The following is a 55,452-nucleotide window of genomic DNA, read 5'->3' on the forward strand; positions in this document are numbered from 1 at the left end:
TGTTGAGGCGTATATAGTCGCCACCTTCCCAACCTGTCAACAACCATTTCCAACAAAGATGAAGTTTTTGAGACAGAGCCGAAAAACTATCCACAGGGGCCGCAAAACGCCTTGGAAACGCAGCCTGCGATTTGCGCGAGCAGTTCAGGCCCGCCGCTTGCGCAGGGCGACCTCCATTTCCGCGCCGGGAGTGGCTTTCCCGGCCCCGGCCGGATTGAGCCGCAATGGCCGAAGCACGTGCCCTTCCGGATGTTTAGCCAGATGCAGAATGCGCGTGAAGAAATGGCCGTTGCGCTCGGCGCGGCCGATATTGACGATCGCAGCCTTTGCCAGGTCCTCCTCCAGTATCGACATGACCCGCCGGCGTGCGTCACCTGCCAGCGTATCCAGCGCCTCGTCGATGACCACCCAGCGCGGACGATGCAGGCCGAGCCGGGCAAAGGCCAGCAGCCGCTGGTCATCATCGTTCAGTTCGCGGTCCCAGCGCTCGCTGCGATCGAGCGCCGGCACGAGGCGGCCGAGCCCGGCCTTGGTGAGAGAGGCGGCAAGATCGGTCTCGGCAAAAGTCTGCGACCCTTGCGGATAGGACAAAACCTCGCGCAACGTGCCGGGCGGGAAGTAGGGCGTGCGCGGCACGAAGGTCACGGCTTCGCCGGCGGGCATGCCGATCCGGCCGCTGCCCCACGGCCACAGGCCGGCCACGGCGCGAAAGAACAGCGTCTTGCCCGCACCCGGCTCGCCCGTCACCAGCACGCGTTCGCCGGCCTTGATTTCGATATGGGCATCTTCAAGCCTGACGCAGCCGCCGGGCGAAGCGACCTCGATCTTTTCAAGCGTCATGCGATCGCCTTGCGATTCGGCGAATTCGATTCGCTGCTCGACCTCGTGCAATTCGTCGGTCTTCAGGATCGCCGCGCGAAAGGAGGCGACGCGCAGCAAGGTTGCGCGCCAGTCGGCGATGCCGCCGATATTGTCGACGAACCAGCGCAGCGAGGCATGGACCTGGTTGAACGCGCCCACCGCCATCATCAGCCCGCCAAAGCTCAAATCGCCGGCGAAATAGACGGGTGAGGCAATCACGATCGGCGCGATCACCGTGATCCAGCCATAGCTGGCGGTGACCCAGGTCAGCCCTGTCACCGCGCGCACGATGAGCCGCACCGATTGCAGCACGGTGGCAAGGTCGAGTTCGAGACGCCGCTTCTCATCCGCCTCGCCGCCGGCGAGCGAAATGGCATCAATATGTTCGTTGACGCGCATCAGCGAGAAACGCAGCTCCGCCTCGCGCCCGTATCGATCGCCGTTGAGCTTGATCAGCGGACGCCCGGCGAGCCAGCTCAGCCAGGATGCGACGCCGGCATAGATGACCGCGGCCCAGACCATATAACCGGGAATCGCGAACGCGCTGCCGCCGACATGAAAGACGAACCCGGCGGACAGCGACCACAGTACCCCGACGAAGCTGACAAGAAGAATGGTCGCCTGCAGCAGCCCTACCCCCAGATCGGTCGTCAGATCGCTGAGATGGCGCGCATCCTCATGCATGCGCTGGTCCGGATTGACGCCGATGGCGCCGGCATTGGCCAGCCGGAAAGCCCGGCGCGGCCGCATCCATTCGCCGATCAGGTCGCGCACCAGCCCTTCGCGCAGCTTGAGATGGATCATCTGGTTCAGCCAGGTCTGCCCGACATTGAGGACGAGCAGCACGGCGGCAATCACGGCGAAGATTTCGAGCTGATAGAAGAAGCCCGGGAGATCGCGCCGCTCGAGCGCATCATAAAAAGGCCGGTACCAGCTGTTGAGCACGACCTGCCCTACCGCCGTCGCCACGATGACGGCGAAGATGGTGGCGCAGAGCCCCATTATAGTATTGCGCAGCGGCGACGAGTTGAACGCCCGCGTCATCATCATGAGCTGCTCGCGGAAACTTTCGTCGGCGGGCGCCGTCGGCAAGGTCGCGGCCTCTTCCTGTATCTGGCCCGCCATCGTCGCAGATCCTTTCCTCGCAGCATCGGCTTTTGAAACATAGTGTGTCCGCAGGACGGCGCTAATCAATCCCGGTCTTCACACCGCGATGTGATGGCGAGAGGGCAATGGCATCGTGTGGATCGGATCGCTGGGTGAAAGCGTTATGCCTTCTCCAATCACTCGATCACGGGACATCGCGATGAACACCGCAAATCTGCAACTCGAAGGCCTGTATCTGGCCATCGCTTCGATCAACAATCTGCTAGTCGCCAAGGGCATGGTAAGCGTCGAGGAGATCGACACGGCACTTCGGCGCGCCGAAGCCAACGCCACCGGCGACGAGCGTCTCATTGAGGACATGACCCCGGCCAACCGCGATGCCGTGTGTTTTCCGATCCGGCTTCTGCAGGCGGCCAACAACAGCCGCTCGGAGCAGAACACGCCGACCTTCTCCGAGCTCGCAAAAATGGTCGGGCAAACCAAGGAACCTTACAACGATCAGATGTGAGGCAAGCTTTTTTCCTGCCAATCAACTTGCCCAGCGCGAAGCGTGATGATTTGCTGCGGCTGTTTGGGAACACGAAGCGGCCGCGAGTGCCGCATAGGAGAAGCTAATGCGTATTTCAGGACGTTTCGCCGGCATGCTTGCAGGTGCCGCACTCACGCTGGCGGCTGGATCGGCCTTCGCCGAGGAGCCCATGAAGCTGAAGATCGGCACGGAGGGCGCCTATCCGCCCTTCAACAGCATCGCCGCCGACGGGTCGCTGATCGGATTCGACATCGATATCGCCAATGCGCTGTGCGCGCAGATGAAGGCGCAATGCGAAATCGTCACCCAGGATTGGGACGGCATGATCCCGGCCCTACAGGCCGGCAAGTTCGACGCCATCGTCGCCTCGATGAGCATCACCGAAGAGCGCAAGAAGCAGATTTCATTCACCAACAAATATTATGTCACGCCGCTTTCGGTGGTAGCGCTGAAGGATTCCAGCCTCTCGACGACCGACCCCGCGGCCTATTCCGGCAAGACCGTCGGCGCGCAGGCTTCGACCACGCAGGCTACCTATGCCGACGAGGTCTATGGCAAGGCCGGCGCGGAGGCGAAACTCTATCCCTCGCAGGACGAGGCGATGGCCGATCTCGCCAATGGGCGGCTCGATGCGGTGGTGGCCGACAAGTTCGTGCTGGTCGACTGGATGGACAAGACCGGCAAGGATTGCTGCAAGATGGTCGGCGACATTGAGGGCACCAATGCGCCGGCCGGCATCGGCGTGCGCCAGGCGGACAATGAGCTGCGCGAAAAACTGAATGCCGCCATCGACGCGATCGTCGCCGACGGCACCTACGGCAAGATCGTCCAGAAGTATTTCACTTTCGACATCTATGGCGGTTAGGATTGCTGGCGTTTACGGTGTCCGCCGGGGTGGGCACCGTAGACGAGCAAAGCGCGGACAGACATTCGAAGCATGACGACACCCAGAAGCGCCAACTTCGCCGGCATCCTGTTGCTTGCCGCCGCGGTCTCCAGCCAGGCACGCGCCGAGCCGGTGCAATTGCAGCGCACGATGGCCGACGGCGTCTATCATTGCGAAGTCTATGCGCTCGGCATGTTCATCCATCTCGGCGACATCATTATAAAGGGTCCCACCTATCGCGGTCCGGCATGGTTCGAACCCTTTGCCGGACCGTATACATATGAAGTGACGCCTTTTGACGAGATCAACTGGTTTGGGCCGCTTGGCGGCTTCACCTCGGGCGGGAACTCCGTCGACCTGACGCAGGTCACCGTCAACACCGACGAGAAGGCCTCGTTCGACATCATCATGCGCGAGGCGAGCGGCAGTTTTTCGGCGACGACCTGCGAGAAGCGGTAGTCGACGACGGCGCTTACGCCGCCGACGGGCCGGGGTCGTCATCTAAAGGTGCGGGAACCCTTTCGATGGGCGTTGCCGGCAGGCCGTCGGCGGAATGGACCAGCCGCAATATGGTGCCGCGCGGCTTTGACGCCGGGCCGCCCAGGTCGAGCTTCAATCCCTCCGTCTCGCGCTTGGCAGCCTCGGGTTGATAGACGACTTCCTGCACGGTCAGCTTTTCCTCGGTCCCGTCCGCCCGGCGGATAACCATGGACTGGCCTTCGGCGAGCCCCATAAGGGCAAGGCCGCGCGGATTGGTGATCGAAAGCACCGATCCGACCAGCCCGCGCATCTCGTCATGGGCGATGATGCGCGTCTCGGCCGGGCCGTCGTCGACCCGGTAGCTGACGCGGCTCGACAGCGTAACGACAATCGGCGGGATATCGTCCCGGAACATGACCGACGCGCCGTCGATCTTGCGCTTGAGGATTTCAGCGATCGGGTCGTCGCGCCCGAGGCAGCGCTCCAGCATGACTTCGAGGATCGTGTAATCCTTGGCCGTCAGCAGGCAGGTTTCTCCATTCGACATGGCAAATCTCCAGCCGAACCGTTTTCACCCGGTCTCGGCTTCAAGTGTTGTGCTTGAGTTCGAAAGACGCTCCCCTGGACCGGACGCGATTTGTCCGGCGCAGGGGTTAGGATCCTGCGACGAGATTGCCTGAGCGGTGGATCATGCCGTCACGCCCGGTCCGACGCCTCGGCCAGTGTCGCCACTTCGGAAGGTACCGATGCACCGGGTTTTCTCACGTCGAGCACTTCGAGCTCGTGGCTACGCCCGTCGCGTGCCGTCCACGAAATCGACTGACCCGGCGAAAGCCCGATCAGCGCCGTGCCGATCGGGGTGAGGATGGAGATCTTGCCCTGCGCGATATCAGCATCGCCGGGGAATACCAGCGTCACCGTCTTTGCCTCGCCCGTGTCCGGCTTGAACGTGACAGTCGAACCCATGCGGGCAACATCGTCGGGAATGGAGCCGTCGGCCACGACGCGCGCGCGATCGAGTTCGAGCAGCAATTCCTCCGACACGTCTGGATTGCGCTCCGCCATCGCATTGGCAAAGGCGATGAGCTTCGAATGATCGGAGGCGCCGATCCTGATGTTGGGCTTGCGCTTCGCCCTGGTCTTTTCCTGCATTTTATTACCTGTGCTTGTAACCGCGACGGAATCCGGTTGCGGACTTCGACGTGCGGTGCCGGTTGCCGGCAGTATCAATGATGTTGGAAGCGCCGATACCGCAGATTTAAAAAATGAGATGCTGCGGAAAAGTGTCGTACCGCCCCGCGGCTCGGGGGCGCATGGCAGCCGAGCCGGGGGTCAGCGTCCCGCGATGGGGCACACCCGCTGAAAAAACTTTAATCGTGTTTCGGCTGCGATCGACATGCCACGATAGTCCCGAAACTTCTCATGTAAGTCAAGCAACCGCCGATCTTACATTCGGCGGGTGCCTGAAAAAGCCCCTCACCCTCTTTCGAAGAGCAGCGTCGGCGAGCCCTTGTAAGTCGTCCTGGCAACCTCGCGATAATCGAACTTTTCGGCAATGCGGATCGACGCGACATTTTCGGGGTCGATGATGCAGACGGTTTTCGCCCCACCAAAATGTCCGTCAGCCCATTCATGCATGGCGCCGACCACTTCCGTCGCGAAACCCTGGCCGTGCACGTCGGACACGAAACCCCAGCCGGCTTCCGGCAGGCCCTCTATCGAAGGCGTCATGTCACGCTTGGCATCCTGGAAACCGGCCCCGCCGAGAAAGCGGCCGGTTTCCTTTTCCTCGACCACCCAATAGCCGAAGCCCTGCAACTGCCAGTGCCCGCGATAGCGCAACATGCGCGCCCACACTTCTTCGCGCGGCAAGGGTTGGCCGGTGATGAAGCGGGTGTGGAGCGGATCGGTCCACATCGCGACGAAACTGTCGAAGTCCGACAATTTGTGCCCGCGCAGGATGGTGCGCGGGGTTTCGATGACGGGGATTTCGGTGGTGTCGGTCATGAGGGTTCCGGGATGTTGTGCGTGAAGCCGTAGCATGGGGCGAAGTCATCGAATGAGGCCACGGCGGTGATCAGTTTTCTTTCAGCGATTGCGCTACTCCCCCTCTCCGTCTCGGCTTCGCCGAGCCACCTCTCCCCATTTCATGGGGCGAGGAACCTATATTCTACGAGGCCGCGCCATTTCAGAACTTGGGTTCCTCGCCCCGCCTGCGGGGAGAGGTGGCGCGCGAAGCGCGACGGAGAGGGGTATCTGGTTCAGCCCGCTTGACCGCCGCACCAATTTCCGTACCTGTACGCAGCAGGCAAATCTCTCCCGGCACCGGAAAGAAGCACCCATGGAAACCACCGACCTGCTGCTCGCCATCGTCCACCACATCCTCGTCTTCTCGGTCGCAGCACTGATTGCCTGCGAATCCGTCCTGACGCGCGGCGAACTGTCTGCCGCTGCCATAAAGCGGCTGGCCGGGCTCGACCGCCATTATGGCATCCTCGCCATGCTGGTCATCATCGTCGGTGCGGGCCGTGTCTTCTACGGCCTGAAAGGCTGGGAGTTCTATGTCTACAACTGGGTGTTCTGGGCCAAGATGGCGTCGTTCCTCGCGGTCGGCCTGTTGTCGATCGTACCCACCATCCGTTTCCTGTCATGGAACAGGCAGGCGAGCGCCAATGCGAATTTCACTGTGCCTGCCGCCGAACTCTCCTCGGTACGCTTCTACCTGCGCGCCGAGATGGTCGGCATCGTGCTGATCCTGATCTTCGCCGCAGCGATGGCGCGCGGCTACGGTTACTGAGCGGCTTCCAACGGCTCGATCGGCACCAGCGGTGCTGGAATATCTGTCGTCTTTTCCGCCGACTTGCAGATGTCGGCGATAACGCACATCGGGCAATCCGGCTTGCGCGCCTTGCAGACATAGCGCCCATGCAAAATCAGCCAGTGATGGGCGTGGCGCATATATTCGTCCGGGATGACCCTCACCAGCTCCGCCTCGACCTGCTCCGGCGTCTTGCCGGGCGCCAGACCGATCCGGTTGCCGATGCGCAGAATATGCGTATCGACCGCCATGGTGTGCTGGCCGAAAGCCATGTTGAGCACGACATTGGCGGTCTTGCGCCCGACCCCCGGAAGTTCGACCAGCTGATCGCGGTTGTCGGGAACCTCGCCGCCATGATCGCGAATCAGCGCCTGCGAAAGCGCAATCGCGTTCTTCGCCTTGTTACGCCATAGACCGATGGTGCGGATGTAATCGCCCACTTTCGCCTCGCCCAGCGCCAGCATCTTCTGCGGCGTGTCGGCAATTGCAAACAGCGCCCGTGTCGCCTTGTTGACGCCGATATCGGTCGCCTGCGCCGAAAGCACCACCGCCACCAGCAGCGTGAAGGCGTTGACGTGCTCGAGCTCACCCTTGGGCTCCGGGCGCTGCACCGCAAAGCGGCGGAAAATCTCATGCACTTCAGCCGGTGAATAAAGACACGCAGGCTTCTTCGGCGCCCGGCGCGGCTTCGCGCCCGGCTGCGGCTTTTTGGGCTTGAGCTGATCTTTGGGCTTGGGGTTCGTCATCGTCTTCCTATAATCTGGAGCGATGAGCGAGACAAACGCCATATCCGCCGCCGACCAGCCCTTCTTCCAGGCGCTGCTGATGCCGCATCGGTCGCTCGGCCGCACCGGCTTCCTGATCCTGATGGGCGCGCTGTCGCTCAGCTGGCTGGTCACCGGCGCCTTCTTCCTGTCCAGGGGCGCATGGCCGGTCTTCGGCTTTTTCGGCCTCGACATTCTCGCCGTCTACATCGCCTTCAAGCTGAACTACCGCGCCGCGCGTGCCCGCGAGGAAGTCACGGTTTCGCGCACCAGCCTCGACATCCGCAAGACCGCACCCTCAGGCCGCACCGAAGACCACCACTTCAACCCGTTTTGGGCGCGATTCTCGGTCGCCCGCCACGACGAGATCGGCATCACCGATATGGCTGTCGATGGCCAGGGCCAGCATGTGCCGATCGGCAGTTTTCTCAACCCCGACGACCGCGAAAGCTTTGCGACAGCGTTTTCGCGGGCCTTGGCGAAGGCCAAAGGCCGGTAGAGATCCCTGAAAAGTGTGCGATGAGCCAGCTTCGATGCCGGATCGGCTGAGAAGCGGTGGATTGCAGTTGTTTGCTTGGTCAAACCTGAGCCAGCAATATCTCGGCCAGGGCCTCGGGGTTCAGCCGTGCTACATTGTGCCCGCAATCCAGGGCAAAGGTCGACCACTCCGGCTCGTCGCTCAAGCGTTGATAAAGGTCGAGGAACGGACTCCCTTCCCAGCCATGCGCGCCGATGAAGGTCTTGCGCGGCACTTCACGCCACCGTCCGCTGAGATTGATCGATTGAAGAAACGTCCCCATCGGATGCGGCCGGCATCGCGGGTCAAGATTGGGCGGCGGCGCACAGTTTAGTCCGTCAGCCTTCGCGCCCGCGACGAAGACATCTCGAAAACGGGACGTCGTCAGCGACCAGACGGAGTCACCGGAATCAGGCACATAGGCGTCTACATAGACTAATGCCCGGATTTGCGATGGCTCGGCATCGGCTGCGCCGCTCACGACCATCCCGCCGTAGGATTGTCCAACAATGACCAGGTCGTCGCACTGCGACTTCACGACGCTAACGACCTCATTTATGTGAGTTTCAAGATTGGCCGTCGGGGCGGGAGCATCGCCGAGCCCCGAAAGAGTGATCGGCAAGGCTTTGTGCCCGTGCGCGGTAAGGATGTCTGCCACCTTTTGGTAGACCCAGCCGCCCTGCCAGCCCCCGGCTATCAGAATAAAGGTGGCCATATTATTCGCCCCTGACTTTGATGCTTACGGAGCTTCGACACCTCTTTGGCCAAAATCAAGACCACTGTGCCGGCTGACTGTGCGGACTCGAAGAAAACATATTTCAGAACCGGTAGCGCAGCAGCCTTCCCACCCTTCGCAACGGCGGAATGAAACTCCAGAGCAGAATGAGCCAGCGGGACGCCCAGTCCATTCTGGCCGTATGTTCAGGCTTGTAGGCGGAAACTTCCTCGACGAGTTTCAGGCCGGGCACCGCCTTCTCCAGATCCCGTGCGTCATTGATGCCCCAGCGCAGTTCGGCTCCGGTGGCGCGGATGGATGGCGCGAGGCTGACCAGCCAGAGCCCGAAATCGCTATAGGCATCGCCGATGATCTCGCCGCGGGCCAGATGCGAGACAAGCCGCGCGAACAGCCTCGGCCCTTCCTCGGCCGGAAGATAGGGCATAAGCCCTTCCGCCACCACCAAGGCCGGGCGGTCGTGGGGCACCTTGTCCAGCCAGGCCGGATCGGTAACCGACGAGCCGATCAGATGGTAGTTTTGCCGCTCCGGATAGAGTTTGCGGCGAAGCGCGATCACCTCCGGATAATCCACGTCGAACCATTCGACGCCGGCGGGCGGATCGAGACGGAAGATGCGCGTATCCAGCCCGCAACCGAGATGCAGCACCATCGCATCCGAGTGCTTTGCCAGGAATTCCGAAACCCAGTCGTCCAGCGTCTTGGCACGGATCGCCAGCCCGACGCTCATATTGTTGTCGACCTTCAACCTGGCAAAATCATAGTCGATCCTGCCCACGGCCTCGGCGGCGAAATGGTCCTTGAGAAGCGAATCGGGCTGCCTGCTTTCCAGCGCCTTGCCGTACAAGGTGATGAGCAGGGTTTCCTTTTCCTTCGTCAGGGCGACTTTTTCGCGTCCCATCTTTCTCTCCTGATGTCGCGGCGTGGTTTATCTGGGTTGGGCAAAGCGTCATGGCAAGTTTCGGGTGGTGCGAAGGCCCCGTCTGCACGATATTCATCGGCAAGGAGACAATGTCATGAACGCTCGGACATCGATGAAGCTTTCGCCGGTTCTTCAGCGGGAAATCACGCCTGAGGGCAGCGATTACGAGACCGTTCGCCGGGTGATCGAGAAAATCAGCCTCGACTATCGCGACCAGCCGTCACTGGAAACGCTGGCGGAAGAAGTCGGCGAAACGCCGACCGGCCTGCAAAAGCTGTTCACCCGCTGGGCCGGGCTGTCGCCGAAGGGTTTTCTGCAGGCGGTAACGCTGGATCATGCGCGCAGGCTGCTCGATTCGGGCATGCCGCTGCTCGAAACCGCCTTCGAAGTCGGCATGTCCGGCCCCAGCCGCCTGCACGATCTGTTCGTTACCCATGAGGCGATGTCGCCCGGCGACTACAAGACGCGCGGCGCGGGCCTCACCATCCGCTACGGCCATCACATCTCGCCCTTCGGCGTGGCGCTCATCATGGTCACCGACCGCGGCCTCGCCGGCCTCGCCTTCAACGATGCCGGCAGCGAACGCGCAGCCTTTGCCGACATGTCGAGCCGCTGGCCGAACGCTCTATATATTGAAGACATGTCGGCGACCGCGCCCTATGCCGCGCGCATCTTCGATCCGGCGCAGTGGCGGGCGGAAAACCCGCTGCGCGTCGTCATGATCGGCACGGATTTCCAGCTCCGTGTCTGGGACGCGCTGTTGAAAATCCCGATGGGTAAGGCTTGCAGCTATTCCGACATCGCGTCGGGCATCGGCACGCCGGCAGCCAGCCGCGCTGTGGGTGCTGCGGTTGGCGCCAATCCGCTGTCCTTCGTCGTGCCCTGCCACCGCGTCGTCGGCAAGTCCGGCGCGCTCACCGGTTACCACTGGGGCCTCACCCGCAAGCGGGCGATCCTCGGCTGGGAGGTCGGGCAGCTTTCGTGAAAGACGCGAGATAGCCCCAGCCCGCGTATTTCAATATCGGCCCAAACGGATTAGCTTCCCGCGAAATTCGCAGGAGGCTTTTTCGTGATCACTGTCATCGGTTCCATCAATCTCGACCTCATCGCCACGGTCGACCGCCTGCCAGCGCCTGGCGAAACCGTGATGGGCAGCGCATTCAAGACCGCGCCCGGCGGCAAGGGTGCGAACCAGGCGCTGGCCGCCGCGCGCGCCGGCGCGCAGGTGCGCATGATCGGGGCCGTCGGCAAGGACAGTTTCGCCAACGACGCGCTGGCCTGCCTGAGGGCTGGTCACGTCGAGCTTTCCGGCGTTCGCGAGGTTCATGCTGCCACCGGCACCGCACATATTCTCGTCGAGACCGCCGGCGAGAACGTCATCGCCGTGGTGCCGGGCGCCAATGCGGCGGTGCTGCCGGGCGATCTTTCGAGTGCAGCATTCCAAAAAGGCGAGATCATCCTTCTCCAGCACGAAATCCCGCTCGCGACCGTCGAAGCCGCCCTCGATGCGGCGCGCGCCGCGGGCAGCATAACCGTGCTCAACACCGCGCCCTTCAACGGCGCAGCTGCGCCCTTCCTCGAAAAGGCCGACTACATCGTCGCCAACGAAACCGAATTCGACCTCTATGGCGAGGTGCTGAAGTTGCAGGGCCGCGACCGCCCTGCCCGTATGAAAAACTTCGTCGAAAAGACCGGCCGCACCGTCATCGTCACGCTTGGCGGCGAAGGCGTTCTGGCGGCGACGCCCGACGGGCTCATTCAGGTGCCAGCGCTGAAGATCAAGCCGGTCGATACGGTCGGCGCCGGCGACACTTTCTGCGGTTATCTCGGAGCCGGTCTTGCCTCGGGCCTCAGCCTTGAGGATTCCTTGCGCCGCGCCGCTGCTGCCGGTTCGCTCGCCTGCCTGAAGCCCGGCGCACAGCCGGCGATCCCGCTCAAGGCCGAAGTCGATGCGGCCCTTGCCGGCAACATGCCGTCCTGACCGGGAGTGAAGCCAATGCAGCGCCCCGTGACCAAGCACGCCATTCCGCCCGCAGGTGAAATCTGCCGCATGTCCGCCGTCGAACTGGCGGAAAAGATCAGAACGCGAAAACTCTCCGTGCGCGAGGTCGCCGCCGCCTTTCTCGACCGCATCGACGCGGTCAACCCGCTCGTCAACGCCATCGTTTCGCTGCGCGACCGCGCCGACATTATAGCCGAAGCCGATGCCGCCGACGCAGCACTGGCGAAGGGCATCACGCCCGGTCCGCTGTTCGGCCTGCCGGTCGCCATCAAGGACCTTGCCCTGACCAAGGGCCTGAAAACCACGTTCGGCTCGCCGATCTTTGCCGATTTCGTGCCCGACGAGGACGATTTCTTCGTCGAGCGCATGCGCACAGCCGGCGCGATCTTCATCGGCAAGACCAACGTCCCGGAATTCGGCCTCGGCTCCAACACCTACAACCCGGTCTTCGGCCCGACGCTCAACGCCTTCGATCCCGCATTGACGGCAGGCGGTTCCAGCGGCGGCGCGGCTGTCGCGTTGGCGTTCAACATGGTTCCCGTCGCCGACGGCAGCGATTTCGGCGGCTCGCTGCGCAATCCCGCCGCCTACAACAATGTCTTCGGCTTCCGCCCGTCGCAGGGGCTGGTTCCCGCCGGGCCGTCAAACGAGGTTTTCCATTCACAGATCGGCATCGAGGGACCGATGGCCCGCAATGTCGGCGACATGGCGCTGCTGCTCGGCGTGCAGGCCGGATATCATCCCCACGCGCCGCTGTCGCATGACGGCGAAGCGTCCTATCTCGAAGGGCTGGAAAGTGGCACAAAAGGCGGCCGGATCGCATGGCTCGGCGATCTCGGCGGGCGTCTGCCCATCGAAGCCGGCATTCTCGACCTGTGCGAGTCCGCGCTTGCGCGATTCGGTGAAGCCGGCTTCCCGTCGGAACCGCTGGTGCCGCAGTTTGATTACGAAGCCCTGTGGCGTGCCTTCGTCACCTTGCGCCAGGCAACCAGCGGCTGTGAACTCAAGCTCCATTACGACGACCCGGCCAAGCGCGCCAAGCTGAAGCCCGAAGCGATCTGGGAGGCCGAGGCCGCGCAGAAACTCACCGCGCCGCAAGTCCACGCCGCCTCCACCGTCCGCTCGGCATGGTACAAAACCGTGCTGAAACTGTTCGAGCGCTTCGATCTTCTGGCGCTGCCGACCGCGCAGGTCTTCCCTTTCGACGTCACCACCCCTTGGCCAAGCGACGTCGCCGGCCGCGCGATGGACAGCTACCATCGGTGGATGGAGGTATCGGCCTTTGCCTCGCTCGCCGGCTGCCCGGCAGTCAACGTGCCGGTCGGCTTCGACGATCGCGGCCGCCCCATGGGCATGCAACTGATCGGCCGCCCGCGCGGCGACCTCGCCGTCTTGCAAGCAGCGGCAGCGTATGAGACCACTATGACGTGGGAAAGCGGGGCATAGAAGGTTGGCGGCAACGCCGGCATGATCCCTGCCGAAAGGGGTTCATGGCGAAATCTTCGAAGAAGACCCCGCTCAAAGGCGGCACATTCAGGCAACGGCTTAACCACAGGCTCGAACCGCTCCGGTGGTTCGCACATGAATACGCTGTTGCCCTTGCCATGCTAGTGGCGGCAGCCGCCTTCGGGGTCTATATGCTCCTCCCCTTGCACAGCCCGGTGGTCAAGCGTGAGCAGGTCAGCGCAGTCATCACAACGATCGTATCGACCCCGCTCAGGCCGAGCCGAGGCGGCGGCTCCTACCAGTACGCGGTCATACCGAATGGCACGACTTCACTGATAGTCGTCAGAGACGATCTTTCCCCGACCCTCATTCCGCGCGAGGTTGGGGCGACCATCGAACTGGAGCGCCGTACACGGGCAAATGGCACCGTGACATATCATATGTCGCCGTAGCCCCTCTATCCGCTCACGCTTGTTTGGAAAAATCCCCGATCTCACCCTGCGCCGCGCGCAGCCATTCGTCGCGTGAAATCACCAGTGTCGCCGTATTGCGGCCGGTTCCGCAGACGATCTCGTCGCGCTCGAGCACGGCGCGATCGATCAGAATGCGCGTTCCGTTGATCGGCAGGGGAACGATCCCGCCGATTTCCATATCGACCTTTCGCGCCACATCGGCGGGTTCGGCCATTTTGAGATCGGCGCGGCGCATGCCGAGCGCGTCGGCGATTTTCTTGTAGTCGGCCTTGTCCTTCGCCCTCAAGGCGACGATGGCCAGGCCACCGTCGGAATGCGAAAATGTCAGGCCCTTGACCATGTCCTCCGGATCGTGCGGCAGGATCTCCTTCGCATCGTCGAAGGAAATGAGCGGGGCGTGGTTGTGTACCGAAAACACCGCGCCTGCCGTTTCGAGAAACTCCTTGACCAACGGGCTCATGTAATTCTTCTCCTCCGACAGCCAAACACTGGACATTCCCTAGGGCTGGTGGTTGTTTCCAGCAATCGCAGAGGAATACAAAAATGTCGCTGGAAGTCTATGCCGCCTATGTCGTCGCCTGCATCGTCATCATCCTCGTGCCCGGCCCGACAGTTACGCTGATCATCGCCTCCAGCATGCGCCACGGCACGCGCGCCGGGCTGCTCAACGTTGCCGGCACGCAGGCAGGCATTGCCGTCATGATCGGCATCGTCGGCATCGGCCTCACCTCGATGATCGAGGGCATGGGCCACTGGTTCGAATGGGTGCGCCTGCTGGGTGCCGCCTATCTGATCTGGATGGGTATCCAGATGTTCCGCTCCAGCGGCAGGCTGGACGCGAATGGCGCGCCGCAGGCACCGCGCGGCGGCTTCTTCCTGCAGGGTTTTCTGGTCGCCATCAGCAACCCCAAGACGCTCATCTTCTTCGGCGCCTTCATCCCGCAGTTTCTCGATCCTGCAGGCAACCACGCACTTCAGATCGCCATCATGGGCGCGACCGCCCTCGTCTTCGCGGCGATGTCCGATTCGGCCTACGCCATCGTTGCCGGCAGGGCCAGCCGCGCGCTTTCAGCCAACCGCATCAAGCTGCTATCGCGTGTCAGCGGCAGTTTCCTCATCGGCGGCGGGCTGTGGCTGGCGTTGTCGCGGGCGAAGTGAGGGCACCTGTCGACCCGGCCTGACGATTCTGTACCGCTGAAGCTCTTCTATGTTCAGGCATGGATTCCCGACACTCTCCGCTGGCTATGGCTCGCTCACGAGGTCGAGAATGACGAGATTGTTGTTTGCCACGTCGCAAATCGCCCACGCCGAAGATAGCCGCGCTTGTTGTTGCCGCATGGGCAAATCGTCAACGTTCGCGATTGGCGGCGAGGCTAAATGCCATTCGTCATTCTCGACCTCGTGAGCGAGCCATAGCGAGCGGAGAGTGTCGGGAATCCATGCCGAAACGGCAAAGCCTAAGCCTGCGGTGCAGAACTGTTGGAAGGCGAAAACAGTCGGAAAGTGGGGGGAAAGATTTCCACCCATTTTCTGCCCAACCAATTGTTTTCCTTCACGCCACACATTTTTTCACGCCCGATTTATCCCCACCCCTCGAGCACCTTTCATAATCCCAGCCAGTTCCTCCCGCGGGAACGCCGGTCGCGACGGTGATCTGTGGGGAGGAACCGGCGCTTCCGTCTTGCGGCAAACGTAGCCGCAAGACCGGGGAGGTTCCATCCAAGGGTTCCCCTGCGGGTAATATGGCCCGCGCGTGCTGGACGAGCACATAGGGTGAGGAGTGGTCCGCGCAGCGGACGAAAAGCCAACGGTTTGGCTTTTCGAACGACGAACGCCCGGAGCCCTAGCGTAGGGCAGGCGTTCACTGCACAGGTCGCCTTCATCGCAGCGGAACGGACGGGAACAGAAATCGCCGGCGGGGCGCGGAAGTCGCGCCACGTACTAACATTAGAAAGGCACGGCCATGCGCCCCGCTTCCCGATCTTTGACAATGGCCAGATGCGATAAGCAGGCATGGCGATGATGAAGCGCGCCGGCGTCCACCTCCCCCTTGAGGGGAGGTTGCGCACTGAGCGAAGCGAAGGAAGCGGGTGGGGTCCTTGGTGACAAACTCGACGCAGAAATCGATGCCGAGCACTGCCGCAGCGACCCCACCCGGCCCTACGGGCCACCCTCCCCTCAAGGGGGAGGGAAAAGCCGGTGCTACAGCCGCCCCAGCCTTTCGACCAGCAACGCAAAGAACCCGTCATGGTCGATGTCGCGCATGACGGTGGCGTTCTTGTCGCGCTTGGTGACGCCCCACCAGTCGATGACCGTCATGCCCATGGTGAGTTCGGAGGCGGTTTCCACGGTCACGTTGCAGTGGCGTCCTTTGAACAGTTCCGGCTTCAAGAGATAGGCGATGACGCAGGGGTCGTGCAGCGGGCCGCCGTCGGTGCCGTATTTCTCCTCGTCGAAGCGCTCGAAGAATTCCAGCATTTCGGCAGTGGCAATGCCGACCCTGGTGCCGAGATCGCGGAAGGCGGCGATGCGCTTGCCGGTCGTCAGCGCCTTGTGGGTGACATCGAGCGGCATCATGACGATCGGCACGCCGGAGCGCAGCACGACATCGGCAGCCTGTGGGTCGACATAGATGTTGAATTCGGCCGCTGGCGTGACATTGCCGCCCTCGAAGAAGCCGCCGCCCATCAGCACGATCTCCTTGATGCGCGGCGCGATCTTCGGTTCGCGAATCAGCGCCAGCGCAATGTTGGTCAGGGGCCCGAGCGGGCACAGCGTGACCGTGCCGCTGTCCTCCTTCATCAGCGTCTCGACTATAAAATCGACGGCATATTGCGCCTGCAGCGGCATGGTCGGCTCGGGCAGCTCGGGGCCGTTGAGGCCGCTCTGGCCGTGAACCTCTTCGGCCGTCACCAGCGAGCGCGCCAGCGGGCGGATCGCACCGGCAAACACCTTGGTCTCCGGCTTGCCGGCGAGTTCGCAGATCTTGCGGGCGTTCTTCTCGGTCAGCTTCAGTGGAACGTTGCCGGCAACGGCGGTGAGGCCGAGGATTTCCAACTCAGGGCTTGCCAGCGCAAGCAGTATGGCGACGGCATCGTCCTGGCCGGGATCGGTGTCGATGATGATCTTTCTTGTGGCGGACATTTCCGTCTTCCCTCATGTCGGTGATTGCAGGCTTGAACTTGTTTGCGCGGCGGACCATATCAGGATCATCGGGAAAAATGCCATCCGGGTTTTTCCCTTTTAGGTCGCTCTTAGAGGACACGAAAATGAGTCGCATGACGCCCTTTTCGAGCCCGCTTCTGCTTGGGTTCGATGCCATGGAAAAAACGCTGGAACGCCTGGCCAAATCCGGTGACAGCTATCCCCCCTACAATATCGAGCGCGTTCGCGGGGAAGAAGGCAAGGGCGAGACCCTGCGCATAACGCTGGCGGTTGCCGGCTTCTGCGATGAAAATCTGGAAGTCACCACCGAGGAAAACCAGCTCGTCGTGCGCGGAAGGCAGAGCGACGACACGGAGCGCGAGTTCCTGCATCGCGGCATCGCCGCGCGGCAGTTCCAGCGGACCTTCGTGCTCGCCGATGGAATGCGGGTGACCGGGGCCGAACTGAAGAACGGTCTTCTGTCGATAGACCTCGACCGCCCGGAGGCTGAAAGACTGGTACGGAAAATAAATATTTCGGTGAAAGACTGATTGTCGCCCGCCGGAACAAACAGCTCTAGAGCGGGTTGGTCACTAGGACGCCCCGCATACAGGAGGCTAATATGACATCTCTTGATCCGAGACACGTTCTGACGCAGGCCGAACTCGCCCATCTGGGCGAAGGCACGGTGGCTTATCTGCGCGAAATCGACAGCGACGAGCTGAAGGGCAAGTTTCCGGGTCTTCCGGAAATCGCCTCGGGCACGACGCTTTGGGCGCTTTTCGCCGCCAACGGCCAGCCGATCCTGCTGTCTGACGAGCGCGACCGCGCCCTTGCCGGTGCGATGGAAAACGACCTGACCCCGGTCGCCATCCACTAACTGGCGTCTACAGAATTGCAAAGGGCGGCTGAAAAGCCGCCCCGAGGCAAATTTCACCGAACTGATTTCATGCTTCAGGCAGCGTGCGAGGCCTGCGTATCCGAAAGAAGCGCATGAATGGCCGTCGCATCGCGGGTGCCGCGGACCTTGGCAACCGTATCGCCATCGCGCAGGACGCGGGCGATTCGCGACAGCGCCTTGAGATGATCCGCCCCTGCCCCCTCAGGCGCCAGCAGCAGGAACACCAGGTCGACGGGCTGATCGTCCAGCGCCTCGAACTCCACCGGCGATTCCAGCCGCGCGAAAACGCCGGTGATTCGCTTGACGCCGGCGAGCTTGCCGTGAGGAATGGCGATGCCGTTGCCGACGCCGGTCGATCCCAGCCGCTCGCGCTGCAGGATCGTGTCGAAGACTTCGCGCTCGGGAAGACCGGTAATGCTGGCGGCTCTTTCGGCTAGCAATTGCAGAAGCTGCTTCTTGGAATTCGCTTTCAAGGCCGGCATGATTGCCTGAACCTCGATCAGATCACTCAGATCCATTGCCAAATATCCTTTTCGCTGTCCGCACTGCCGGCAATCCCATAACCGGCAGCGCAGCCAGAAGACGTTGCCTATCCCTGCGCGACTTTTGTCGTCGAGGGGTCGATCCACCCGATATTTCCGTCCGGCCTCCGATAGACGATGTTGACCTGCTCATTCCCGGCGTTGCGGAAAACAAAGACAGGGCTGTCCTTGGTGTCGAGCTCGATGACGGCGGATGCCACCGACATGGTCTTCAGCGCCACGGTCGATTCGGCGACGATCGCCGGCGCGTAGTCTTCCGGAAGCTCCTCCTCGTCGTCCCCCAGCGGCGCCATGACCGTATAGGCAACATCGGTGACGATGCCGTTGGTCGCGCCGGGATTGTGGGACTTCAGCCGGCGCTTGTAGCGCCGCAAGCGCTTCTCGAAACGCTCGGCTGCGGCGTCGAAGGCTGCCGTGGGCTCCTGCGCTTCTCCGGCTGCCTGAAGGGCAATGCCGGTATCAAGGCGGATCATGCAGTCGGCCGAAAAGCGCGAGCCGGACTTCACCACCGTCACATGTCCGGAAAAGCCGCCATCGAAATATTTATCGATGGCTTCGCCAATCCGTCCTTCGATGCGCGTACGAAACGCCTCACCGATATCCATGTGCTTTCCCGATATGCGTAAATTCATCTGAAAACTGACCTTCCCTGTTCAGACTTCAAATTTGTTCGAGTTTATACCCGTAGTCGGCGCGCACAAGCTACAGGGCGGGTTTCACGCCGAATTTAAGTCCGAACTTTCCGGTTAATCACAAGCCGTCTCCCGACGGAGCATTTTGTCTGCGGGCAACAGCCCGTCCCATGCGGGCGGGCTTCTAGTCACTTCATCAACGCTTGTCAATGAAGGCAAAGTCAACGGCAAAAACGGCTGTGAATTAGCGGCCTGCGCTCGCCATGGCGCGCTTTTCGCGCCGCCGCTGCACGGACGAGGGAATATTCATACCTTCCCGATACTTGGCTACAGTTCGCCGGGCGATATCGACACCATCGCGCTGCAAGATATCGACAATGGCGTCGTCGGAAAGAACTTCCGCTGACGCTTCCTCATCGATCAATTGTTTTATGCGGTCACGCACCGCCTCGGAGGAGTGAGCATCGCCACCGCCCGCCGAAGCGATCGCCGCGGTGAAGAAATAGCGCAGTTCGAAGACGCCCCTAGGGGTCAACATATATTTATTGGCGGTGACACGGCTGACGGTCGATTCATGCATGCCGATCGCGTCTGCAACGGTGCGCAGGTTGAGCGGGCGCAATTGCCGGACGCCGTGAACCAGAAAGGCGTCCTGCTGGCGCACGATTTCGGATGCGACCTTCAGGATCGTCTTGGCGCGCTGGTCGAGACTGCGCGTCAGCCAATTGGCGTTCTGAAGGCACTCGGCGAGAAAATCCTTCTCCGCCTGATTCTTGGTCAGCGTCGAAACCTGGGTAAAATAGATTTGATCAACCAGAACCCGCGGCAATGTCTCGGGATTGAGCTCGACCGTCCAGCTTCCGTCGCTGGCGGCGCGCACCTCGACATCCGGCACGATAGTATCGGTGTTTCCACCGGAGAAGGCAGCGCCGGGCCGTGGATCGAGACGACGGATCTCAGCGAGCATATCGAGAAGATCCTCCTCGTCGACGGCGCAGAGCTTCTTCAGCGCCTGGAAATCGCGGCGAGCCAGAAGATCGAGATTGTCGACAAGCGCTTTCATCGCCGGATCGAACCGGTCGCGCCGGGTAAGCTGAAGCGCCAGGCATTCGGCGAGATCGCGGGCGAAAATGCCGGCCGGCTCAAAGGTTTGACATTTGCGGAGAACGTCGATGACATCCGCCTCGCCGACACCCAGCCGTTCGGCTATCTCCTCGGCATCGCCGCGCATATAGCCGGTTTCATCAAGCGCGTCGGTCAGTTCGTAAGCGATCAGACGGTCAGCGGGATTGACGAACGCAAAAGAAATCTGTTCGCCGACATGGTCACGCAGCGTCAGCGCCGCAGCTGCCATGTCCTCCATGTCGAATCCTTCGGACGCGCCAAGGGAGCCGCTGCCGCCGGAAGCGGATTTCCATTGTGCCGCAAGATCCGGGCCTACCCGATCGCTTACACCAGGGTCGTCGGGAAACACGTTTTCGAGCGAGGCATCGAGCTTTTCCGACATGGCTTCAGCGCTCCATGCCGTATCTGCTTCCACCCACTCCTCGCCGGCAGAATCATTCTTCTCCAGCCGGTCTCCCGCTGCGTCATCGCGCGGCTCGACGCGGTCGAGCAGCGGATTGCGCTCGATCTCCTCATCGACAAAATGATCCAGCTCGATATGGGTCATCTGCAGCAGTTTTATCGACTGCATCAGTTGCGGTGTCATCACCAGCGACTGTGACTGCCGAAGCTGCAATTTGGCTGCAAGGGCCATTGTTACTCACGCACTCCCGTATCCGTCGAATACGCCCACGACGAATTTCCCCGAACGCATAAAACTGGCCCGGCTTTTGCATGTCAAGGAGAAGGCTGGAGAGAAGCCTATTTATTATGCAGATTGCAGAGCCCGGAGCGCCTGAAAAGCAGCGTCTCACGGGATTACACAAAAGCACAGAAATTTAGAGCGTGAAGCCTTCGCCGAGGTAAAGCCGCCGCACATCCGGATCGGCGACGATGTCGGCTGCGGAGCCGTGCTTCAGGATTTCACCGGCGTGAATGATGTAGGCCCGGTCGATCAGCCCCAGCGTCTCGCGCACATTGTGGTCGGTGATCAGGACGCCGATGCCACGCTTGGTCAGGTGGCGCACGAGCTGCTGGATGTCGGAGACAGCGATCGGGTCGACACCGGCAAACGGCTCATCGAGCAGCATGTAGTTCGGACGGCTGGCGAGAGCCCGGGCAATCTCGAGACGGCGGCGCTCGCCGCCGGAGAGCGAAATGGCCGGGGCCTTGCGCAAATGAGCGATATGGAACTCGTCCAAGAGCGCATCGAGATTTTTGTCGCGCTCCTTGCGGCTCTTCTCGACGACTTCGAGCACCGCGCGGATATTGTTCTCGACGGTCAGGCCGCGAAAAATCGAGGCTTCCTGCGGAAGATAGCCGACGCCGAGCCTGGCGCGGCGATACATCGGCATGGAGGAGACGTCGAAGCCATCGATCTCGATGGTGCCCTTGTCCATCGGCACCAGGCCGGTGACCATGTAAAAGCATGTCGTCTTGCCTGCGCCATTCGGACCCAGAAGCCCGACAGCCTCGCCAGCCCGAACGCCGAGCGAGACGCTGTTGACCACTGTTCGTCCCTTGTAGGCCTTGGTCAGGCCCTGAGCGATCAAGGTGCCCTTGAAGCTCGCCGCGTCCTTGCGCAAGGCAGGAGCAGCAGGCGCCGACCGACGCCCCGACAGGCGCGACAAGAGCGATGCAGATTGCGGCATTACTGCTTCTTGGTTCCGGTGGTGGCTCCAGGTGTCGATCCGGGCGTGATCGACATCATGACGCGACCGCTGCCCGAATTACCCTTCTTGCAGCCATCGACATTGGCTTCGCCTGTCTTCATCTGCACCGTGAGCTTGCAGCCAACGAGCACATTTGGACCATCGGACATGACCACTTCGTCGCCCGACAAGACCAGAATCTCGGTCTTCATGTCGAACGTACCGCGATCGCCGGTGGCGACCTGCGTATTGGACTTGACGTAGACCTTGTCCTCGACCTCGAGCCGGTCGATGTTGGACGAGCCGGTTGCGGCAGAACCGCCATCCTTGGCGTAGAAAACCGTCATCTTACCCGATTTCAGGAGTGTCGGTCCCTGCACGACGGTAACGTTGCCGCTGAAAATCGCCTTATTCTCGGATTCGCGAACTTCCAGCTTGTCGCTTTCGATCTGAATCGGGTCTTTGCCCGACAGGTTCAGGCCGGACAGGCGGCTCTGCGTGCTGTCTTGCGCGAAAACCTGACCCGGAGCCAGCGTCATCACCGCAAGGCCCAACACCGCCCCCAGCGGCAGCCTCATTTTATTGCCCCACATTCTGGTCTCCGCTCGCGTTCTCTGCCGTCTTCAACCGGCTGGAATCGATGTTCATGCGCACCCGCTTCTCGAATATCAAAACCTTGCCGTTTTCAAGGATCGTCATCGAGTCCGAGTTGATTTTAGCGCCTTTGAGCTGAATATCGACGGGGTCGTCCGTCTTCATTCCACCCTTGCCGATATCCAGATACGCCGATTTGAGCTTCGCCACCATACCGTCAGAGGTGGTAATCGTCATAACGTCGGTGATCTCGAGCGTGTTCTTGTCGCGATCGTAGACGCCGTGCGGAGCAACCACGGTCGCCCAGTTTTCGGCGTCGACCGGCAATTTCGCGTCGATTCCTTCAAGCTTGACGATGCCTTCATTCTGGAATTCCTGAATGGCACGTGCCGCGGTCATCTTGTAGGGCCGGTTGTCCTTGGTAAAGCCGTCGAGCTTTGGATTGGCCATCACCAGCTTGCCATCGGAGTAGGCCGAGCCATCGGCGCTGACAGCCACAGTCGCCGGCGTCGACATGTAGGAATATCCAACAAACCCGGTAGCCATGAGGACGGCGAGAACCGGCAATGCGATCTTGAGAAAACGCACCCTGTAGGAATGCCGCTGAGCAGTCTCAAACGCTCCGCGCCGGGGTTGTGATACCCCTGCTGCCGGAAGCGTGGACGCCGGCTGGCCATCGGTCGTTTTTGTCGGTCGCGCCAACATATTGCCTTCTTGTTTTTCCGGTTCGAAGCCGGACGTTGCCGTATCGCGAATATCCTGCGCGAAGCAGGAAGCATCAAACGATTGAAAACCACGGAATTGTGGCACTAAACTTAAAATCTTCTCCGCGTCGACCGGAAGGAATGGTATCCGGAAAGGCGTAAGTCTTCGTGAAACTATAGCAAATCCGGGCCTCGAAGCCCATTGAAACGCATAGTCACCACCTGCCGAAAGGCAGCGCCTCTCAGACCTACACAGCAATATGGTTACTTTAACGTGAAATGCCAGCCCATCCGGCTAACCAAAGCAAAACGAGCCGATCCGCCGCGGTGATGAAACCGGTAGCCCTTGCAGGCCGCTTGGATTAAAACGACGCTTTCCCGCCAACACGAGGCAAGCATGGCAACGAGAGCCGACGATCTGATCGACCGCCGTCATTTGCGGCGTAAGCTGACCTTCTGGCGCGTTGCAGCGATTGCCATTGCGGCCATCTGCATCGCGGCAGCGTCCATGTGGTTTTACGACGACGAGTTCGGCGGCACTGCGGCCAACCACATAGCCAAGGTTAAGATCGAGGGCACGATCACCGAGGACGAGGAACTGCTCGAACGCCTCGAAAAAATCCGCAAGGCAAAATCGGTGAAGGGCGTCATCCTCTCGATCGATTCTCCGGGCGGGACTACGGCCGGCGGCGAAGCGATCTTCGACGCCGTCCGGGCGCTTGCCAAGGAAAAGCCGGTCGTAGCGCAGGTCGGCACGCTTGCCGCATCCGCAGGTTACATGATTGCTTCCGCCACTGATCACATTGTCGCGCGCAAGTCGTCGATCGTCGGATCGATCGGCGTCCTGATCCAGTATCCGGATGTCAGCGGCCTGATGGACAAGCTCGGAATCAAGCTGGAAGAAGTCAAATCCTCGCCGCTGAAAGCGGCACCGTCGCCGTTCAGACCGACCACGGAAGAAGAGCGCACGATGGTTCGCTCGATGATCCTAGACAGCTACGACTGGTTTGTCGGCCTGGTGGAAGAGCGCCGTTCGATGACGCGCGAGCAGGTTATTGCGCTTGCGGATGGCTCGATCTTCACGGGCAGACAGGCGCTGCAGAACAAGCTGATCGATGAGGTCGGCGGCGAGAACGAAGCAATCGACTGGCTCGGCACCAAGGGGGTCGACGTCGATCTCAAGGTCGTCGAATGGAAGCCGAAGGGCGGCGGCTCAAGCCTGTTCTTCAGCAGTTCCATGATGCAGGTGGCCAGCCGCGCCCTTGGCCTGCCTGACGGCGGCGAAGAATTGCTACGCAAGATCGGCGCAGATCGCTTGTTCCTTGACGGTCTCGTGTCGGTCTGGCAACCTTGAAGTTCCGGTGGGCCGGCTTAAAAACGAATAAAATCATCCGCATACCATTAGAAACCATTGGCGGGGACCGCGCTCATGATCAAATCCGAACTCGTGCAGATTATTGCCACACGCAATCCGCATCTCTTCCTGCGGGACGTGGAAAACATCGTCAGCGCCATCTTTGACGAAATCACCGATGCCCTGGCGGATGGAAACCGGGTGGAATTGCGCGGTTTCGGCGCATTTTCGGTAAAAAACCGCCCTGCTCGCACCGGCCGCAACCCACGCACCGGCGATTCGGTCGAGGTCGAGGAGAAGTGGGTTCCCTTCTTCAAGACTGGCAAGGAACTGCGCGAACGGCTAAACGCCGGCAAGTAGGGCAAAGGCCGTTTCAATCGGAAAAGGCCGGCCGGCTCCAGGAATAGACATGCTCAATCGCTTCATGCTCATCGTGGTGTTCGTGCCGATCGCCATCATTTTGATCGCGCTGGCGGTGGCCAATCGCGCGCCAACTGCCTTCACGCTGGACCCGTTCAATCCGGGCAACCCGGCGCTGACGCTGCAGTTGCCGCTGTTTTTCCTGCTGTTCGCGGCAATTGCCGTCGGCATGATCGTCGGCAGCCTCGCCACCTGGCTCAAGCAGGGACGCTATCGCAAGCTGGCGCGTGTACGCGGCCAGGAATTGCAGACCATGGCCGATCCGCGCGCTACATCCGGTCAAACGAACCTGCCGGCAACAAAGCATTAGGCGCGGCAGAGCCCGCGTCCAAGACCCACCACGCAAGGACCAGCAATGCAGATGATTTCGGCGGGCGATGTCGACCGCGCCCTCACCTTTTCCGGACTTGTGGAAACACTGCGCAAAGCCTTTCGTGACGGCGCGATCCAGCCGGTGCGCCATCACCACACGGTGGAGCGCCCGACGGGTGCGGCCTCGACACTGCTTCTGATGCCGGCCTGGAGCGACTTCAATGCCGATGGCGTTTCCGACGGCGGCCATATCGGCGTGAAGATCGTCACCGTCTCGCCTGACAACAATGCCATCGCCAAGCCGGCTGTCATGGGGCTTTACCTGCTTCTCGACGGCACGACCGGCGAGCCGCAGGCGCTGATCGACGGGCAGCGGTTGACGCAGTGGCGCACGGCTTGCGCCTCCGCACTCGCCGCCAGCTATCTCGCCCGCGAGGATGCCTCGAAACTGCTGATCGTCGGCGCCGGTGCGCTGGCGCCATTCCTGGCCAGGGCGCATTCGGCGGTGCGGCCGATCAAGCAGGTCAGGATATGGAATCGCACGCCGGCCAATGCCGAAAAGGTTGCGGCAGATTTGCGTGCGGAGGGCATTGATGCCGCAGCGAGTGCAGATTTGGATGCCGATCTGGGTTGGGCGGACATCGTTTCCTCCGCCACGATCTCGACGACACCTTTGATCAAGGGGGCGTTGCTCAAGCCCGGTACGCATGTCGACCTGGTCGGCGGCTTTACGCCGACCATGCGTGAGAGCGACGACGATGCCATCCGTCGAGCCCGGGTCTATGTCGACACACGTGCCGGCGCAACGAAAGAGGCCGGCGATATCGTCCAGCCGCTGGCATCGGGCGTCCTGAAGGCAGAAGACATCGTGGCCGACCTGCATGAACTCGCCCGGGACCAGAAGCGTGGGCGCGAAAGCGACGACGAGATCACGTTGTTCAAATCGGTGGGTGCCGCGCTGGAAGACCTGGCTGCGGGAATCGCGGTTTATGAGCGCAGCAAAGGCTGAGCGGACGCCATTTCTTGCGATGCGACGGATGCTGTGGCAGAAGCGCGACTGCCGCATCTGGAGTGTGCATGAAACCTTCGCGTGACAAACGCCGCGACAAGCGTCCGCAGGCCGATCGCTCTTCGCCCCCCAGTGGCCGAAGCGAACGCCCGGCCGCGCCGCGCCGCAACCCCGACGCTCCCGACGCCAAGCCCGCCCCCGAGCCGAAGGCTGCACCTCGCGTGCTTCAGCGCCGCGAAGGCGCATTGCCGGCGGAACGGCTGCCGGTCATTCTGGAAGTGTCTCCCAACGCCGACTACGCGCTGCTCGACAGCGGCGAAGGCGAAAAGCTCGAGCAATACGGTCCGTATCGCATCGTTCGCCCCGAGGGCCAGGCGATCTGGCAGAAGGCGCTGCCCGCGAAGGAGTGGGCCAACGTCGACGCCGTCTTCACCGGCGACACCGACGAGGAAGGCATGGGCCGCTGGCGCTTTCCCAAGACGCCGCTCGGCGAAACATGGCCGATGCGTCATGACGGCATCGACTATCTCGGACGTTTCACCTCGTTCCGCCATGTCGGCGTCTTTCCGGAACAGGGCTCGCACTGGGACCACATGGCGAGCCTGATCCGCAACGCCAAGCGCCCGGTCAAGGTGCTCAATTTGTTCGGCTATACCGGTCTCGCTTCGCTGGTGGCAGCGCGCGCCGGCGCCGAAGTCACCCATGTCGACGCCTCGAAGAAGGCGATCGGCTGGGCGCGGGAAAACCAGCTCATGGCCGGTCTCGGCGAAAAGCCGATACGCTGGATCTGCGAGGACGCCATGAAATTCGCCGAACGCGAGGAGCGGCGCGGCAACGGCTACGATATCATCCTGTTCGACCCGCCCGCCTATGGGCGCGGGCCCAAGGGCGAGGTCTGGCAATTGTTCGAGGATCTGCCGGCCTTGACCGATATCTGCCGGTCCATCCTGACGCCGAAGCCGCTGGCTGTGGTGCTGACCGCCTATTCCATCCGCGCCTCGTTCTTCGCGATCCACGCGCTGATGCGCGACACGTTCGCCGGCATGGGCGGCACCATCGAATCCGGCGAGTTGATCATTCGCGAGAAGGCCGCCGGGCGGGCATTGTCGACATCACTGTTTTCGCGCTGGGTGGCCTCATGAGCGAACATCGCACCGGCGCGCCGGGTCAGGTCAAGGAGGTCACCAGCCTCGCCAATCCGCTGGTGAAGGATATCAAGGCGCTGGCGCTGAAGAAATTCCGCGACCAGCAGAACGCCTTCATGGCCGAAGGGCTGAAGCTCGTCATCGACGCGCTCGATCTCGGCTGGTCGATCAAGACACTGGTTTTCGCCAAGGCCGGGCTCGGCAACCCGACGATCGAAAAGGTCGCCGCGCGCACGGTCGCTGCCGGCGGGACCGTTCTTGAAGTCTCGGAGAAGGTGCTTTCGGCAATCACCCGGCGCGACAATCCGCAGATGGTGGTCGGTGTGTTTTCGCAGCGCTACCTGCCACTGAAGGACGTTCGTCCCAGGGATGGCGACGTCTGGGTGGCGCTCGACCGGGTGCGCGACCCCGGCAATCTCGGCACGGTGATCCGCACCGTGGACGCCGTCGGCGCCAAAGGCATCATCCTGGTCGGAGAGACGACCGATCCGTTCTCGGTGGAAACCGTCCGCGCCACCATGGGCTCGGTGTTCGCCGTGCCTGTGGCGCGCGCCACGACGGAGGCATTTCTGGCCTGGCGCAAGGGTTTTCCCGGCCTCGTCGCAGGCACGCACCTGAAGGGCGCAGTCGACTACCGCTCGGTCGATTTTTCCGGCCGTCCCGTTCTCTTGTTGATGGGCAATGAGCAGCAGGGCCTTCCCGACAATCTGGCTGAGAGCTGCGACAGGCTTCTGCGCATACCGCAGGCAGGCCGTGCGGATTCGCTCAACCTCGCCGTGGCCACCGGGGTCATGCTTTTCGAAATCAGGCGCGGCGCGCTGACACTCGGCGCGGAGGGCAATGCGTGACCTGGAAATCCTTGGCTCCCTACGGCTTGCTCGCTGCCGTCGCCGTGGCGTTCGACCAATGGATCAAGTTTCTGGTCGAAACCGAGCTCTTCATGCACGACCAGATCAACGTTCTTCCTTTCCTGGCGCTCTACCGCACCTACAACACCGGCGTCGCCTTCTCGATGTTTTCGTCGATCGGCGACAAGGGGCTGATCCTGCTTTCGCTCGCGGTGGTCGCCTTCGTGCTTTATCTGGCGTTTCGGACGGGACCGGGCCAAATTCTGGCGCGGGTAGGCTTCGCGCTGATCATCGGCGGGGCAATCGGAAACCTCATCGACCGCACGGTCTACGGCCATGTGATCGACTACATATTGTTCCACACGCCGGTCTGGTCGTTCGCGATCTTCAACCTTGCCGATGCGTTTATCACCGTGGGTGCAGGGCTCGTTCTCCTCGACGAGTTTTTCAGCTGGCGCCGCATGAAATCGGCGCCTCCATCGAGTGACTGATTTCGCGCAATACGCGTATTTTCGCGGCGAACGCTAAAATTAGAACGATCCGCCAAAAGCTTCCCTAAGGCTTCCCGTCTAGGGTCGACGCATGAGCGTGGATTCCGTCGAAACCGAATTGCGTAGCATCGAGCGCGGCGCGGAAACCGAACCGTCGCCGGCGTTGCGGCGCAGACAGATAGTATCGCCGCCGATCGCCCCGGAACTGCCGCGGCGCGCTTCCCGTGTGCTGATCTATGCGACGTTTGCCGTCGTTCTCATATTCGCAGCACTCGCCAAGCTGGAAGGCGCCTCGGATTTCATCAGCGCCGGTCTTCTCGTCACCGGTGCCGTTGGCCTTGCCATCCTCACCAGGGCTTTTCGCAACGAACGCAGGGCGGTCTCGCTGGTCCGCGAAAGCACGGCCCGCAGCCGCGCCGAAATCGAGACCCTCGCCGACCGGATGTGGGAGCTGCAAGAAAGCGAGGAGCGCTTCCATGGGCTTATCGATGCCCTTGGCGATCTCGTCGTCCATCGCGATCGTGAGGGACACATCGTCTACGCCAACAAGGTTTTCGCCGAACTGATCGGCTCGGATCTGCGTAAAATCTCCGGCCATACGCTTTCGGAGCTCGGCATCGAGGTCGGCATCGTGCCGGATGCGGCCTTCTCCGACGGTGAATGCCTGAGTTCGACTGATGTCGCCATCCGCGCGCCGGGCGGACCGCGCTGGTTCTCGTGGATCGAGCTTTCGGTGCGCGACAAGGAAACCGGCTCTGTATCCCACCGAGCCATCGCGCGCGACATCACGGCCCGCAAACGGGCGGAGACGGCGCTCATCAACGCACGCGAGCGCGCCGAATATGCCAGCCAGGCCAAGTCCCGGTTTCTGGCGACTGTCAGCCACGAAATCCGCACGCCGATGAACGGCATCATGGGTATGGCCAAGTTGCTTGCCGACACTGGGCTTACGCCGGAACAGCGGACCTATGTCGGCGCCGTCTCGACATCGGCGAGCGCGCTGCTGGCGCTGATCGAGGATCTGCTCGATTATTCGAAGATCGAGGCCGGGCGGTTTGATCCGGAACCGCAGCCCATGTCTCCGCGCGATATCGCCGACAATGTCGTCGAGCTTCTGGCTTCCCGCGCATTCGCAAAAAACATCGGACTGGGTTGTCATGTCGCGCCCGAAGTGCCGCAGATGATCACCGCCGATCCCGGCCGTGTCCGTCAGGTTCTGCTCAATCTCATCGGCAATGCGATCAAGTTCACCGACGCAGGCGGCGTCCTTGTGGTCGTTGCGCGGGTGATCGACGAGAATTCCGACATGATCCGCTTCTCGATTGCAGACAGCGGCCAGGGCCTTCGCAAAGGCGACATGGAGCGTATCTTCGACGAGTTCGAGCAGGCCGACGGCACCTCCACGCGAACTCATGGCGGCGCGGGACTGGGGCTGGCGATCTCCAAGCGCATCGTGCAGTCTATGGGCGGAACGATCTCCGTGGACAGCAGCTACGGCAAGGGATCGGAGTTTTCCTTCGCCATTCCGGCTGCCGACGCGGTCGACGGCGGCAATGTTCGCGGCATGGTTCTCGCCGGACGCCGCGCCGTCATCCTGTCGGGAAACCGGGTGGAGGCCGAGGCCATCGCACGCTCGATCACGGCGCATGGCGGCATGGTCGAGATCGCCGAGACACAGTCGCAGGCGATCGCGCTGGCCAAGGGCTGCGATACGCTGCTGATCGATGCCGCGCTCGAGAGGAACGACGGACGCTTGCTCAGGCGGCTGCGGCAAGTCGGTTTTGATACCTGCCAGGCCGTCACGCTGATTGCGCCGACCGATCGCGGCATGCTCGGCGATTTCAGGAACAGCGGCTATTCGACATTCCTCGCGCGCCCCGTTCGCGGCGAGACATTGCTGCGCGTCCTGCTGACCGCCGGCTCGGGCGCACTCGAGACCTCGGCAGCCCCGAAACGCCGGGTGCCTTCCAAGCCGGGAAACAAGCGTCAGATCGGGTTGTCCATTCTGATCGCCGAGGACAATGATATCAACGCCATGCTGGCGCGTGCAGCCTTGCTGAAGGCCGGCCATCGCGTCGATGTAGTCGGAAATGGCAAGGCCGCCGTCGAAGCAGTGACCGACAGCGCGCGAAAACGACGCTATGACGCAGTACTGATGGATCTTCATATGCCCGTAATGGACGGTCTCGACGCGATCGCCGCGATCCGCCGTTATGAAGAGGAAACCGGAACAACACCGGTGCCGATCATGGTGCTTTCGGCGGACAGCCAGGAAAAAACCCGACATGCGGTTCTGGCCCACGGCGCCAGCGGCTTCGTTACGAAACCACTCGACCCGGCAGCCTTGGTGCAGGCGGTGAGCGAACACGCCGCAGCCTGACCGTGCCAGGATTTGGCCACGCCAACCCAATCACTTAGCCGGCTTTGTTCTTTCCGAGCGCATGGCAATGATTGCCCTTGATGACCGTTCAAGCTACAGTCACAATCCTGTTGCACTCCCCCTTTATCCCGCTGATGTGGGATGGCTCGAAGGAGAATCACCCGTGCAGACAGCGTTGCCGGAGCGGGATACATTTCTGAACGCCAATGGCGCCGCGATCATCGCGCGGCTGGCGGATGACGTTTTCCGAAGCGAAGCCTTGGGCCGAATAGGCAATCTCGAAGTTCGCCTCGCGCGCGATCCGGCGGAAATCGCTGCGGCGCAGGAAGTGCGTTATCGCGTTTTCTACGACGAACTCGGAGCCAAGCAGAGCGTTGCGCATTCGCTTGACAGGCGCGACGCCGATCGTTTCGACGCGATTTGCGATCACCTCCTGGTGCTCGACATGTCGCTTGCTGGTCCCGCCCATAGCCGTATCGTCGGAACCTACCGGCTGTTGAGGCAGGAAAGTGCCGTTGCTGCCGGCGGCTTCTATTCCGAAGACGAATTCGAGTTGAAAAAGCTCATTGCCCGCCACCCCGGCCAGCGCTTTCTCGAGCTTGGGCGTTCCTGCGTGCTGCCCGAATATCGCTCCAAGCGCACCATAGAGGTGCTGTGGCAAGGCATCTGGGCCTATATCAATCACTATGACGTCGGCGTCATGGCCGGGTGCGCGTCGTTCCACGGCACTGTGCCCGCGGCCCACAGCGAAGCGCTGTCCTATCTGGCTCACAATTGCCGGACCAGCAGCGCCTGGGATGTGCGCGCCATTCCCAGCCGCTATTGCAGCATGGACCTGATGCCGGCCGAGGCGATCAACGTCAAATCGGCGATCGCGGCCATGCCGCCGCTGATCAAGGGCTATCTGCGGATCGGAGCCCGGATCGGCGATGGTTGCGTGATCGACGAGGATTTCGGCACCGTAGACGTGTTCATCGTCATGCCGGTAAAGGAAATCAGCGCCCGCTACGTCAATTATTACGGCGGCGAGGGCCAGCGCTTCGCCGCCTGATCACCGTGACGGCTTGATCAGGGAATGTCTTCCGGGCGTCGTCCGGGACGGCTTTTGTAGGCAGGGAAGGCCCAGCCGAATTTCAACGCCCCTGCCCGCACGATAAAGGCTGTTGCGAATGCCAGCAGCGCCGACAGCGGCAACGGCGCACCGGTAATATCGGCAAGGGTGAACATCGCCGCCCCCGCCATGGCCGCCGTCACATAGATTTCGGGGCGCAAAAGCACCGAAGGTTCGCCGGCAAGAAGATCGCGCAGGATGCCACCCAAGGTGGCCGTAAGCATGCCGGTGACGACCGCGACGGTCGGAGAGCCAGTGATAGCCATGCCCTTGGCCGCCCCCATCGCCGAATAGGCGGACAGGCCGAGCGCGTCCAGCCAGAGCAGGAGTTTGTAACGGGATTCGACCATGTGGGCGGTGAAGAAGACGAGCACGCCAATGACGGCGCAGATCAGCACATAATCTGGATTGCGGACCCAAAAGACAGGCGCGCCGAGTATCAGGTCGCGGAAGGTGCCGCCGCCTATGCCGGTTACGCTGGCCAGGAAGAGAAAACCGATGATGTCGAGCTGCTTGCGGGACGCTGCGAGCGCGCCGGTGGCCGCAAATACAGCCACGCCGGCATAGTCGAGAAGCAGAATCGGGTTCATCGCCACCGCCGCCAATATTTTGCCGGAGCATGGTCGATCCCGAAACGCCATGCAACGTCCGCGCCGACTTATGTTCTACGGCGTCCCGCGCGCATCCGATCGGCGCGGAGCGGTGTTCATGCACTTAGAGCGTCGGAACCGTTCTTTGGAACATCCAACGCTCTTATACTGCCAGGATCAGGCGTCTTTTTCGGCCTGCTCGTTTATCGGGCCGGGTTCAGCCTGCCCATCGGCGGAGCCGGTTTCGGCCTTGGCCTCAGCGGCAGGCTGCTGCTTGGGGCCACCCTTGGCAACGCCGACCATGGCAGGGCGCAACACGCGCTCGCCGATCGAATAGCCCGGCTGAACGACCTGAACCACCGTATTGGCCGGCACGTCGGGGTTCGGCACCTCGAACATCGCCTGATGGAAATGCGGATCGAACTTCGCGCCCTGCGGCTCCAGCTTCTTCACGCCGTGGCGTTCGAGAGCCGAAAGCATGGCGCGCTCGGTCATCTGCACGCCTTCGATCAGGGCCATGAAGCCGGCATCTCCGGCAGCTTTCGCTTCGGCCGGAATGGCGTCCAGCGCGCGGCTAAGGTTGTCTGAAACCGACAGCATGTCGCGCGCGAAATTGGCCACGGAATAGGCGCGTGCATCCTGCACGTCGCGGGCGGTGCGCCGGCGCAGGTTTTCCATGTCGGCGGCAATCCGCAGAGCCCGCTCCTTGAGCTCTTCGTTTTCCTTCATCAGCCGGACAAGCGCTTCATAGTCGCCCTCATCGCGCGATTCGGCAGCAGCCTCGAGAGCCTCGTTCTCTTCGGGCGCACGTTCTTGTTTTTCCTGCTCGTTCATCGCCATGTCCCGTCATTCTCATAGGTTCGGAAGTTGGGCCCGATATCGAGGTTTGACGGGCAAAAATCAAGGGGTAAGGCCACTGGAGGACACCCTGGAAGCGGTTTCGCCGGATATTCCAAGTCAGTCATCAGTTGATTCCATTTTAATTAAACTTTTATCCTAACGATCAACGGCGGTTGCATAAGACCATCGATGGAGGAACCATTCCAACGCGCAGGGAGTTCTTCACCCAACAAAAGGTATTGGGACGATGGCCCGCAGTGACAATGAAAAGTACAGCGCCTTGGCTTTGGAGATCAGACGCCAGCTTGGAACCGAACCGGTGAAAAGGTTCGTGCGGTCCCTGCCGGCGTTTGCGCCTGAACAGGAGGCTCCGCGCAAGCTGCGTGATCTTTTGGGCAAGCTGGAGCGGGCAGAGGCTCTGGCCAGCACCGCGACACGCCGCCGCTAGGGTCGGCTCGCATCACTTAAACTTCTTGCAAGCGGCGCGGCGGCCTGTCTATGGTCGCCGATGAACATTGCCCCCGATCTCCACACTCGCTCCGGCGACCGCGCCTGGCTGAAAATTCTCGCTCGCTACCGAAAGCCCGACAGGCGACGAAGCGCGCTGGAACTCGCCATTACCGTTGTTCCTTTTGCCGGTTTATGGGCGCTTTCGTGGGCTGCGGTGCATTACGGCCATTGGTGGGGCCTCATTTTCATCATTCCGGCTGCCGGTTTTCTGCTGCGGCTGTTCATGATCCAGCATGATTGCGGGCACGGTTCCTTCTTCGCCCATCGCTCCTCTGACGACTGGACGGGCCGGGCAATCGGTGTCCTGACGCTCACGCCCTATGATTACTGGCGCCGCGCGCATGCCGCGCATCACGCCACCGCCGGCAACCTGGACGAGCGCGGCGTCGGCGACATAACGACGCTGACCGTTTCTGAGTATCGCGCGCTGTCGCCAAGAGGCCGCCTCGCCTACCGGCTATACCGCCATCCGATCGTGATGTTCGGCATCGGGCCTATCTGGCTTTTCCTGTTCAAGCAGCGGCTGCCTTTCGGCATGATGCGGGCCGGCATGCTGCCGTGGGTTTCGACCATGGCGACCAATTTCGCGATTGCAGCACTATCGGTGGGCCTGATCTGGCTGATCGGCATCGTGCCGTTCCTAATCGTGCACCTGCCCATCGTCGTCCTGGCAGGCGCTGCAGGCATATGGCTGTTCTATGTCCAGCACCAGTTCGAGGACACGCACTGGTCTGAAGGCCAGAACTGGGAATTCCAGCATGCAGCACTGCATGGCTCATCGCATTACGACCTGCCGCGCGTCCTGCGCTGGCTGACGGGGAATATCGGCATCCACCATGTTCATCATCTGTCCAGCAAAGTGCCGTGCTACAGGCTTCCCGAGGTGCTGCGGGACTTTCCGGAACTGCGCAGCGTCGGGCGCATCACGATCATGGAAAGCTTTCGCTGCGTGAAACTGGTGCTGTGGGATGAGAACCGCAAGAAGCTCATCTCCTTCCGCGAAGCGCGCGCGGTCGCCTGAAAACAGGCACTCCCGAAGAAAAAAGGCCGCTACACGAAGACGCGCGGCGGCCAAGAATCAATTATCCGCTCAAGCCGCCTGCCGCGTCTCCCTCATCATGGTCTTGCCATGAGTGACTTCGCTGCCGAGAACTTTCAGACATTCGCGCATGAAGGCGGCAAGTCCCGGCCAACCCTTGGCTGAAACGAGATTGCCATCGACATGCGCTCCGTTCGGCGCGACGTCGATATAGATGCCGCCCGCAAGGGTCACTTCCGGCTCGCAATACTGCAGCGCCGCGACCTCCCTGCCGCGCACCACGCCGTCAACGGCGATCAATATCTGCACGCCATGGCAGATGGTGAAAATCGGCTTCCCGGTTTCGTGGAAATGGCGGACCATCGCCTGCACGCGCTTGTCGATGCGGATGTATTCCGGACCGCGGCCGCCGGCCGCGTAGACCGCGTCGTATTCGTCCAGCTTCACCTCCGAAAACGTCTTGTTGAGAATGTAATCGTGGCCGAGCTTTTCGGTATAGGTCTGGTTGCCCTCGAAATCGTGCAGCGAAGTCTTTATCGCCTCACCGGCTTTCTTGTCGGGGCATACGACATGCACCGTGTGGCCGACCGCATGCATTGCCTGCTCGAAAACAAAAATCTCATATTCTTCGGAGAACTCTCCGACCAGCATCAATATCTTCTTGCCCGGCATTGGTTTCCTCCCTGTGCCATCGATTTATTTCGTTGCTCGAAATAATGCTGGCATCTTAGGGTTCGATTTAACGAAGGAAAAGCCCAAATCGTCTAACTGGTCGGACCAAATTATCGAAAGCCTTCGCACTGCCTCGATTATTCGCTTGGAACAGCCGGACGCAAATACAGGTGGTCAGGCCAATCAGACTCCGGCCCTGATCATGTCCGACGCTTTCTCGGCAATCATGATGGCCGGCGCATTGGTGTTGCCGCCGATGAGCGTCGGCATTACGGAAGCATCGACTACCCGCAACCGTTCGAGCCCGCGAACGCGAAGCTGCGGGTCCACCACCGCCATGTCGCCCTTGCCCATGCGGCATGTTCCCACCGGATGATAGATGGTGTCGGCACGGCTTCTGATCTGCCTCATCAGATCGGCATCGTCATCATTATCCCCCGCATGAAGCGGCTTGTGCCGGTATCGCGCGAGCGCAGGCGACCCGAGGATTTTCTGCATCATCCTCGTGCCCTTGAGGATAAGCGCTGCATCGCGCTCGTCCGACAGGAAACGCGGATTGATGCGCGGCGGCGCCATCGGATCGGTGCCGATAAGCCCGACCTCGCCGCGCGAGTGAGGCCTGAGCACACAGACATGGCAGGAGAAGCCAAAGCCGTAATGCAGCGTGCGGGCATGGTTTTCGACGAGTGCGACGACGAACTGCAATTGCAGGTCAGGCCGATCCACTGACGGGTCCGACTTGAGAAACGCCCCGCCTTCTGCGCCAGGAGAGGCGATCATGCCGGTTCCGTCACGGCGCCATTGCAGCATATGCCGGATAAAACTCACCGCACCGCGAGGGCTCATGCCGAGCATGTCTGTCTCTCTCGACCGCCAGCCGATGACGAAATCGAGATGGTCCTGCAGGTTCCGGCCAACACCCGGCAATTCGTGGATCGTCTTTATGCCGTGAAGGGCGAGCTCATTGGCAGGCCCGACACCGGACAGAAGCAGAAGCTGCGGAGAGCCGAAGGCACCGGCAGACAGAATAACTTCCCGTTTTGCCGAGGCGACTTCCTCGCGGCCTTTGACGCGGTAGCGAAGGCCGGTGGCGCGCTTGCCGTCGAACACAATGCCGGTTGCATGGGCGTGCGTGATCACCGTGAGGTTGGGCCGGCCGATGGCCGGATGCAGATAGGCCGCAGCAGCCGAGCAGCGTTCGCCATTGCGGGCACCGCCGGCGAACTGCGTTACCTGAAAGACGCCAGCCCCTTCCTGCTCATTGCCGTTGAAATCGTCGTTGGTGCGTATCTGGTTCTCGGCACAGGCTTCGATGAAGGCGCTGGTGATCGGGCGCGGCGAGCGTTGGTCCGACACTTTCAGCGGGCCGTCGCCACCATGCAAGGCATCAGTGCCCCGCTCATTGCCTTCGGAGCGCCGGAAATAGGGAAGCACTTCGTCCCAGGACCAGCCATCGCAGCCCAGTTCGGCCCATTCGTCGTAATCGCGGCGATGGCCGCGAATGTAGAGCATGGCATTGATGGCGCTTGAGCCGCCAAGCGCCTTGCCGCGCGGCTGATAGCCCTTGCGCCCGCCAAGGCCCTCCTGCGGCACGGTCTCGAACGCCCAGTTGTTGATCTTCGGCCTTCCCGGCAGCAGGGCAACGATGCCGGCGGGGGCGCGAACGAGAATGTCGTTGCCGGCGCCGCCCGCCTCGATGAGGCATACCTTGATCGACGGGTTTTCGCTCAGTCGCGCCGCAAGCGTCGCGCCGGCGGAACCGCCGCCGGCGATAACGTAGTCAAAGCCCATGGTGTTCTCCCTCGTATCCGGCGGATATTTCCGTCCGGCAACGAAAGAGAATGCCTAATCATCAAGGTTGTAAAGACCGCGCAGGACTACCGCAGCGTCAGCTGGCAGGCACGCGCCGCCAGGAATATTTCGGGCCCTTCTCGGCCGGCTTTGCGGTCGGCTGATAGTAAAGCGGGATGCCGCCCGTCTGCCCGGCTTCGAGCCGGGCAATCAAGGTCGGGTGCGACACCTCGAATTCATTGAAGCCAAGCCGCAGCATATGCGGCAGCTGGTCGATGAGGACCTGCCCGGTGGCGCGGACGGCGCCTTCGAACTGATAGCGGCTTCTCAGCAGTTCGGCCTTGGAAAAACTGCGGCCATCGTTGAAGGCCGGAAAGGCCAGCGCCACCAGTGAAAGCTGGTCAAGCAGATCGACTATCGTCTCGACGGCATCGCCGGGCTGCAGCAGCACCCCAAGGCGCTCCTTGGCTGATTTCCGCACTTCCGGATCGAGATCCAGAAAGGCCTGAAGCGGCAGGATGAAACGGCCATTGCCAGATAGCGCTTCCGCGCCTTCGGCATGGGTCCATTCTTCCTCGCGAAAGCCTTCAGGCGTCCACAGGCGCGGCTGCGCGTTGGTTTCGGTCATTCAGGCGGTTCCTAAAGCGAAGAATTGTTCAACGTCCGGTCGAGGCCGGGCAAATGAATGCCACATTCGGTTTTTGCCTGTCCAGCCCAGCGGCCACTGCGCGCATCCTCGCCCGGCTTGACGGGCTGCGTGCAGGGAAAGCAGCCGATCGACAGATAGCCATAGGCGACGAGTGGATTCTCGCGCAGTTTGTGGCTGCGCATGTAGTCGGCCAGATCACTGGTGGTCCAACGGGCGAGCGGATTTATGCGGATGCGCGGGCCAACCGCCTCAAAGGCCGGCAGCGCCTGCCGGGTGGCAGCCTGAAACCGCTTGCGGCCGGTGAACCAGGCATGGAAAGGCTCGACGCCGCGCGCCATCGGCTCGACCTTGCGGATGGCGCAGCAGGCTTCCGTGTCGGACTGGTGAAGCAGGCCGGAAGGGTCAAGGCGGTCGAGTGCTGCCTGCTCCGGCGTGATGATGCGTATGTCGGTCAGGCCAAAGTCGGCGACCAATGCGTCGCGATAGTCCAGCGTCTCGCCGAAATGCTTGCCGGTATCGAGAAAGATGATCGGAACGGACCGGTCGACCTCGGCAATCAGGTGCAGCAGCACGGCAGAATCCGCGCCGAACGACGACACGGCGGCGATGCCGCCCGTGAAATGCTCGCCAACAGAGTGCTCGATGATCTCGTGCGGCGTCAGTTCGCCATAGAGCCTTTCAAGCGAGGCAGCCGTGGCTTCCGCGTCAAGCGACCTTGGCTTCGCTGCCATAGAGCGCCTCCTTGAACGGCGCGGCACCAACACGGCGATAGGCGTCGATGAACTTTTCAGTCCGGTCGTTCCGGATGCGCAGATAGGTGTCCACCACCGTTTCGATCGCGTCGGTGATCTCCTCCGGGCCGAAGCCACGGCCGACGATTTCGCCGATCGAGGTGTGTTCATCGCCGGAGCCGCCGAGCGTCACCTGATAGAGCTCCGCGCCCTTCTTCTCGACGCCGAGAATGCCGATATGGCCGACATGATGGTGGCCGCAGGCATTGATGCAGCCGGAAATCTTGAGCTTCAGTTCGCCGATATCACGCTGGCGCTCCAGCGAGGCGAAGCGCAGCGAAATCTGCTGCGCGACGGGGATCGAACGGGCATTGGCAAGCGCGCAATAATCGAGACCGGGGCAGGCGATGATGTCGCTGATGAGGTTGGAGTTTGCCGTCGCCAGATCGATCTCTACCAGAGCATCATAGACCGCCTTGAGATCGGCGCGGGCGACATGCGGCAGGATCAGGTTCTGCTCGTGGCTGACACGCAGTTCGTCGAAACCGTATTTCTCGGCGATATCGGCCACGGCTTCCATCTGGCTGTCGGTCGCATCGCCCGGCACCTCGCCGATGCCTTTCAGCGAGATCGTGACTGCGGCATAGTCCGGGTTCTTGTGGGTGAGAACGTTCTGGTCGAGCCACTCGCCAAAGCTGCGGCTATCGAGACGCGCGGTCTTTACCGCCTCGTCGCCTTCCGGCCGAGCGACCAGTGCCGGCGGAGCGAAATAGGCTTCGATGGCGCGGACATCGGCTTCCGGCAGCTTGAGCTCGCCGTCCTTCAGCGCTTCCCACTCGGCCTCGACCTGGCGGGTCAGTTCCTCGACGCCGGTCTCGTGGACGAGGATCTTGATGCGCGCCTTGTATTTGTTATCGCGGCGGCCGTTGAGGTTGTACACGCGCAGGATCGCCGTCGTGTAGGACAGCAGATCCTCTTCTGGCAGGAAGTCGCGGATTTTCTTGGCGATCATCGGCGTGCGGCCCTGCCCGCCGCCGACATAAACGGCAAAGCCAAGCTCGCCCGCAGCATTCTTCTTCAGGTGCAGGCCGATATCATGAACCTGGATGGCAGCGCGATCACGCTCTGCGCCCGTCACCGCGATCTTGAACTTGCGCGGAAGATAAGAGAATTCCGGGTGCACCGACGACCACTGGCGCAGGATTTCCGCATAGGGGCGCGGATCGGCAACCTCATCGGCGGCAGCGGCAGCGAAATGATCGGCAGTGACGTTGCGAATGCAGTTGCCCGAGGTCTGGATGGCATGCATCTCGACGCTTGCCAGATCGGCAAGGATCGCCGGCATGTCGGACAGCGCCGGCCAGTTGTACTGGATGTTCTGGCGCGTGGTGAAGTGGCCGTAGCCCTTGTCGTATTTGCGCGCGATATGGGCCAGCATACGCAGCTGGCGCGAATTCAGCGTGCCATAGGGGATCGCGACACGCAGCATATAGGCGTGGAGCTGAAGATAGACGCCGTTCATCAGCCGCAGCGGCCGGAACTGATCCTCGGTGATCTCGCCGGCCAGACGCCGTTCCACCTGGTCGGTGAACTCGGCGACCCGGGCTTTTACGAAATCGTGGTCGAACTCATCGTAGCGATACATCGTCTTCGTCTTTCAGGGCCCGTCGGCCCGTTCCATCATGCCGCGCGCGAAACCGCCGGGCGTGCCTGCTTGCCAAGATCGTTGCGGTTTGTCGGGCCGGCGGCCCTGATCTGCTCGCGCAGGCGCGTCGGGCGAATTTCGCCGTCGACCAACTGCACGTCGATCAGATTGACATCGACCACCTCGTTGTTGACGAGGCCGGCGTGGCCGATGGCTTCAAGCCTCTCCTCGCCCGCCTTGTCGCTGGCGATCTCGGAATGATCGATCGTCTCGGCCCAGCGATGGTCGGTCGAGAACCACACGGCCTCGCCGTCGGTGAGGCGATTTGCGGTGAGTATCTTCATGCTACGGTCTCCCCGGTTCTTGCGGCCGCGCCGATATGGCGCTGTGCGGCGAGCGGTTCAGATTTCTCGAAATTGGCCCCGGCAACGGCATCGCCGATGATGGTCATGACCGGCCCGGTCAGGTCAGTGCGATCTTCCAGCGACGGCAGGTCGGCCAGCGTGCCATGGAATTTGCGGCGGCTGGTAAGGCTGGCGTTCTCCACCACGGCAACTGCCGTATCGGGAGAAAGCCCGGCATCGATCAGGCGCGATGCAACATCGGCAGCGACCGAACGGCCCATGTAGACGGCAACCGTCGCGCCGGAGATCGCGAGCTTGGCCCAATCCGGCAGCGACTTGCCCTTGAGGTCGTGGCCTGTGGTGAAGACCATCGACGAGGTGACGCCGCGCAATGTCAGCGGCAGTTCGAAATCGGCGGCAGCAGCAAAAGCGGCGGTGACGCCCGGAACAACTTCATAGGAAATTCCGGCATCGCGCAGCGCCTGCATCTCTTCGCCGGCGCGGCCGAACACCAGCGGATCGCCGGACTTCAGCCGAACCACGCGCTTGCCTTCGCGGCCGAGGCTGACCAGCAGATCGTTGATCTCTGCCTGCGACTTGGAATGGCAGCCCTTGCGCTTGCCGACCGGCAGGCGCTCGGCGTCGCGACGGCCCATGGCGACTACAGCCTCAGGAACCAGCGCATCATAGACGATGACATCGGCTTCCATCAGATGGCGATGCGCGCGCAACGTCAGCAAATCTTCGGCACCGGGGCCTGCACCAACAAGCGCGATGTGGCCTTCGGTTGGCTCCTGACGGCGGAGCAGCGCGGAGGCAACCGCGCGCGCCTCCTCAGGCTGTCCGTTTTCGAGAGCACGCGCAGGTGCCCCGGAAAAGAACTCGTTCCAGAAACGGCGGCGCGGGCTGCCTTTCGGCAGAAGCTTTTCAGCACCCTCGCGAAACGAAGCAGCCAGCACTGCCAGCGAACCAAGCGACGGCGACAGCATGCGGTCGATCTTCGAGCGCACCAACTGTGCAAGGACAGGCCCTGCCCCTTCCGTGCCGATCGCCACCGCAAGCGGCGCGCGGTTGACGAGAGCGGGCGTGAAGAAATCGCACAGTTCAGGCCGGTCGACCGCATTGACCGGAATGCCGAGGCGGCGTGCGTCGTCCGAAATCACCCGGTCCTGCCCGGCATCGCCGGTGGCGGCGAAGACCAGCACCGCGCCGTTGAGATAAGCGGAATCGTAGAGCGCGTTTATGTGGCCGGCATTGTTGGCGGCTATCCAGTCGGCCAGCTCCGGCTCGACATGATCGGAAATGATCACCAGCCTGGCGCTCGACTGACCGAGCAACCGCGCCTTGGCCAGCGCCTCGTCACCACCGCCGACGATGACCACAGCTTCGCCCTCGACCCGCATGAAGACGGGGAACGCGTTGAGCTTGGCAGACGGCTGCGACATGGTGATCGGGGTGTCCTGAATTATGCCCTAGATATTTAGCGCTCAGGGCCGAAATTCAGAAGGAATGCACTCGCGTAGCCAATCCAGAGAAGCAATCTCTTTTCTGCCAACCTGCTTATCGGAAGAAAAATAATCCTCGGCTTTTGGACGGTATCGCCGGCGGCGGCGACTTTGCCGAACGGCAAGCTTCGTGCTCGCACCCTGTCTTTCTCCGACCGATATTAGAAAATCAATCTTGACGAGCAGGATTACTGGAAGATTTTTTCCAATGATCCCACAGTCAAACGCACTGGATGTGACGTCCCTCCGCCGGCAAATGAAATGGCAACATTCTAAATTCTACCTTTTTTATAGAATTTAGAGAGCCGTCGTGACGCTGCGGCTGGTTCTTCGAACCGCGCCGAGCTTTCAACATGCATTTCAGCGCGACGAGACCCACTCCGCATTTTTCTCCAAAAGTTCTATTTCAGAGAAGATTCATGGACTTGCGGGGTTGCACGAAAGGCATCCGCTCACCCATATTGAAATCGGAGCGGCTTTCGCCGTCCCACCCCCATTTTGTTTAATTTTTTTGGAAGGCGCCCTCCGAACAATGCCGCATGACACGCCCCTCATCGCAACTATCGTCGCCGGTCTGGGGCTGGCATTTGTTTTCGGCGCATTGGCAAATCGATTTCGCATCCCGCCTTTGGTCGGTTATCTCATCGCCGGCGTTCTGGTCGGCCCGAACACACCCGGCTTCGTAGCCGACCAGAGCCTGGCGCTGGAACTCGCCGAGATCGGCGTCATCCTGCTGATGTTCGGCGTCGGCCTGCATTTTTCGCCGAAAGACCTTCTCTCCGTCCGCGCCATAGCGGTGCCGGGCGCAATCGTGCAGATCGCGTTTGCAACCGCGCTGGGCGCAGCACTTTCATGGCTGATGGGTTGGACGATCGGCGCCGGGCTGGTTTTCGGTCTGGCGCTGTCTGTCGCCAGTACCGTCGTTCTGCTGCGTGCGCTGCAGGAACGGCGCATGATCGAGACGGAGCGCGGACGCATCGCCGTCGGCTGGCTGATCGTCGAGGATCTGGCGATGGTTCTGGCGCTGGTGCTTCTGCCGGCGCTGGCAGGCGTTCTGGGCGGGCAGGAACAGGCGGCTGAACACGCCAGCAGCCTTCTCTCGTTGCAGTTCGATCTCGGCCTTTGGGGCGTGGTCGGCCTGACGTTGGCCAAGGTTGTGGCCTTCGTGCTGGTCATGGTCATCGTCGGCCGCCGGGTCATTCCGTGGATCCTGCATTACGTCGCCCACACCGGTTCGCGCGAACTGTTCCGGCTTGCGGTGCTGGCCATCGCACTGGGCGTCGCCTTCGGTGCCGCAAAGCTCTTCGGCGTATCGCTGGCGCTCGGCGCGTTCTTCGCCGGCATGATCATGAGCGAATCCGAACTCAGCCATCAGGCGGCGGAAGAGTCGCTTCCGCTGCGCGACGCGTTCTCGGTGCTGTTCTTCGTCTCGGTCGGCATGCTGTTCGACCCGGCCAGCCTGATCGAGAATACCTGGCCCATTCTGGCGACGCTGTTCATCATCGTCATAGGCAAGTCGGTCGCGGCCTACCTTATCGTCATCGCTTTCGGCTATCCGATCGCGACTGCGCTCATAATCTCAGCCAGTCTGGCGCAGATAGGCGAATTCTCCTTCATCCTTGCCGAATTGGGGGTTGGACTGGACCTTCTGCCCGAGCAGGGCCGAGACCTGATCCTGGCCGGCGCGATCCTGTCGATCGTGCTGAACCCGCTGGTCTTTGCCGGCGTGGAGAGGCTGAAACCCTGGCTGGAGAAGCGCTCCGGCAAGACGCCAGCCGCAACCGAAACCAAGCCGATCGGTCCGGCGACGGAACCCGGTGTCGTTGCCACCGCCGCGCCAGTTTCAGCCAAGGCGGATGCGGACCTACCCCCGGCAACCAAGCTTACCGACCATACGATCCTGATCGGCTACGGCCGTGTCGGCAGCCTTGTCGGCAAATCCCTGAAGGAGGCGGGCCTCCCGTTCCTGGTCATCGAGGATGCGGACAAGACACTGGCCAAGCTCCACGCCGAAGGCATCGAAACCGTTGCAGGCAATGCCGCAAACAGCAACGTCTTCGCTTCGGCCAATGCCGCCGGTGCAACGCGGCTCATCCTGGCCATTCCCAACGCTTTCGAGGCCGGTCAGATCATCCTGCGCGCGCGCGCCGCAAATCCGGAAATCCGGATCATCTCACGCGCGCATTCCGACGCCGAGGTCGATCACTTGACCGGACTGGGTGCCGATGTCGTCATCATGGGCGAGCGCGAGGTCGCACGCGGTATCGTCGAGCAGGTCGTGAAGGACTCGACCAAGGACGATCCGCGCCCACCGCTGGCCGGCCCGTTGACCTCGGACAGTCCATTGACCGAGCTGAAAGGCTTGAAGCCAAGCGACGACGCTGAAGCGAGCGAAGAGTCTTCTACCGAAGACAAGCCGAAGGCTTAAGCCTCGGCACTCTTACCCATGGCGGTCAGACGTGCTGGCCGCCATTGATGTGGATTTCCGAGCCGGTCACGTAGGACGCCTGCGTCGAGCACAGGAAGAAGATGATGTCGGCGATTTCCGATGTCGAGCCTAGCCGGCGCAACGGTATCGTCTCGACGATCTTCTCGGTGCCCGGAGACAGGATCGCCGTATCGATTTCGCCGGGCGCGATGGCATTGACGCGGATGCCGTGCGGGCCAAAATCATGCGCCATCTCGCGCGTCAGCGAGCCAAGGGCTGCCTTCGACGTGGCGTAGGACGTGCCCGCGAAGGGGTGCACGCGGGTGCCGGCGATCGAGGTGACGTTGACGATCGAGCCCTTGGCCGCCGCCAATTCCCTAAACAGACCGCGCGCCAGCATGATCGGCGCAAAGAAGTTGACCTGAAAGACATCGCGCCAGACATGCATCGGCGTGTCGATGGAGTTCATGCGGCTGCCGTCTTTCAGCTTGGGCGAGATGCCAGCATTGTTGACCAGCGCATGAAGCTGCCCGCCATGGGCCTCGAGCCGGTGGCGGATTTCGGATACGGCGATGCCGACATCTTCCTGATCGGCAAGATCGACCTTGATGTGGTCTTCTGGTCCGGCCGGCCACGGGCAATCCTCGGCAAAGGCCTGGCGCGAACAGGTGATCACGCGCCAGCCCTCGCGCGAAAAACGCTTGACGGTGGCGTGACCGATCCCGCGGCTGGCGCCGGTCAGAACGATTGTCTTTCGTGTATCGGATACAGCCATTGCGTGATCTCCAAGCCCGCTATGTAATGGATGAAGATCGCGCTGGCCAGCGGCGACGTGGCCGCAGGTGAATGATCGGCGAAGATCAGTTGCCCATGATCACGTCGAGGATCGAGGTCTGCCGCCTGACGACCGGCCCACCCACATCCGCCTGGGGAACAGGCCGTCCGATCGAGGCGGTTGGCGGTTCCTGTGGCATCGGCACGAAACCTGTGTCGCCATCGGCAGCCCCGACATCGTCCATGGGAAGGTTGCGGCTGACGGGCGAAGGCGCGGGTGCCGCTGCCGGATGGTCCGGCTCCTCGATGCTCGCCATCGGCACCGAGCCAGGTTCTGCCTGCGGCGCGGATTTCCATGTTCCCGGCAGCGGCGCGATCGGAACGCCCTCGTGGGCTGCCACCATGAATTCGTGCCACGCCTGAGCCGGCAGCGCGCCGCCGGTTACCTTCTTCATCGGCTTGCCGTCGTCATTTCCGAACCAGACGCCGGTGGTGAGATTGGCCGTGTAGCCGACGAACCAGGCGTCGCGCGAGTTCTGGCTGGTTCCGGTCTTGCCGGCGGACGGCCAGTTGAAGGCAGCCTTTTTGGCGGTGCCGACCTCGACGGTTCCGGTCATCATCGAATTCATCATGCCGACGATTTCAGGCCGGATGACGCGCGGTGCGTTGCCGCCCGTGCCTTCGTAAAGCACTTCACCGGCGGTCGTGGTGATGCGCTGGATGAAATGGACCTCCGGCTTGTAGCCGCCATTGGCAAAGGGCACATAGGCAGCCGTCAGTTCCAGCGGCGTCACCTCGGAGGTACCGAGCGCGATAGACGTATTCGCCTGAAGCTGCGATTCGATGCCCATGCGATGCGCTACTTCGATCACCGTGTTAGGTCCGACTTCCATGGTGAGCTGGGCGGCGACCGAATTCAGCGATTTCGCCAGCGCGGTTGCCAGCGTAACGCGGCCAAAATATTTGCCGTTGTAATTATCGGGCTTCCATTTGCCGATGCTGATCGGCGCGTCGTTGCGGATGCTGTCGGGCGTGCGGCCGGCCTCGAGAGCGGCCAGATAGACGAACGGCTTGAAGGCCGAGCCGGGCTGACGCCGCGCTTCGGCGGCGCGGTCGAACTGGCTGTTGGCATAGTCGTAGCCACCGACCATCGCGCGCACGGCACCCGAATTGTCGATCGAGACAAGCGCACCCTGGCTGACGCTCAGCTTCTGGCCGTTCTCGTCGATCAGGCGGCGGATGGATTTTTCCGCGAGGTCCTGCAAGGTGAGATCGATCGTGGAATCGACGATGATATCCGAGCGCACCTCGCCGATGAGGTTCGGCAGTTCTTCCATGATGCGGTCGGCGACGTAGTGTTCGGAGCCGGTCCAGTAGGATGCGGCGCGGGTTGCCGGCGCGCTCATCGCGGTCGCCAGTTCCTTCTCGCCGATCATGTTTTCGTCACGCATGGCGCCCAGCACCAGCTGCGCACGAGCCTCGGCGGCCTTGGGGTCGCGCGCCGGGGAAAGCCGTGAGGGGGCCTTCAGCAGGCCGGCAAGCAGGGCTGCTTCCGACAAGGTCACGTCGCGGGCCGACTTGCCGAAATAGCGCCGCGATGCGGCCTCCACGCCATAGGCGCCCGAGCCGAAATAGACCCGGTTGAGATACATTTCGAGGATTTGGTCCTTGGTGTGCTTCTGCTCCAGCCACAGCGCCAGAAGCACCTCCTGCACCTTGCGCTCAATGGTGCGGTCCGGCTTCAGGAACAGGTTCTTGGCAAGCTGCTGGGTCAGCGTCGAGCCGCCTTGCGAGAAACGGCCGCTGGTCAGGTTGCCCAGCAGCGCACGGCCAAGACCCATCGGATCGATGCCGAAATGCGAATAGAAGCGGCGGTCTTCGATCGCCATCACCGCCTGCGGAATGTAGGGCGACATTTCGTGCAGACCGACTGCTTCGCCGCCGGTCATGCCGCGGTTGGCGAGCAGTTTGCCGTCGACGGAGACGATCTTCACATTGGGGGGACGATCCGGAATCGCCCACGTCGTGGCGCTCGGCATCTGCGCGCCGTAATATATAACGATGCCGGCAGCAGCGATGCCGCCCCATATCGCCAGGACGAAACACCAGTAGACGGCACGCGTCAGCCCGCCAAAAAATCCGCGCCGCGGCTTTTTCCGACTGCGGCGCGAGGACTGCCCCCTCTCCGCCTTGTCAGCCTTGCGCTTTGCGGCTGGCTGCTTCTTGGCTGAGGGCATGACACGATCATCCTCGCTGACGGAAAACCCGCCCGAGGCCTTGCGCTCGGCGGATCCGTCGAAAGTCGGTTCGATGCGTGTCGTGGTTCTTTTCGCCATACCGTCCGCTGCTGCCCATTCCCCAATTGCGCGTGGGTTTCGAGTGAACAGTAAATGCGGCGATTTAAGGAGCCCTTAAGCGGGTTTTGGGCGGGAGTGTTATTGAGCAGTGGCCAAGCCGACTGCATTTTTCCGGAACGCAGTGTCGAGATTCATGAGTTGCACGAGACGACGCTTGGTCTGTTCGGTCAAATTCCTGCGGATGTGATTGTTGTCTCGATAAATGAACTCGTTACCGATAAACGAATGGCATCTCCCGTTTTCGCAAAGGTCGTCGTCAACCGCCACGAGAGAAGCGCCTTTATTCTTGGCAACAACTTCACGAAGAACCCTGTCAGTGGCGTCCTGCCGTTTATGCATATCCGCTTCGGTGATAATCAGGTCACGATCCTTGCACGGACGCCGCAAAAGCCCGGAAACGCGGCTGAACGCGCAGAAACTGGGATTTTTCTCGAAAGGCGGAACATCGCTCAAAATGACAACGGACCGTTCCTTAGAATCGATATCCTTTATCGTTTTCAGCAGGCCTGCCCTCATAAGCTCCGCCCCACGTTTTGCATTCCGCCTTTCAGGCGACTGCTGGTAGAGCGTACCCGGTATCAGCGACCAGGATGCGGCCAGAACCGCAATGTCGGCATCATTGTCCTTCATCCATTTCAGTGCCTGCATGCGGCTTTCAGCACAGTCGGACGAATAGTCCGGATCTTTCCGCACCAGCCGCTTCACAACCTCATTGTCGATGAATGGTGGGCAGGCGTGCCATACCACCAATGCTACATTCTGCTTACGCGCCGCCATGTCCAGAAGAGGCGCGAAATGTAGCGCATGGCTATCGCCCCACAAAATACCTTTGCGCTCAGCTTTCGCCCACGGCGCGCCGAGGACACAAAGCGGCTTATTCCCGAGGCCTGGAGTCTTTATGTTCTGCGGGCAGTTCCATTCCCACATGACCTCGACGCTTCGCATCGGCATTGCAGCCGACGGAAGCCTGTTGAGGAACCCGGCCGTCGAGATCAAGACAAGCCCCAGACAGGCGGTGGCAAGCATTAATACAGCGCCGGTGCCTATCACGATCAGAGGCTTGCGCGGCTTGCGCAATGGCTTTTCGACGTAACGCCAGCTTGCATAGGAAACCACCCCAACGAGCGCGATGAGTGCAAGGGCTTCACCCGCGGTCGGGGCCGCACCATTGGCATAGTTGCGGAAGAAAACCAGGATCGGCCAGTGCCAGAGATAAAGCGAATAGGAAATCAGGCCAATGAATACCACGGGGCGCAACGACAGAACCCTGGCGACAAACGTATTGCCCACCTTTGGCCAGATGATGAGCGCCGCCCCCACGCAAGGATAGAGCGCATTCAGACCCGGGAAGGGATCGTTCTCGCTCAAGGCGAGCATTCCGTAGACAATGAGCCCGGCACCCAACAGGCCAGACGCTTCGGCGGCCAACCGATTTTCCTGCTTCGGCAAAAAGACCAGCAAGGCGCCTAAAGCGAGTTCCCAAGCCCGCGTATGCAGCATGTAGAAGGCGACGCTCGGATTTTTCTCTACCGTATAGATCGCCAGACCAAGACTTATCGCGATCAGAAGGCCAAGGAATGCCGCGATGGCGCGCTTCGACTTGCGAAAGATATAGGCCATAGCCGCCAAAGCCAGCGGCCAGACCAGGTAGAATTGCTCCTCCACGCCGAGCGACCACATATGCAGGAGCGGCTGCATTTCCGCCGCCTGGTCGAAATACCCGGTATGCCAGAGAAAATAGAAATTGGCCGCGCCGAAAGCGGAGTAAATGCTGCTTCGGCCTAAATCCTCATAGTCGCCGGGAACAAGGATGAAATACCCGACCACCATCGAGACCAGCAGGACGAGCAACAGCGCCGGCACGATCCGCCGGATTCGCCTGTTGTAGAACTCAACCAGCGAAAACCGGTCGGCATCTACCTCTTTGGCCAGAGCCGCCGTGATCACAAAACCGGATATGACGAAGAATACGTCGACGCCGGTAAAGCCGCCGGAGAGTGCCGAAAAACCATAGTGATAGAAAAGTACCGACAGTACTGCGACGGCGCGCAGGCCATCTATATCCGCGCGATAGTCAAATTTCATGCTCAACAGACAGCCTATCCCAACGATGGCCCGTCAATTGCATATCAGATGGCAATTTTCAATCTAAGGTCACGGACCCTTCCGAGAGGCGCCTTCGATTTGCGTGAGGCGTGACTTTTATAGCACCGCTTGAAAAGCTTGCCCCGCTCTACCTCACGACCAGAACCGGAACGGCACTGTGGGTGAGAACCTCGGACGTCTGGCTGCCGAGCAGCAGGCGGCCGATGCCGCGGCGGCCATGCGAAGCCATGACGATGAGGTCATTGCCGCGCTCCTTGGCTGTCGCGACGATCGCGTCCGCCGGCGTGCTGTTATCGACATGAAGGACTTCAGCCTTCACGCCTGCCTTGTCGGCAGCAGCCTTTGCGGCAGCAAGAACCTTTTGCGCGAATTCCTTGCTGCCATTCTGGTAGCTCTCGACATCGGCGGGGCTGCCGACCCAGCCGAACTCACCGGCCATGCCGTAGACCGGAAAGGGCTCGGTCACGGTGATGATCGTGACCTTGCTGCCGAGGCTTTTCGCCAGCGCAAGCCCATGGCTGACGCCCTTCTGCGCCAGTTCGGAACCATCGGTGGCGATGAGTATATGCTTGTACATTTCGGCGTCCCTTTCTGCTTTGGCATTCCTGAGATGGCTCAACGCAAACGAGCCATCTTTGATCCCTTTCAATCTAGATGGGAACGCCCGGAAGGCCGGTCATTATGCCAAGCCGGGCAGGACGCCGGTTCAGCTGTGGGCGAAAATATCGTCTTCGGGCCAGCCGAGAAGGTCGAGCTTGGACCGCGTCGGCAGGAATTTGAAGCAGGCATCCGCCTCGCTGGTCCTGTTCTCGCGGGCAAGACGGCCGACGAGAACGTCGCGCAGCCGGTGCAGGTAAAGAACGTCCGAAGCTGCATACTCGAGCTGTTCGGGCGACAGTGTCTCGGCGGCCCAATCCGACGACTGCTGCGCTTTCGACAGGCTGACGCCGAGCAGTTCGTTGCAAATGTCCTTCAGGCCATGGCGGTCGGTGTATGTGCGGGTCAGGCGCGAGGCGATCTTGGTGCAGAACACCGGCTCGGGCATGACGCCGAACGCATGATAGAGCACGGCAAGGTCGAAGCGGCCGAAGTGGAACAGCTTGGTGATCTTGTCGTCGCCCAGCAGCTTGACCAGATTGGGGGCCGTTTTCTGACCCTGCGCGATCTGGATCACGTCAGCGGTGCCGTCGCCCGGCGATATCTGGACGACGCAAAGGCGGTCGCGATGCGGGTTCAGGCCAAGCGTCTCGGTGTCGATGGCGACGGCGTCGACATTGTAGTTCGAAAGGTCCGGCAGGTCGTTCTTGTGAAAGCGTATGGTCATTGCGTTTGCCCCAGAATTAGCGTGTCAGCGCGTCGAGAATGCGCGCCCAGGAGCGCTGCCCCTTGTGGAATGATGACAGGTCGTATTTCTCATTCGGCGAGTGGATGCGGTCATCGACCAGCCCGAAGCCGGCAAGCAGCGATTCCATGCCGAGGAAAGTCTGGAAATCACCGACGATCGGGATCGAGCCGCCCATAGCAAGCATCACGGCAGGCTTCGGCCATTCGTCGGACAGCGCCTGCTTGGCCTTTATGAGGAACGGCGAGTCATAGGAAAGCTGGATCGCTGGCGAGCCGCCATGTTCATGGAACTCGACGGAGCAATCGGCCGGAATTCTCGCGCGCACGAAATCGCGGAAAGCGGCGCGAATCCTGGCCGGGTCCTGCTTGTGGACGAGGCGGAACGAGACCTTCGCGGAGGCTTCGGCGGCGATGACAGTCTTGAAGCCCTTGCCGGTGTAGCCGCCATTGATGCCGTTGAACTCGGCGGTCGGACGCGCCCAGGTGAGTTCAAGCACCGACCGGCCTTTTTCGCCCGATGGAATGGACAAGCCGACTACGCCGAGAAAATTTTCGTCCGTTTCGCCAAGTGCTTCCCATGACTTCAGTATCTGCGACGGGGTTTCCTCGACGCCGTCGTAGAAACCGGGAATGGTGACGCGGCCGGTGTCGTCGTGCATATCGGCCAGCACCCTTGCCAGGATGCGGATGGGGTTTGCGGCGGCACCCCCAAATTCCCCCGAATGCAGGTCACGATCAGCGGCATGGACGGTGATCTCTTCGCCCACCAGGCCGCGCAGGCCGACACAGATAGCCGGCGTATCCCGGTCCCACATGCCGGTGTCGCAGACCATGGCGAAGTCCGCCTTCAGCTCGGCAGCATTGGCTTCAAGGAAGGGCTTCAGCGACGGCGAGCCGGATTCTTCCTCGCCCTCGAACAGGATCGTCACCTTGCAAGGCAGCTTGCCATGCACCTGCTTGTAGGCGCGGCAGGCTTCGACGAAGAGCATCAACTGGCCCTTGTCGTCCGAGGAGCCGCGCCCGGTGATGACCTTGCGGCCCGGCTCGATTTCCTTCAGTGCCGGGTCGAACGGATCGCTTTCCCACAGGTTCAGCGGATCGACGGGCTGAACGTCGTAGTGACCGTAGAACAATACATGAGGGCCTTCCCCGTCATGATGCGCAACCACCATCGGACGGCCGGGCGTGTCGCGAACGCTTGCCTCGAAGCCGATCGACTTCAGGTCCTCGACCAGCCATTCCGCGGCCTTGCGGCAATCGGCCTTGAAGGCCGGATCGGTCGAGATCGACTTGATGCGCAGCAGATCGAACAGGCGTTCGATGCTTTGGTCGAGATTGGCGTCGAGATGGTCGAGGACGGGTGCGAGAGCGGACATTGGGGGAGCCTTTCGAATCTGCGGCGCCACCCTAAAGCGCCAGTGAAAACAAGGAAACCCCAGCAATGTTGGACCAGACGCCCACCACGGCACAAAAAAATGCCGCCGTGGCTGGAGGGGGACCACGGCGGCGGTACTTCAAAAGGGGGCGGCAGCCCGGAGAGGGGGATTAGGCTGCCGCTTGGTCCGGTCTAGGCGGGGGACGGGCCTTAATCCGGACTCGGCTATAAAGCCGATGACTGACATTTGGAGATGCGAACGTGGCGATTCAAGGGCACGAAAATTACAGTTTTGTAACAAACGCGTGAGCGGCATTTTCTGTCAGGTATCGGCAAGACAAGCCCGGCCCTTGCCTGTTTGCAATGGACAGTTTCAGGCCTCCGCGTTAGGGCTTACGCCATGAAAAAAGGCGATCACCTCTTCCTTGTCGACGGCTCCGGCTACATCTTCCGCGCATACCATGCTCTGCCCCCGCTGAACCGCAAGTCGGACGGGCTGCCGACTGGCGCGGTTCTCGGCTTCTGCAACATGGTGTGGAAGCTGATGCAGGATTCGCGAAACACCGATGTCGGCATCACGCCAACGCATTTCGCCGTCATATTTGACTATTCCTCCAAGACCTTCCGCAACGACCTCTACCCGGAATACAAGGCCAATCGCTCCGCGCCGCCGGAAGACCTGATCCCGCAGTTCGGCCTTATTCGCGAAGCGACGCGCGCCTTCGACCTGCCCTGCATCGAAATGGAGGGTTTTGAGGCCGACGACCTGATCGCCACCTATGCACGGCTGGCCCGCGAGGCCGGCGGCGACGCCACCATCATCTCGTCGGACAAGGACCTGATGCAACTCGTCGGCCCGAGCGTCGGCATGTACGACCCGATGAAGGACCGCCAGATCGGCGTTCCCGAAGTCATCGAGAAATGGGGCGTGCCGCCGGAAAAGATGATCGACCTGCAGGCGCTGACCGGCGATTCCGTCGACAATGTGCCGGGGGTGCCGGGCATCGGCCCGAAGACCGCCGCACAGTTGCTGGAGCAGTTCGGTGACCTCGACACGCTTCTGGCGCGCGCTTCCGAAATCAAGCAGGACAAGCGGCGCCAGTCGATCATCGACAACACCGACAAGGCGCGGATTTCGCGCGATCTCGTGACGCTGAAGATCGACGTGCCGGTCAAGGAAGGACTGGATGATTTTGTTCTCCAGCCGCCGAACGGGCCAAGGCTGATCGGCTTCCTCAAGGCGATGGAATTCACCACGCTGACCCGCCGTGTCGCCGAGGCGACCAGCACCGAGGTGGCAGAGGTGGAAGCTGCCGCTCTTGTGATCGAGCGCGCGGACGCAGCCCATGGACCGGATGTCGGCTTTCCATCCGCACCCACAGCCAGATCATCGGCGGCAGGGGCTACCGGGAACGGTGCCGCAGAACCTGACGCGACCAAGAAGGATGGTGACACGCCCTCGCTGCTTTCGGCGCTTCGCGCCGAGGCTGCCGTTGCCGAGAAGATCAATGTCGATGCCTATACCTGCATCCTCGATCTGCCGACATTGCAGGCCTGGGTTGCTGAGGCGAAAGAGGCCGGCCTCGTCGCCTTCGACACGGAGACGACCTCACTCGACCCGATGCAGGCAGAACTGATCGGCTTCTCGCTGGCAACGGCTCCGGGCCGGGCAGCCTATGTGCCTCTCGGCCACAAGAGCGGGCGTGGCGATCTCCTTGGCGGCGGACTGCTTGAAGGGCAGATCCCTGTCCGCGATGCGCTTGCGGCACTCAAACCGCTGCTGGAGGACAAGTCGGTCCTGAAGATCGCGCAGAATCTGAAATACGACCTCGTCGTGATGAACCGTCACGGGATCGACGTCGTTTCCTATGACGACACCATGCTGATCTCCTACGTGCTCGATGCCGGCACGACGGGCGGCCACGGTATGGACGACCTTTCCGAAAAGTGGCTCGGTCACAAGACGATGACGTTCAAGGACATCGCTGGTTCCGGCAAGCGTTTTGTCGGCTTCGATCAGGCCGACCTCAAACAGGCCACGGCCTATGCGGCCGAGGATGCCGACGTCACGCTGCGTCTTTGGCGGGTGCTGAAGCCGCGCCTTGCCGCCAAGGGCCTTGCATCCGTCTATGAGCGGCTGGAACGCCCGCTGGTGCCGGTGCTGGCCCAGATGGAACAGCGCGGCATTTCCGTCGATCGCCAGATCCTGTCCCGGCTGTCGGGCGAACTGGCCCAGGGCGCCGGACGGCTCGAGGACGAGATTTTCCAGCTCGCCGGCAGCCGCTTCACCATCGGCTCGCCCAAGCAGCTCGGCGATATATTGTTCGGCCGCATGGGGCTGCCCGGTGGCTCCAAGACCAAGACCGGCCAGTGGTCGACCTCGGCCCAGGTTCTGGAAGAACTAGCCGCCGAAGGCCACGAACTGCCGCGCAAGATCGTCGACTGGCGCCAGCTCACCAAGCTGAAATCGACCTATACCGACGCCCTGCCCGGCTATATCCACCCCGACACAAAGCGCGTCCACACCTCCTACGCGATGGCTGCAACCTCCACTGGGCGGCTGTCCTCGTCAGAACCGAACCTGCAGAACATTCCGATCCGCACTTCGGAAGGCCGCAAGATCCGCACCGCCTTCATCGCCGACAAGGGCAACAAGCTGGTCTCGGCCGACTACAGCCAGATCGAGCTGCGCGTGCTCGCCCACATGGCCGATATCCCGCAACTGCGGCAGGCCTTTGCCGACGGCATCGACATTCATGCGATGACGGCTTCGGAAATGTTCAGCGTGCCGGTCGAAGGCATGCCTTCGGATGTGCGCCGCCGCGCCAAGGCGATCAATTTCGGCATCATCTACGGCATCTCGGCCTTTGG

General features: G+C 61.6%; 56 protein-coding genes (1 of these 56 only partly in view). 25 read left to right on the forward strand and 31 right to left on the reverse strand.

Annotation, left to right across the window (positions count from 1 at the left end; all coding sequences use genetic code 11):
• Positions 1-144: 144 nt before the first annotated feature.
• Positions 145-1,986 (reverse strand): ABC transporter ATP-binding protein/permease, encoded by a 1,842-nt coding sequence (locus WBQ96_RS25780; RefSeq protein WP_336555579.1) that lies wholly within the window; start codon positions 1,984-1,986, stop codon positions 145-147.
• A 181-nt stretch (positions 1,987-2,167) separates the two neighbouring features.
• Between WBQ96_RS25780 and WBQ96_RS25785 the strand changes: the two genes are divergently transcribed.
• The 3 genes from WBQ96_RS25785 to WBQ96_RS25795 all read left to right on the forward strand — a co-directional run bounded on the left by WBQ96_RS25785 (position 2,168) and on the right by WBQ96_RS25795 (position 3,842).
• Positions 2,168-2,476: a hypothetical protein gene (locus WBQ96_RS25785; RefSeq protein WP_165121648.1), complete on the forward strand. Its 309-nt coding sequence runs from the start codon at positions 2,168-2,170 to the stop codon at positions 2,474-2,476.
• 106 nt (positions 2,477-2,582) lie between these two features.
• Entirely contained in the window at positions 2,583-3,362 is a 780-nt protein-coding gene (locus WBQ96_RS25790) for an ABC transporter substrate-binding protein (protein ID WP_165121647.1), read from the forward strand.
• Positions 3,363-3,434: 72 nt separating this feature from the next.
• Positions 3,435-3,842: a hypothetical protein gene (locus tag WBQ96_RS25795; RefSeq protein ID WP_165121646.1), complete on the forward strand. Its 408-nt coding sequence runs from the start codon at positions 3,435-3,437 to the stop codon at positions 3,840-3,842.
• Positions 3,843-3,855: 13 nt separating this feature from the next.
• On the opposite strand, the gene WBQ96_RS25800 is transcribed toward WBQ96_RS25795, so the two are convergent.
• The 3 genes from WBQ96_RS25800 to WBQ96_RS25810 all read right to left on the reverse strand — a co-directional run bounded on the left by WBQ96_RS25800 (position 3,856) and on the right by WBQ96_RS25810 (position 5,870).
• Positions 3,856-4,410: a nucleoside-diphosphate kinase gene (locus tag WBQ96_RS25800; RefSeq protein WP_336555582.1), complete on the reverse strand. Its 555-nt coding sequence runs from the start codon at positions 4,408-4,410 to the stop codon at positions 3,856-3,858.
• A gap of 149 nt (positions 4,411-4,559) precedes the next feature.
• Positions 4,560-5,015: a nucleoside diphosphate kinase regulator gene (rnk, locus tag WBQ96_RS25805; RefSeq protein ID WP_336555585.1), complete on the reverse strand. Its 456-nt coding sequence runs from the start codon at positions 5,013-5,015 to the stop codon at positions 4,560-4,562.
• 324 nt (positions 5,016-5,339) lie between these two features.
• Complete coding sequence (locus WBQ96_RS25810) at positions 5,340-5,870, reverse strand: GNAT family N-acetyltransferase (RefSeq protein ID WP_336555586.1); 531 nt, start codon at positions 5,868-5,870, stop codon at positions 5,340-5,342.
• A 334-nt stretch (positions 5,871-6,204) separates the two neighbouring features.
• On the opposite strand from WBQ96_RS25810, the gene WBQ96_RS25815 reads away from it, so the two are divergent.
• Entirely contained in the window at positions 6,205-6,660 is a 456-nt protein-coding gene (locus tag WBQ96_RS25815) for a DUF2214 family protein (protein WP_336555588.1), read from the forward strand.
• Here WBQ96_RS25815 and nth read toward each other — a convergent pair.
• Positions 6,654-7,427, reverse strand: a complete 774-nt coding sequence (gene nth, locus WBQ96_RS25820) for an endonuclease III (protein WP_336555589.1) — start codon at positions 7,425-7,427, stop codon at positions 6,654-6,656. The genes WBQ96_RS25815 and nth overlap by 7 nt on opposite strands.
• Positions 7,428-7,449: 22 nt before the next feature.
• Here nth and WBQ96_RS25825 point away from each other — a divergent pair, with 22 nt between their 5' ends.
• Positions 7,450-7,944 carry a DUF2244 domain-containing protein gene (locus tag WBQ96_RS25825; protein WP_336555591.1) on the forward strand — a complete coding sequence of 165 codons (495 nt, stop codon included), beginning with the start codon at positions 7,450-7,452 and terminating at the stop codon, positions 7,942-7,944.
• Positions 7,945-8,023: 79 nt separating this feature from the next.
• Here the strand turns inward: WBQ96_RS25825 and WBQ96_RS25830 are convergent, their stop codons facing one another.
• Together WBQ96_RS25830 and WBQ96_RS25835 are read right to left on the reverse strand one after the other, a co-directional pair.
• Positions 8,024-8,677 carry an alpha/beta fold hydrolase gene (locus WBQ96_RS25830; protein WP_336555592.1) on the reverse strand — a complete coding sequence of 218 codons (654 nt, stop codon included), beginning with the start codon at positions 8,675-8,677 and terminating at the stop codon, positions 8,024-8,026.
• 103 nt (positions 8,678-8,780) lie between these two features.
• Complete coding sequence (locus tag WBQ96_RS25835; RefSeq protein ID WP_336555593.1) at positions 8,781-9,596, reverse strand: class I SAM-dependent methyltransferase; 816 nt, start codon at positions 9,594-9,596, stop codon at positions 8,781-8,783.
• A gap of 115 nt (positions 9,597-9,711) precedes the next feature.
• On the opposite strand from WBQ96_RS25835, the gene WBQ96_RS25840 reads away from it, so the two are divergent.
• The 4 genes from WBQ96_RS25840 (at position 9,712) to WBQ96_RS25855 (ending at position 13,517) form a co-directional block, all read left to right on the forward strand.
• Positions 9,712-10,602, forward strand: a complete 891-nt coding sequence (locus tag WBQ96_RS25840) for a bifunctional helix-turn-helix domain-containing protein/methylated-DNA--[protein]-cysteine S-methyltransferase (protein WP_336555594.1) — start codon at positions 9,712-9,714, stop codon at positions 10,600-10,602.
• An 84-nt stretch (positions 10,603-10,686) separates the two neighbouring features.
• Positions 10,687-11,598, forward strand: a complete 912-nt coding sequence (locus WBQ96_RS25845) for a ribokinase (protein ID WP_336555595.1) — start codon at positions 10,687-10,689, stop codon at positions 11,596-11,598.
• Positions 11,599-11,613: 15 nt separating this feature from the next.
• Entirely contained in the window at positions 11,614-13,065 is a 1,452-nt protein-coding gene (locus WBQ96_RS25850) for an amidase (protein ID WP_336555597.1), read from the forward strand.
• A gap of 44 nt (positions 13,066-13,109) precedes the next feature.
• Positions 13,110-13,517 carry a hypothetical protein gene (locus WBQ96_RS25855; protein WP_336555598.1) on the forward strand — a complete coding sequence of 136 codons (408 nt, stop codon included), beginning with the start codon at positions 13,110-13,112 and terminating at the stop codon, positions 13,515-13,517.
• A gap of 13 nt (positions 13,518-13,530) precedes the next feature.
• Here the strand turns inward: WBQ96_RS25855 and WBQ96_RS25860 are convergent, their stop codons facing one another.
• Positions 13,531-13,998: an aminoacyl-tRNA deacylase gene (locus WBQ96_RS25860; protein ID WP_336555599.1), complete on the reverse strand. Its 468-nt coding sequence runs from the start codon at positions 13,996-13,998 to the stop codon at positions 13,531-13,533.
• A gap of 83 nt (positions 13,999-14,081) precedes the next feature.
• On the opposite strand from WBQ96_RS25860, the gene WBQ96_RS25865 reads away from it, so the two are divergent.
• Entirely contained in the window at positions 14,082-14,696 is a 615-nt protein-coding gene (locus WBQ96_RS25865) for a LysE family translocator (RefSeq protein WP_336555601.1), read from the forward strand.
• An 84-nt stretch (positions 14,697-14,780) separates the two neighbouring features.
• On the opposite strand, the gene WBQ96_RS25870 is transcribed toward WBQ96_RS25865, so the two are convergent.
• Both WBQ96_RS25870 and WBQ96_RS25875 read right to left on the reverse strand, forming a co-directional pair.
• Positions 14,781-15,080, reverse strand: a complete 300-nt coding sequence (locus WBQ96_RS25870; protein WP_336555603.1) for a hypothetical protein — start codon at positions 15,078-15,080, stop codon at positions 14,781-14,783.
• Positions 15,081-15,740: 660 nt separating this feature from the next.
• A complete protein-coding gene (locus WBQ96_RS25875) occupies positions 15,741-16,682 on the reverse strand; it encodes a nucleoside hydrolase (protein WP_165119673.1) in 942 nt (313 codons plus the stop codon).
• A 125-nt stretch (positions 16,683-16,807) separates the two neighbouring features.
• Between WBQ96_RS25875 and WBQ96_RS25880 the strand changes: the two genes are divergently transcribed.
• Both WBQ96_RS25880 and WBQ96_RS25885 read left to right on the forward strand, forming a co-directional pair.
• A complete protein-coding gene (locus WBQ96_RS25880) occupies positions 16,808-17,233 on the forward strand; it encodes an Hsp20 family protein (RefSeq protein WP_165119671.1) in 426 nt (141 codons plus the stop codon).
• A gap of 71 nt (positions 17,234-17,304) precedes the next feature.
• Entirely contained in the window at positions 17,305-17,562 is a 258-nt protein-coding gene (locus WBQ96_RS25885; RefSeq protein WP_091916547.1) for a DUF1150 family protein, read from the forward strand.
• Positions 17,563-17,636: 74 nt separating this feature from the next.
• Here the strand turns inward: WBQ96_RS25885 and ptsN are convergent, their stop codons facing one another.
• The 6 genes from ptsN to lptC all read right to left on the reverse strand — a co-directional run bounded on the left by ptsN (position 17,637) and on the right by lptC (position 22,812).
• Positions 17,637-18,101: a PTS IIA-like nitrogen regulatory protein PtsN gene (gene ptsN / locus WBQ96_RS25890; protein ID WP_165119669.1), complete on the reverse strand. Its 465-nt coding sequence runs from the start codon at positions 18,099-18,101 to the stop codon at positions 17,637-17,639.
• Positions 18,102-18,172: 71 nt separating this feature from the next.
• Positions 18,173-18,757, reverse strand: coding sequence for a ribosome hibernation-promoting factor, HPF/YfiA family (gene hpf, locus WBQ96_RS25895; protein WP_091916543.1), 585 nt, complete (start codon positions 18,755-18,757; stop codon positions 18,173-18,175).
• 244 nt (positions 18,758-19,001) lie between these two features.
• Entirely contained in the window at positions 19,002-20,516 is a 1,515-nt protein-coding gene (gene rpoN, locus WBQ96_RS25900; RefSeq protein WP_336555608.1) for an RNA polymerase factor sigma-54, read from the reverse strand.
• A 184-nt stretch (positions 20,517-20,700) separates the two neighbouring features.
• Complete coding sequence (gene lptB, locus WBQ96_RS25905; protein WP_336555610.1) at positions 20,701-21,513, reverse strand: LPS export ABC transporter ATP-binding protein; 813 nt, start codon at positions 21,511-21,513, stop codon at positions 20,701-20,703.
• Positions 21,513-22,106 (reverse strand): LptA/OstA family protein, encoded by a 594-nt coding sequence (locus WBQ96_RS25910; RefSeq protein ID WP_442920903.1) that lies wholly within the window; start codon positions 22,104-22,106, stop codon positions 21,513-21,515. Before WBQ96_RS25910 ends, lptB begins: the two co-directional genes overlap by 1 nt.
• On the reverse strand, positions 22,093-22,812 hold the full coding sequence (gene lptC / locus WBQ96_RS25915; protein ID WP_165119697.1) for an LPS export ABC transporter periplasmic protein LptC: 720 nt from the start codon (positions 22,810-22,812) through the stop codon (positions 22,093-22,095). Before lptC ends, WBQ96_RS25910 begins: the two co-directional genes overlap by 14 nt.
• A gap of 396 nt (positions 22,813-23,208) precedes the next feature.
• On the opposite strand from lptC, the gene sppA reads away from it, so the two are divergent.
• The 9 genes from sppA (at position 23,209) to WBQ96_RS25960 (ending at position 31,821) form a co-directional block, all read left to right on the forward strand.
• Positions 23,209-24,165, forward strand: a complete 957-nt coding sequence (sppA, locus tag WBQ96_RS25920) for a signal peptide peptidase SppA (protein WP_336555612.1) — start codon at positions 23,209-23,211, stop codon at positions 24,163-24,165.
• A 75-nt stretch (positions 24,166-24,240) separates the two neighbouring features.
• Entirely contained in the window at positions 24,241-24,525 is a 285-nt protein-coding gene (locus WBQ96_RS25925; RefSeq protein ID WP_091916534.1) for an integration host factor subunit beta, read from the forward strand.
• Between the two features lie 49 nt (positions 24,526-24,574).
• Complete coding sequence (locus WBQ96_RS25930; protein ID WP_336555614.1) at positions 24,575-24,895, forward strand: DUF1049 domain-containing protein; 321 nt, start codon at positions 24,575-24,577, stop codon at positions 24,893-24,895.
• 45 nt (positions 24,896-24,940) lie between these two features.
• A complete protein-coding gene (locus tag WBQ96_RS25935) occupies positions 24,941-25,906 on the forward strand; it encodes an ornithine cyclodeaminase family protein (RefSeq protein ID WP_336555616.1) in 966 nt (321 codons plus the stop codon).
• 68 nt (positions 25,907-25,974) lie between these two features.
• Positions 25,975-27,048, forward strand: coding sequence for a class I SAM-dependent methyltransferase (locus WBQ96_RS25940; RefSeq protein WP_336555618.1), 1,074 nt, complete (start codon positions 25,975-25,977; stop codon positions 27,046-27,048).
• Positions 27,045-27,899 carry a TrmH family RNA methyltransferase gene (locus WBQ96_RS25945; RefSeq protein WP_091916530.1) on the forward strand — a complete coding sequence of 285 codons (855 nt, stop codon included), beginning with the start codon at positions 27,045-27,047 and terminating at the stop codon, positions 27,897-27,899. Before WBQ96_RS25940 ends, WBQ96_RS25945 begins: the two co-directional genes overlap by 4 nt.
• Positions 27,896-28,390: a signal peptidase II gene (lspA, locus tag WBQ96_RS25950; RefSeq protein WP_165119656.1), complete on the forward strand. Its 495-nt coding sequence runs from the start codon at positions 27,896-27,898 to the stop codon at positions 28,388-28,390. The genes WBQ96_RS25945 and lspA overlap by 4 nt, the downstream gene beginning before the upstream one ends.
• A 91-nt stretch (positions 28,391-28,481) precedes the next feature.
• On the forward strand, positions 28,482-30,770 hold the full coding sequence (locus WBQ96_RS25955) for a response regulator (protein WP_336555622.1): 2,289 nt from the start codon (positions 28,482-28,484) through the stop codon (positions 30,768-30,770).
• A gap of 163 nt (positions 30,771-30,933) precedes the next feature.
• Positions 30,934-31,821: a GNAT family N-acetyltransferase gene (locus WBQ96_RS25960; protein WP_442920904.1), complete on the forward strand. Its 888-nt coding sequence runs from the start codon at positions 30,934-30,936 to the stop codon at positions 31,819-31,821.
• 17 nt (positions 31,822-31,838) lie between these two features.
• On the opposite strand, the gene WBQ96_RS25965 is transcribed toward WBQ96_RS25960, so the two are convergent.
• Together WBQ96_RS25965 and grpE are read right to left on the reverse strand one after the other, a co-directional pair.
• Positions 31,839-32,471, reverse strand: coding sequence for a trimeric intracellular cation channel family protein (locus WBQ96_RS25965; protein ID WP_336555624.1), 633 nt, complete (start codon positions 32,469-32,471; stop codon positions 31,839-31,841).
• A 177-nt stretch (positions 32,472-32,648) separates the two neighbouring features.
• On the reverse strand, positions 32,649-33,305 hold the full coding sequence (gene grpE, locus WBQ96_RS25970; RefSeq protein ID WP_336555626.1) for a nucleotide exchange factor GrpE: 657 nt from the start codon (positions 33,303-33,305) through the stop codon (positions 32,649-32,651).
• Between the two features lie 253 nt (positions 33,306-33,558).
• Between grpE and WBQ96_RS25975 the strand changes: the two genes are divergently transcribed.
• Complete coding sequence (locus WBQ96_RS25975; RefSeq protein ID WP_336555628.1) at positions 33,559-33,759, forward strand: hypothetical protein; 201 nt, start codon at positions 33,559-33,561, stop codon at positions 33,757-33,759.
• Between the two features lie 60 nt (positions 33,760-33,819).
• Positions 33,820-34,842 carry a fatty acid desaturase gene (locus WBQ96_RS25980; RefSeq protein ID WP_336555630.1) on the forward strand — a complete coding sequence of 341 codons (1,023 nt, stop codon included), beginning with the start codon at positions 33,820-33,822 and terminating at the stop codon, positions 34,840-34,842.
• Positions 34,843-34,911: 69 nt separating this feature from the next.
• On the opposite strand, the gene WBQ96_RS25985 is transcribed toward WBQ96_RS25980, so the two are convergent.
• The 7 genes from WBQ96_RS25985 to cysG form a co-directional block, all read right to left on the reverse strand.
• The gene (locus WBQ96_RS25985; RefSeq protein ID WP_091916522.1) at positions 34,912-35,532 is read right to left on the reverse strand and encodes a DJ-1/PfpI family protein; all 621 of its coding nucleotides are present in this window, start codon (positions 35,530-35,532) and stop codon (positions 34,912-34,914) included.
• A 183-nt stretch (positions 35,533-35,715) separates the two neighbouring features.
• A complete protein-coding gene (locus WBQ96_RS25990) occupies positions 35,716-37,323 on the reverse strand; it encodes a GMC family oxidoreductase (RefSeq protein WP_336555633.1) in 1,608 nt (535 codons plus the stop codon).
• Positions 37,324-37,420: 97 nt separating this feature from the next.
• The gene (locus WBQ96_RS25995; protein WP_336555636.1) at positions 37,421-37,951 is read right to left on the reverse strand and encodes a DUF934 domain-containing protein; all 531 of its coding nucleotides are present in this window, start codon (positions 37,949-37,951) and stop codon (positions 37,421-37,423) included.
• An 11-nt stretch (positions 37,952-37,962) separates the two neighbouring features.
• A complete protein-coding gene (locus WBQ96_RS26000; protein WP_336555638.1) occupies positions 37,963-38,703 on the reverse strand; it encodes a phosphoadenylyl-sulfate reductase in 741 nt (246 codons plus the stop codon).
• Entirely contained in the window at positions 38,678-40,348 is a 1,671-nt protein-coding gene (locus WBQ96_RS26005; RefSeq protein WP_336555640.1) for a nitrite/sulfite reductase, read from the reverse strand. Before WBQ96_RS26005 ends, WBQ96_RS26000 begins: the two co-directional genes overlap by 26 nt.
• A 35-nt stretch (positions 40,349-40,383) precedes the next feature.
• Positions 40,384-40,692, reverse strand: a complete 309-nt coding sequence (locus tag WBQ96_RS26010; protein ID WP_336555642.1) for a DUF2849 domain-containing protein — start codon at positions 40,690-40,692, stop codon at positions 40,384-40,386.
• A complete protein-coding gene (gene cysG, locus WBQ96_RS26015; protein WP_336555644.1) occupies positions 40,689-42,137 on the reverse strand; it encodes a siroheme synthase CysG in 1,449 nt (482 codons plus the stop codon). The genes WBQ96_RS26010 and cysG overlap by 4 nt, the downstream gene beginning before the upstream one ends.
• 592 nt (positions 42,138-42,729) lie before the next feature.
• Between cysG and ybaL the strand changes: the two genes are divergently transcribed.
• Entirely contained in the window at positions 42,730-44,625 is a 1,896-nt protein-coding gene (gene ybaL / locus WBQ96_RS26020) for a YbaL family putative K(+) efflux transporter (RefSeq protein ID WP_336555646.1), read from the forward strand.
• 25 nt (positions 44,626-44,650) lie between these two features.
• Here the strand turns inward: ybaL and WBQ96_RS26025 are convergent, their stop codons facing one another.
• From WBQ96_RS26025 to WBQ96_RS26050, 6 genes are all read right to left on the reverse strand, one after another.
• Positions 44,651-45,400 carry an SDR family NAD(P)-dependent oxidoreductase gene (locus tag WBQ96_RS26025; protein WP_336555648.1) on the reverse strand — a complete coding sequence of 250 codons (750 nt, stop codon included), beginning with the start codon at positions 45,398-45,400 and terminating at the stop codon, positions 44,651-44,653.
• Positions 45,401-45,485: 85 nt separating this feature from the next.
• A complete protein-coding gene (locus WBQ96_RS26030; RefSeq protein WP_336555650.1) occupies positions 45,486-47,735 on the reverse strand; it encodes a transglycosylase domain-containing protein in 2,250 nt (749 codons plus the stop codon).
• Positions 47,736-47,834: 99 nt separating this feature from the next.
• Positions 47,835-49,841: an acyltransferase family protein gene (locus WBQ96_RS26035; protein ID WP_336555652.1), complete on the reverse strand. Its 2,007-nt coding sequence runs from the start codon at positions 49,839-49,841 to the stop codon at positions 47,835-47,837.
• 148 nt (positions 49,842-49,989) lie between these two features.
• Positions 49,990-50,439, reverse strand: a complete 450-nt coding sequence (locus WBQ96_RS26040; protein WP_336555654.1) for a universal stress protein — start codon at positions 50,437-50,439, stop codon at positions 49,990-49,992.
• Positions 50,440-50,568: 129 nt separating this feature from the next.
• Complete coding sequence (locus tag WBQ96_RS26045) at positions 50,569-51,186, reverse strand: ribonuclease D (protein ID WP_336555655.1); 618 nt, start codon at positions 51,184-51,186, stop codon at positions 50,569-50,571.
• A 16-nt stretch (positions 51,187-51,202) separates the two neighbouring features.
• Entirely contained in the window at positions 51,203-52,582 is a 1,380-nt protein-coding gene (locus WBQ96_RS26050) for a M20/M25/M40 family metallo-hydrolase (RefSeq protein ID WP_336555657.1), read from the reverse strand.
• Positions 52,583-52,981: 399 nt separating this feature from the next.
• Here WBQ96_RS26050 and polA point away from each other — a divergent pair, with 399 nt between their 5' ends.
• Positions 52,982-55,452: the 5' portion of a DNA polymerase I gene (gene polA, locus WBQ96_RS26055; RefSeq protein ID WP_336555659.1), read on the forward strand. It continues 484 nt past the right edge of the window; 2,471 of the gene's 2,955 nt are visible here — the first part of the coding sequence; it begins with the start codon at positions 52,982-52,984; the stop codon falls past the right edge of the window.

The organism is Mesorhizobium sp. CCNWLY176 (assembly GCF_037153935.1).
In the GTDB taxonomy this organism is placed as follows: Bacteria; Pseudomonadota; Alphaproteobacteria; order Rhizobiales; family Rhizobiaceae; genus Mesorhizobium_M; species Mesorhizobium_M zhangyense.

Excerpts from the sequence above, each read along its gene's own strand:
- WBQ96_RS25980 (WP_336555630.1), top strand. The coding sequence starts at position 33,820 with ATGAACATTGCCCCCGATCTCCACACTCGCTCCGGCGACCGCGCCTGG.
- WBQ96_RS25800 (WP_336555582.1), bottom strand. The coding sequence starts at position 4,410 with ATGTCGAATGGAGAAACCTGCCTGCTGACGGCCAAGGATTACACGATC.
- rpoN (WP_336555608.1), bottom strand. The coding sequence starts at position 20,516 with ATGGCCCTTGCAGCCAAATTGCAGCTTCGGCAGTCACAGTCGCTGGTG.
- WBQ96_RS25810 (WP_336555586.1), bottom strand. The coding sequence starts at position 5,870 with ATGACCGACACCACCGAAATCCCCGTCATCGAAACCCCGCGCACCATC.
- WBQ96_RS25955 (WP_336555622.1), top strand. The coding sequence starts at position 28,482 with ATGAGCGTGGATTCCGTCGAAACCGAATTGCGTAGCATCGAGCGCGGC.
- WBQ96_RS25885 (WP_091916547.1), top strand. The coding sequence starts at position 17,305 with ATGACATCTCTTGATCCGAGACACGTTCTGACGCAGGCCGAACTCGCC.
- WBQ96_RS25785 (WP_165121648.1), top strand. The coding sequence starts at position 2,168 with ATGAACACCGCAAATCTGCAACTCGAAGGCCTGTATCTGGCCATCGCT.
- ptsN (WP_165119669.1), bottom strand. The coding sequence starts at position 18,101 with ATGGATCTGAGTGATCTGATCGAGGTTCAGGCAATCATGCCGGCCTTG.
- WBQ96_RS25880 (WP_165119671.1), top strand. The coding sequence starts at position 16,808 with ATGAGTCGCATGACGCCCTTTTCGAGCCCGCTTCTGCTTGGGTTCGAT.
- WBQ96_RS25840 (WP_336555594.1), top strand. The coding sequence starts at position 9,712 with ATGAACGCTCGGACATCGATGAAGCTTTCGCCGGTTCTTCAGCGGGAA.
- WBQ96_RS25940 (WP_336555618.1), top strand. The coding sequence starts at position 25,975 with ATGAAACCTTCGCGTGACAAACGCCGCGACAAGCGTCCGCAGGCCGAT.
- WBQ96_RS25995 (WP_336555636.1), bottom strand. The coding sequence starts at position 37,951 with ATGACCGAAACCAACGCGCAGCCGCGCCTGTGGACGCCTGAAGGCTTT.
- WBQ96_RS25780 (WP_336555579.1), bottom strand. The coding sequence starts at position 1,986 with ATGGCGGGCCAGATACAGGAAGAGGCCGCGACCTTGCCGACGGCGCCC.
- WBQ96_RS25835 (WP_336555593.1), bottom strand. The coding sequence starts at position 9,596 with ATGGGACGCGAAAAAGTCGCCCTGACGAAGGAAAAGGAAACCCTGCTC.
- WBQ96_RS26005 (WP_336555640.1), bottom strand. The coding sequence starts at position 40,348 with ATGTATCGCTACGATGAGTTCGACCACGATTTCGTAAAAGCCCGGGTC.
- sppA (WP_336555612.1), top strand. The coding sequence starts at position 23,209 with ATGGCAACGAGAGCCGACGATCTGATCGACCGCCGTCATTTGCGGCGT.
- WBQ96_RS26045 (WP_336555655.1), bottom strand. The coding sequence starts at position 51,186 with ATGACCATACGCTTTCACAAGAACGACCTGCCGGACCTTTCGAACTAC.
- WBQ96_RS25965 (WP_336555624.1), bottom strand. The coding sequence starts at position 32,471 with ATGAACCCGATTCTGCTTCTCGACTATGCCGGCGTGGCTGTATTTGCG.
- ybaL (WP_336555646.1), top strand. The coding sequence starts at position 42,730 with ATGCCGCATGACACGCCCCTCATCGCAACTATCGTCGCCGGTCTGGGG.
- WBQ96_RS25930 (WP_336555614.1), top strand. The coding sequence starts at position 24,575 with ATGCTCAATCGCTTCATGCTCATCGTGGTGTTCGTGCCGATCGCCATC.
- WBQ96_RS26040 (WP_336555654.1), bottom strand. The coding sequence starts at position 50,439 with ATGTACAAGCATATACTCATCGCCACCGATGGTTCCGAACTGGCGCAG.
- WBQ96_RS25875 (WP_165119673.1), bottom strand. The coding sequence starts at position 16,682 with ATGTCCGCCACAAGAAAGATCATCATCGACACCGATCCCGGCCAGGAC.
- WBQ96_RS25990 (WP_336555633.1), bottom strand. The coding sequence starts at position 37,323 with ATGGGCTTTGACTACGTTATCGCCGGCGGCGGTTCCGCCGGCGCGACG.
- WBQ96_RS25985 (WP_091916522.1), bottom strand. The coding sequence starts at position 35,532 with ATGCCGGGCAAGAAGATATTGATGCTGGTCGGAGAGTTCTCCGAAGAA.
- WBQ96_RS26050 (WP_336555657.1), bottom strand. The coding sequence starts at position 52,582 with ATGTCCGCTCTCGCACCCGTCCTCGACCATCTCGACGCCAATCTCGAC.
- WBQ96_RS25815 (WP_336555588.1), top strand. The coding sequence starts at position 6,205 with ATGGAAACCACCGACCTGCTGCTCGCCATCGTCCACCACATCCTCGTC.
- WBQ96_RS25855 (WP_336555598.1), top strand. The coding sequence starts at position 13,110 with ATGGCGAAATCTTCGAAGAAGACCCCGCTCAAAGGCGGCACATTCAGG.
- WBQ96_RS25795 (WP_165121646.1), top strand. The coding sequence starts at position 3,435 with ATGACGACACCCAGAAGCGCCAACTTCGCCGGCATCCTGTTGCTTGCC.
- WBQ96_RS25925 (WP_091916534.1), top strand. The coding sequence starts at position 24,241 with ATGATCAAATCCGAACTCGTGCAGATTATTGCCACACGCAATCCGCAT.
- WBQ96_RS25790 (WP_165121647.1), top strand. The coding sequence starts at position 2,583 with ATGCGTATTTCAGGACGTTTCGCCGGCATGCTTGCAGGTGCCGCACTC.
- grpE (WP_336555626.1), bottom strand. The coding sequence starts at position 33,305 with ATGAACGAGCAGGAAAAACAAGAACGTGCGCCCGAAGAGAACGAGGCT.
- WBQ96_RS25860 (WP_336555599.1), bottom strand. The coding sequence starts at position 13,998 with ATGAGCCCGTTGGTCAAGGAGTTTCTCGAAACGGCAGGCGCGGTGTTT.
- WBQ96_RS25935 (WP_336555616.1), top strand. The coding sequence starts at position 24,941 with ATGCAGATGATTTCGGCGGGCGATGTCGACCGCGCCCTCACCTTTTCC.
- rnk (WP_336555585.1), bottom strand. The coding sequence starts at position 5,015 with ATGCAGGAAAAGACCAGGGCGAAGCGCAAGCCCAACATCAGGATCGGC.
- WBQ96_RS25850 (WP_336555597.1), top strand. The coding sequence starts at position 11,614 with ATGCAGCGCCCCGTGACCAAGCACGCCATTCCGCCCGCAGGTGAAATC.
- WBQ96_RS25945 (WP_091916530.1), top strand. The coding sequence starts at position 27,045 with ATGAGCGAACATCGCACCGGCGCGCCGGGTCAGGTCAAGGAGGTCACC.
- WBQ96_RS25830 (WP_336555592.1), bottom strand. The coding sequence starts at position 8,677 with ATGGCCACCTTTATTCTGATAGCCGGGGGCTGGCAGGGCGGCTGGGTC.
- hpf (WP_091916543.1), bottom strand. The coding sequence starts at position 18,757 with ATGAATTTACGCATATCGGGAAAGCACATGGATATCGGTGAGGCGTTT.
- lptC (WP_165119697.1), bottom strand. The coding sequence starts at position 22,812 with ATGTTGGCGCGACCGACAAAAACGACCGATGGCCAGCCGGCGTCCACG.
- WBQ96_RS25975 (WP_336555628.1), top strand. The coding sequence starts at position 33,559 with ATGGCCCGCAGTGACAATGAAAAGTACAGCGCCTTGGCTTTGGAGATC.
- WBQ96_RS26010 (WP_336555642.1), bottom strand. The coding sequence starts at position 40,692 with ATGAAGATACTCACCGCAAATCGCCTCACCGACGGCGAGGCCGTGTGG.
- WBQ96_RS25910 (WP_442920903.1), bottom strand. The coding sequence starts at position 22,106 with ATGTGGGGCAATAAAATGAGGCTGCCGCTGGGGGCGGTGTTGGGCCTT.
- nth (WP_336555589.1), bottom strand. The coding sequence starts at position 7,427 with ATGACGAACCCCAAGCCCAAAGATCAGCTCAAGCCCAAAAAGCCGCAG.
- WBQ96_RS25825 (WP_336555591.1), top strand. The coding sequence starts at position 7,450 with ATGAGCGAGACAAACGCCATATCCGCCGCCGACCAGCCCTTCTTCCAG.
- WBQ96_RS25865 (WP_336555601.1), top strand. The coding sequence starts at position 14,082 with ATGTCGCTGGAAGTCTATGCCGCCTATGTCGTCGCCTGCATCGTCATC.
- WBQ96_RS26035 (WP_336555652.1), bottom strand. The coding sequence starts at position 49,841 with ATGAAATTTGACTATCGCGCGGATATAGATGGCCTGCGCGCCGTCGCA.
- lptB (WP_336555610.1), bottom strand. The coding sequence starts at position 21,513 with ATGCCGCAATCTGCATCGCTCTTGTCGCGCCTGTCGGGGCGTCGGTCG.
- cysG (WP_336555644.1), bottom strand. The coding sequence starts at position 42,137 with ATGTCGCAGCCGTCTGCCAAGCTCAACGCGTTCCCCGTCTTCATGCGG.
- WBQ96_RS26030 (WP_336555650.1), bottom strand. The coding sequence starts at position 47,735 with ATGGCGAAAAGAACCACGACACGCATCGAACCGACTTTCGACGGATCC.
- WBQ96_RS26025 (WP_336555648.1), bottom strand. The coding sequence starts at position 45,400 with ATGGCTGTATCCGATACACGAAAGACAATCGTTCTGACCGGCGCCAGC.
- WBQ96_RS26000 (WP_336555638.1), bottom strand. The coding sequence starts at position 38,703 with ATGGCAGCGAAGCCAAGGTCGCTTGACGCGGAAGCCACGGCTGCCTCG.